The organism is sulfur-oxidizing endosymbiont of Gigantopelta aegis (assembly GCF_016097415.1).
Classification (GTDB): domain Bacteria; phylum Pseudomonadota; class Gammaproteobacteria; order GRL18; family GRL18; genus GRL18.
Map to the genome: position 1 here is coordinate 1909157 of NZ_JAEHGE010000001.1, position 57671 is coordinate 1966827.

45 protein-coding genes and 6 pseudogenes (1 of these 51 cut by a window edge) are annotated in these 57671 nt (G+C 41.0%); 25 read left to right on the forward strand and 26 right to left on the reverse strand.

Annotated elements, in window-relative coordinates; genetic code table 11:
* The 3 genes from JEU79_RS09520 to JEU79_RS09530 form a co-directional block, all read left to right on the forward strand.
* A partial coding sequence (locus JEU79_RS09520) for a response regulator (protein WP_198263926.1) occupies positions 1-1220 on the forward strand: 1220 nt, incomplete at its 5' end.
* 147 nt (positions 1221-1367) lie between these two features.
* Entirely contained in the window at positions 1368-1940 is a 573-nt protein-coding gene (locus JEU79_RS09525) for a Tll0287-like domain-containing protein (RefSeq protein ID WP_198263927.1), read from the forward strand.
* A gap of 202 nt (positions 1941-2142) precedes the next feature.
* Positions 2143-4407 carry a TonB-dependent receptor plug domain-containing protein gene (locus JEU79_RS09530; protein ID WP_198263928.1) on the forward strand — a complete coding sequence of 755 codons (2265 nt, stop codon included), beginning with the start codon at positions 2143-2145 and terminating at the stop codon, positions 4405-4407.
* Positions 4408-4508: 101 nt separating this feature from the next.
* Here the strand turns inward: JEU79_RS09530 and JEU79_RS09535 are convergent, their stop codons facing one another.
* Positions 4509-4808, reverse strand: coding sequence for an efflux RND transporter periplasmic adaptor subunit (locus tag JEU79_RS09535; RefSeq protein ID WP_198263929.1), 300 nt, complete (start codon positions 4806-4808; stop codon positions 4509-4511).
* Between the two features lie 117 nt (positions 4809-4925).
* Between JEU79_RS09535 and JEU79_RS28470 the strand changes: the two genes are divergently transcribed.
* The 5 genes from JEU79_RS28470 (at position 4926) to tadA (ending at position 9665) form a co-directional block, all read left to right on the forward strand.
* Positions 4926-5099: an MbcA/ParS/Xre antitoxin family protein gene (locus tag JEU79_RS28470; protein WP_198263930.1), complete on the forward strand. Its 174-nt coding sequence runs from the start codon at positions 4926-4928 to the stop codon at positions 5097-5099.
* Positions 5083-5625, forward strand: coding sequence for an RES family NAD+ phosphorylase (locus JEU79_RS09545; RefSeq protein ID WP_198263931.1), 543 nt, complete (start codon positions 5083-5085; stop codon positions 5623-5625). The genes JEU79_RS28470 and JEU79_RS09545 overlap by 17 nt, the downstream gene beginning before the upstream one ends.
* A 374-nt stretch (positions 5626-5999) precedes the next feature.
* Positions 6000-7472, forward strand: a complete 1473-nt coding sequence (gene guaB / locus JEU79_RS09550; protein WP_198263932.1) for an IMP dehydrogenase — start codon at positions 6000-6002, stop codon at positions 7470-7472.
* A gap of 145 nt (positions 7473-7617) precedes the next feature.
* Positions 7618-9192, forward strand: a complete 1575-nt coding sequence (gene guaA, locus JEU79_RS09555; protein WP_198263933.1) for a glutamine-hydrolyzing GMP synthase — start codon at positions 7618-7620, stop codon at positions 9190-9192.
* Entirely contained in the window at positions 9183-9665 is a 483-nt protein-coding gene (gene tadA, locus JEU79_RS09560; RefSeq protein ID WP_281400857.1) for a tRNA adenosine(34) deaminase TadA, read from the forward strand. The genes guaA and tadA overlap by 10 nt, the downstream gene beginning before the upstream one ends.
* 47 nt (positions 9666-9712) lie before the next feature.
* Here the strand turns inward: tadA and bamJ are convergent, their stop codons facing one another.
* On the reverse strand, positions 9713-10336 hold the full coding sequence (gene bamJ / locus JEU79_RS09565) for a BamJ family beta-barrel-assembly machinery protein (RefSeq protein WP_198263934.1): 624 nt from the start codon (positions 10334-10336) through the stop codon (positions 9713-9715).
* A 357-nt stretch (positions 10337-10693) separates the two neighbouring features.
* On the opposite strand from bamJ, the gene tnpA reads away from it, so the two are divergent.
* The 3 genes and pseudogenes from tnpA (at position 10694) to tnpC (ending at position 12971) form a co-directional block, all read left to right on the forward strand.
* Positions 10694-11017 carry an IS66 family insertion sequence element accessory protein TnpA gene (gene tnpA / locus JEU79_RS09570; protein ID WP_198262602.1) on the forward strand — a complete coding sequence of 108 codons (324 nt, stop codon included), beginning with the start codon at positions 10694-10696 and terminating at the stop codon, positions 11015-11017.
* On the forward strand, positions 11014-11343 hold the full coding sequence (tnpB, locus tag JEU79_RS09575) for an IS66 family insertion sequence element accessory protein TnpB (protein ID WP_198262810.1): 330 nt from the start codon (positions 11014-11016) through the stop codon (positions 11341-11343). The genes tnpA and tnpB overlap by 4 nt, the downstream gene beginning before the upstream one ends.
* Positions 11344-11442: 99 nt before the next feature.
* Positions 11443-12971 (forward strand): annotated as a pseudogene (gene tnpC, locus JEU79_RS09580) (IS66 family transposase).
* A 130-nt stretch (positions 12972-13101) separates the two neighbouring features.
* Here the strand turns inward: tnpC and JEU79_RS09585 are convergent.
* From JEU79_RS09585 to JEU79_RS09605, 5 genes and pseudogenes are all read right to left on the reverse strand, one after another.
* Positions 13102-13638, reverse strand: a pseudogene (locus JEU79_RS09585) (GGDEF domain-containing protein); the annotation flags it as partial.
* Between the two features lie 131 nt (positions 13639-13769).
* A pseudogene (locus tag JEU79_RS09590) lies at positions 13770-14294 on the reverse strand (IS3 family transposase); the annotation flags it as partial.
* Positions 14198-15157, reverse strand: coding sequence for a hypothetical protein (locus JEU79_RS09595; protein ID WP_198263936.1), 960 nt, complete (start codon positions 15155-15157; stop codon positions 14198-14200). The pseudogene JEU79_RS09590 and the gene JEU79_RS09595, both read right to left, overlap by 97 nt.
* Positions 15158-15334: 177 nt before the next feature.
* Entirely contained in the window at positions 15335-16726 is a 1392-nt protein-coding gene (gene mltF, locus JEU79_RS09600) for a membrane-bound lytic murein transglycosylase MltF (protein WP_198263937.1), read from the reverse strand.
* Positions 16727-16816: 90 nt separating this feature from the next.
* Positions 16817-17080: a hypothetical protein gene (locus JEU79_RS09605; protein WP_198263938.1), complete on the reverse strand. Its 264-nt coding sequence runs from the start codon at positions 17078-17080 to the stop codon at positions 16817-16819.
* 120 nt (positions 17081-17200) lie between these two features.
* Here JEU79_RS09605 and JEU79_RS09610 point away from each other — a divergent pair, with 120 nt between their 5' ends.
* Genes JEU79_RS09610 through JEU79_RS09620 form a run of 3 tightly spaced genes read left to right on the forward strand, consistent with a single transcriptional unit; the run spans position 17201 to position 20741 of the window.
* Entirely contained in the window at positions 17201-17668 is a 468-nt protein-coding gene (locus tag JEU79_RS09610) for a YgaP family membrane protein (protein WP_198263939.1), read from the forward strand.
* Positions 17668-19932, forward strand: a complete 2265-nt coding sequence (locus JEU79_RS09615; RefSeq protein WP_198263940.1) for an ATP-binding protein — start codon at positions 17668-17670, stop codon at positions 19930-19932. The genes JEU79_RS09610 and JEU79_RS09615 overlap by 1 nt, the downstream gene beginning before the upstream one ends.
* The gene (locus JEU79_RS09620) at positions 19929-20741 is read left to right on the forward strand and encodes a TatD family hydrolase (RefSeq protein ID WP_198263941.1); all 813 of its coding nucleotides are present in this window, start codon (positions 19929-19931) and stop codon (positions 20739-20741) included. The genes JEU79_RS09615 and JEU79_RS09620 overlap by 4 nt, the downstream gene beginning before the upstream one ends.
* Before the next feature lie 205 nt (positions 20742-20946).
* Here JEU79_RS09620 and JEU79_RS09625 read toward each other — a convergent pair whose 3' ends face one another.
* On the reverse strand, positions 20947-21465 hold the full coding sequence (locus tag JEU79_RS09625) for a pyridoxamine 5'-phosphate oxidase family protein (protein ID WP_198263942.1): 519 nt from the start codon (positions 21463-21465) through the stop codon (positions 20947-20949).
* Positions 21466-21604: 139 nt separating this feature from the next.
* Positions 21605-22270, reverse strand: a complete 666-nt coding sequence (locus tag JEU79_RS09630) for a hypothetical protein (RefSeq protein ID WP_198263943.1) — start codon at positions 22268-22270, stop codon at positions 21605-21607.
* Positions 22271-22423: 153 nt separating this feature from the next.
* Between JEU79_RS09630 and flhA the strand changes: the two are divergent.
* Positions 22424-24235 (forward strand): annotated as a pseudogene (gene flhA / locus JEU79_RS09635) (flagellar biosynthesis protein FlhA); the annotation flags it as partial.
* A gap of 25 nt (positions 24236-24260) precedes the next feature.
* Here flhA and JEU79_RS09640 read toward each other — a convergent pair.
* From JEU79_RS09640 to JEU79_RS09655, 4 genes are all read right to left on the reverse strand, one after another.
* The gene (locus JEU79_RS09640; protein ID WP_198262761.1) at positions 24261-25070 is read right to left on the reverse strand and encodes an IS66 family transposase; all 810 of its coding nucleotides are present in this window, start codon (positions 25068-25070) and stop codon (positions 24261-24263) included.
* 347 nt (positions 25071-25417) lie between these two features.
* Positions 25418-26281, reverse strand: a complete 864-nt coding sequence (locus JEU79_RS09645; protein WP_198263029.1) for an IS3 family transposase — start codon at positions 26279-26281, stop codon at positions 25418-25420.
* Positions 26282-26593: 312 nt separating this feature from the next.
* Positions 26594-28033, reverse strand: coding sequence for an IS66 family transposase (locus tag JEU79_RS09650; RefSeq protein ID WP_246540146.1), 1440 nt, complete (start codon positions 28031-28033; stop codon positions 26594-26596).
* A gap of 331 nt (positions 28034-28364) precedes the next feature.
* Complete coding sequence (locus JEU79_RS09655; protein WP_198263945.1) at positions 28365-28736, reverse strand: multiheme c-type cytochrome; 372 nt, start codon at positions 28734-28736, stop codon at positions 28365-28367.
* Between the two features lie 167 nt (positions 28737-28903).
* Here JEU79_RS09655 and JEU79_RS09660 point away from each other — a divergent pair, with 167 nt between their 5' ends.
* The gene (locus JEU79_RS09660) at positions 28904-29635 is read left to right on the forward strand and encodes a DUF2461 domain-containing protein (RefSeq protein ID WP_198263946.1); all 732 of its coding nucleotides are present in this window, start codon (positions 28904-28906) and stop codon (positions 29633-29635) included.
* 365 nt (positions 29636-30000) lie between these two features.
* Complete coding sequence (locus JEU79_RS09665) at positions 30001-30681, forward strand: TorF family putative porin (RefSeq protein ID WP_214660540.1); 681 nt, start codon at positions 30001-30003, stop codon at positions 30679-30681.
* Positions 30682-30697: 16 nt separating this feature from the next.
* Here the strand turns inward: JEU79_RS09665 and JEU79_RS09670 are convergent, their stop codons facing one another.
* From JEU79_RS09670 to JEU79_RS09685, 4 genes are all read right to left on the reverse strand, one after another.
* The gene (locus JEU79_RS09670; protein WP_198263948.1) at positions 30698-32686 is read right to left on the reverse strand and encodes a putative bifunctional diguanylate cyclase/phosphodiesterase; all 1989 of its coding nucleotides are present in this window, start codon (positions 32684-32686) and stop codon (positions 30698-30700) included.
* Between the two features lie 2 nt (positions 32687-32688).
* The gene (locus tag JEU79_RS09675) at positions 32689-33546 is read right to left on the reverse strand and encodes a sulfurtransferase (protein ID WP_198263949.1); all 858 of its coding nucleotides are present in this window, start codon (positions 33544-33546) and stop codon (positions 32689-32691) included.
* Positions 33547-33632: 86 nt separating this feature from the next.
* A complete protein-coding gene (locus tag JEU79_RS09680; protein ID WP_198263950.1) occupies positions 33633-36731 on the reverse strand; it encodes an efflux RND transporter permease subunit in 3099 nt (1032 codons plus the stop codon).
* Between the two features lie 45 nt (positions 36732-36776).
* Positions 36777-37793 carry an efflux RND transporter periplasmic adaptor subunit gene (locus JEU79_RS09685; protein ID WP_198263951.1) on the reverse strand — a complete coding sequence of 339 codons (1017 nt, stop codon included), beginning with the start codon at positions 37791-37793 and terminating at the stop codon, positions 36777-36779.
* Positions 37794-38000: 207 nt separating this feature from the next.
* On the opposite strand from JEU79_RS09685, the gene JEU79_RS09690 reads away from it, so the two are divergent.
* Genes JEU79_RS09690 through fghA form a run of 5 tightly spaced genes read left to right on the forward strand, consistent with a single transcriptional unit; the run spans position 38001 to position 43736 of the window.
* Complete coding sequence (locus JEU79_RS09690; protein ID WP_198263952.1) at positions 38001-39797, forward strand: ABCB family ABC transporter ATP-binding protein/permease; 1797 nt, start codon at positions 38001-38003, stop codon at positions 39795-39797.
* Between the two features lie 13 nt (positions 39798-39810).
* The gene (locus tag JEU79_RS09695; protein WP_198263953.1) at positions 39811-40182 is read left to right on the forward strand and encodes a hypothetical protein; all 372 of its coding nucleotides are present in this window, start codon (positions 39811-39813) and stop codon (positions 40180-40182) included.
* Between the two features lie 48 nt (positions 40183-40230).
* Complete coding sequence (locus tag JEU79_RS09700; RefSeq protein WP_198263954.1) at positions 40231-41748, forward strand: YiiX/YebB-like N1pC/P60 family cysteine hydrolase; 1518 nt, start codon at positions 40231-40233, stop codon at positions 41746-41748.
* Between the two features lie 13 nt (positions 41749-41761).
* Positions 41762-42871, forward strand: coding sequence for an S-(hydroxymethyl)glutathione dehydrogenase/class III alcohol dehydrogenase (locus JEU79_RS09705; protein ID WP_198263955.1), 1110 nt, complete (start codon positions 41762-41764; stop codon positions 42869-42871).
* 4 nt (positions 42872-42875) lie between these two features.
* A complete protein-coding gene (fghA, locus tag JEU79_RS09710; RefSeq protein ID WP_198263956.1) occupies positions 42876-43736 on the forward strand; it encodes an S-formylglutathione hydrolase in 861 nt (286 codons plus the stop codon).
* A gap of 158 nt (positions 43737-43894) precedes the next feature.
* Here fghA and JEU79_RS09715 read toward each other — a convergent pair whose 3' ends face one another.
* Positions 43895-44581 carry a PEP-CTERM sorting domain-containing protein gene (locus JEU79_RS09715; protein ID WP_198263957.1) on the reverse strand — a complete coding sequence of 229 codons (687 nt, stop codon included), beginning with the start codon at positions 44579-44581 and terminating at the stop codon, positions 43895-43897.
* A gap of 863 nt (positions 44582-45444) precedes the next feature.
* Here JEU79_RS09715 and JEU79_RS09720 point away from each other — a divergent pair.
* Both JEU79_RS09720 and JEU79_RS09725 read left to right on the forward strand, forming a co-directional pair.
* Positions 45445-47091 (forward strand): FecR family protein, encoded by a 1647-nt coding sequence (locus tag JEU79_RS09720; protein WP_198263958.1) that lies wholly within the window; start codon positions 45445-45447, stop codon positions 47089-47091.
* Between the two features lie 3 nt (positions 47092-47094).
* The gene (locus JEU79_RS09725; protein ID WP_198263959.1) at positions 47095-49566 is read left to right on the forward strand and encodes an EAL domain-containing protein; all 2472 of its coding nucleotides are present in this window, start codon (positions 47095-47097) and stop codon (positions 49564-49566) included.
* A gap of 16 nt (positions 49567-49582) precedes the next feature.
* On the opposite strand, the gene JEU79_RS09730 is transcribed toward JEU79_RS09725, so the two are convergent.
* The 7 genes and pseudogenes from JEU79_RS09730 to JEU79_RS09760 form a co-directional block, all read right to left on the reverse strand.
* Entirely contained in the window at positions 49583-51088 is a 1506-nt protein-coding gene (locus tag JEU79_RS09730) for a hypothetical protein (protein WP_214660541.1), read from the reverse strand.
* Positions 51089-51414: 326 nt separating this feature from the next.
* The gene (gene istB, locus JEU79_RS09735) at positions 51415-52167 is read right to left on the reverse strand and encodes an IS21-like element helper ATPase IstB (RefSeq protein ID WP_198265944.1); all 753 of its coding nucleotides are present in this window, start codon (positions 52165-52167) and stop codon (positions 51415-51417) included.
* 14 nt (positions 52168-52181) lie between these two features.
* Positions 52182-52720, reverse strand: a pseudogene (gene istA / locus JEU79_RS09740) (IS21 family transposase); the annotation flags it as partial.
* A 268-nt stretch (positions 52721-52988) separates the two neighbouring features.
* Entirely contained in the window at positions 52989-53165 is a 177-nt protein-coding gene (locus JEU79_RS09745) for a hypothetical protein (protein ID WP_198263961.1), read from the reverse strand.
* Between the two features lie 19 nt (positions 53166-53184).
* Entirely contained in the window at positions 53185-53556 is a 372-nt protein-coding gene (locus tag JEU79_RS09750; RefSeq protein WP_198263962.1) for a hypothetical protein, read from the reverse strand.
* Positions 53557-53763: 207 nt separating this feature from the next.
* On the reverse strand, positions 53764-54993 hold the full coding sequence (locus JEU79_RS09755; protein ID WP_246540147.1) for an ISL3 family transposase: 1230 nt from the start codon (positions 54991-54993) through the stop codon (positions 53764-53766).
* 58 nt (positions 54994-55051) lie between these two features.
* Complete coding sequence (locus JEU79_RS09760) at positions 55052-55417, reverse strand: hypothetical protein (protein ID WP_198263963.1); 366 nt, start codon at positions 55415-55417, stop codon at positions 55052-55054.
* Between the two features lie 495 nt (positions 55418-55912).
* On the opposite strand from JEU79_RS09760, the pseudogene JEU79_RS09765 reads away from it, so the two are divergent.
* Positions 55913-56907 (forward strand): annotated as a pseudogene (locus JEU79_RS09765) (IS30 family transposase).
* A 12-nt stretch (positions 56908-56919) separates the two neighbouring features.
* On the opposite strand, the gene JEU79_RS09770 reads toward JEU79_RS09765, so the two are convergent.
* Positions 56920-57671 carry the 3' portion of an SDR family oxidoreductase gene (locus JEU79_RS09770; RefSeq protein WP_198263964.1) on the reverse strand. 553 nt of this gene lie beyond the right edge of the window, so the window shows 752 of its 1305 coding nt (coding positions 554-1305); its start codon lies off the right edge, out of view — the gene reads right to left on this strand; the stop codon is at positions 56920-56922.

Below are 57671 nucleotides of genomic sequence, written 5' to 3' on the forward strand. Positions count from 1 at the left end.
ATAATGCCATTAAGTTTACTGAAAAAGGCGAAGTCACTTTACGTTGCTCTATTCCAGAACTGAATCAAGCGGATTTAATATCACCTCAAGAAAATAGGACAAAAGAAAATACTGCCCAAGAAAAAATACGTCTATTTTTTGAAATAGATGATAGTGGTATCGGTATTCCTTTCGACAAACAGGATATTATTTTTGATTCTTTTTCACAGGTTGATAGCTCAACCAGTCGAGAATATGGTGGCACCGGCTTAGGGCTTTCTATTTGTCAACAACTCGTCTCTCTCATGGGTGGTGAAATTGGAGTAGTGAGTAATTATGGTTCCGGTGCCTCGTTTTGGTTTACCGTTACTTTAGAGCAAGGCGATTCCGATTTATTACCTGTGTTTAATAGCGGCCATGAATGCGCTCAGAAAACCCCTCAATACTCAGCAACCGTATTAGTTGCAGAAGATAACTTGGTCAATCAAGAATTAGCAAAAACCATGTTAGAAATTTTAGGCTGTAAGGTACTCCTTGCAGACAATGGTGCTGAAGCCATCGAAGTAGCCGAACAACATTCATTGGACTTGATTTTTATGGACTGCCACATGCCTAAAGTTGATGGTTTTAAAGCAACCAAAGCCATACGTTCACAAACTTTAAAATCAGGTTCAAAAAATCAACTCAACACAGAGCCTCCCATCATAGCCCTCACTGCTGACGTGAGAGATGGCATTCAAGAGCATTGCACACAAGCCGGCATGAATGACTATATCAGCAAGCCATTTACTCTTGATGAAATTGCTGACAAACTGACCTTATGGTTGGATAGCCAGCAGCATCTTGCACCACTGGTCACGTTTAAAGAACAAACCATCATTTCAAACGATACCATTGAACAAAGTTCGTGGCAGGTGATACGTGATTTACAACGCCCTAATCAGCCTGACATTTTACACAAATTAATCCGTATTTATCTGGACAATACACCTGATTTAATTGAGTTGTTAACTCAGGCTGCAAAAGAGTTGGATGCTATCTCTTTTGCGGAAACAGCTCATACTATAAAATCCAGTAGCAAGAACCTGGGAGCAATCAAACTGGCTCAACTCTGTGAAAAATCTGAGTGTAATTCTAAAGAAAAAAATCAAGCAAAGGCATTTGAGCTCATTTATGAAATAAAAGCTGAATACCAATTAGTTGAGTCAGAACTGCTCAGTGAGCTTGAAACAAGTGATTGATAAAAGTCTTTTTATGATCCAAGCTTAAAAATTAGAATATTACGCTAAACAAATATACATACTTTTTATGTAACACTCATCACAGATAATACCTTTGTTTATAAAGATAATGGCCTCATATTCATTTTACCTAGAGGAACAAATTCAATGAAAACAATAGCACTTACTGTTGTCCTATCATCTCTTTTTTTATTGCCGACTATTGTATTTTCTAGCGATAATCAAACACAACTACTTCAAGAAAGTCGCCAGTCCGTCAAACAATTTGCAAGCAGCCTAAAAGGTGAGTTAAAAGCAGCAATGAAAAAAGGAGGGCCTGTCAATGCAATACAAGTTTGTAACGAAAGAGCGATCCCCATCACTGATACTGCAAGTCAGAAAAATGGTGTTACTTTAAGTCGCACCTCTTTAAAAATTCGTAATCCCGCCAATGTTGCCGAAGCTTGGGAGCACAAAATTTTACAAAACTTTGAAGACCGAAAGAATAATGGTGAATCACCTAAAAAAATGGAATTCAGTGAAATCATTGAAATCGATGGCAAAAAACAATTTCGCTATATGAAAGCCATGGCAATATCTCAGCCTTGTCTACATTGCCATGGTGAAAAAGCTCTCCCTGATGTCGAGAAAAAACTATCTAGCCTATACCCTCAGGATAAAGCCAGAGGCTATAAATTAGGTGATATTCGTGGCGCAATTGTTTTGGTCAAAGATTTATAAAAACATAAGCCAACCTTATTTGTGTCATATAACACAATTATTAATTCATATGACACAACAAGGTACATGATAATATAGTAATGTTAAAAAAAATATTTAAAAAATAGATTTAAGCCATTGAACTAAAATATAAAACAATAACATGGTGCAAAAATTGCTTTATTGGAGTTAAGACTTAACCTCCGATTACAAAGGAATTTTTATGATGCACCCTTCATTTCATAAGCGAAGTGCCCTTCTTACAACACTTATTGCAACACTGACTCATGGCCTCGCCATTGCTGAGGAGGCGCCGCTTGCAGGTATCAATGTTTCTGCAACAGCGATTAAACAAACACTCGATTCCTCAACCCTTACTGTGGAAAAATTAAAATCGATAGCACCTTCTACCAGTGATACCGCATCACTATTAAAAAATGTACCTGGCTTAGTCATACAACAATCGGGTGGTGTTTCAGGTTTACCTGTTATTCGAGGTCTAGCCGATGATCGTTTACGCATTAAAGTTGATGGGATGGATTTAATTTCTGCTTGTGCAAACCACATGAATCCAGCTCTTTCCTATATCGATCCCAGCAATGTTGCTAGTGCAGAAGTTTTTGCCGGCATATCACCGATTAGTGTCGGTGGCGACAGCATTGGCGGCACAATTTTAATCAATTCAGCCCCACCTGAGTTTGCCAAAAATGGCGAAGGTCTATTAAGCAAAGGCGAAGTGGGTGCTTTTTATCGTAGTAATGGTAATGCTCAAGGCGGCAATATTTCTGCCACAGTGGCGGGTGAAAAGTTAAGTATCCGTTACCAAGGTTCAACAACTCAGTCTGATAATTATTCTGCAGGCGATAACTTTAAACCTGCGGGACAGACTACTCTAGGTGCCAATCGTTTAGATCGTGACGAAGTCGGTTCAAGTAGCTATAAATCCACTAATCAATCCATTTCACTTGCTTTGAAACATGAAAATCATCAGTTTGAATTTAAATACAGCGAACAGGATATTCCCTACCAAGGGTGGACTAATCAACGGATGGATATGACCGCCAATGATAGCGAACAATATAATTTAAATTATCAAGGCGAATTTGATTGGGGTGAACTCGAAGCAAGAGTCTACAAAGAAAGAACTCGTCATAAAATGCAATTTGATGATGACAAGCAATATTGGTATCTGACTGGCCTTCCATGCACCCCCAGTGGAGGCATGATGGGCTGTGCGGCAGGTATGCCAATGGACACACAGGGTAAAAATACCGGGGGCATTATAAAAGCAGACATTTTTCTTTCATCACGAGACTTATTAAAAATTGGCGCTGAATTACAGAATTACACGCTTAATGATTGGTGGGATCCATCCGGTAGAGCTATGTGGCCAGACACATTTGTTAATATTAACGATGGTGAGCGAGACCGTACAGCCCTCTTTGCCGAGTGGGAAGCACAATGGGATCCACAATGGCAAACCTTATTAGGCATCCGTGGTGAAAGAGTTGACATGAATGCAGGCGATGTACAGGGTTATAATGCCAGTTATGCATCAGAAGCTGCCACATTTAATGCCTCTGATCGAGACATTACAGACAACAATATTGATCTGACTGCTCTGGCACGTTATACCGTCGATAATATGACCACCATTGAAGTGGGTTATGCCCAAAAAACCCGTTCCCCCAACCTCTATGAACGCTATGCTTGGTCAACAGGTGGTATGGCGATGCGTATGGTTAACTGGGCTGGTGATGGTAATGGCTATGTTGGTAACTTAGATTTAGATCCTGAAATATCCCATACCATTAGTGCAAGTTTCGATTTTCATGATGCCACACAAAGCCAATGGGGCTTACAAGCCACCCCCTATTATACCTATGTTGATGGCTATATTGATGCTGCGCGCTGTAACTCAACTGCGGCTTATAGCGCCTGTACCGCAGCTAATCAAACTGCAACCGATCGCTTTGTCTATCTGCAATTTGTCAACGAGTCAGCCAAGCTGTACGGTGTAGACATTTCAGGCTTTTATCCTATCGCTAAACAGACATCGTATGGTGCTTTTACTGCCACCGGTATAATCAATTATGTCCGTGGCAAGAACAAAGATACCAATGATAACTTATATAATATTATGCCTCTGAATGCGAGATTTGCCGTTGTGCAGGATTTTGGCAAGTGGAGTAATAGTATTGAGCTTGAGCTTGTTGATAAAAAAACGAAGGTTTCTGACACCCGCAATGAAATCAAAACAAGTGGCTATGGTTTGATCAATCTACGCAGTAGCTATGAATGGAAAGATGTACGCATTGATGTCGGCGTAGAAAACGTGCTTGATAAATTCTATAACCACCCTCTGGGTGGCACCTATATGGGTGAAGGGCAAACCATGAGCGATGGAAAACCAGCCAGTGTTGCCTGGGGATTGCCTGTACCGGGCATGGGTCGCTCAGTCTATGCAGGAATAAATTACAAATTTTAGTAATAGGCATGAAGTAATAAAGATATTTATTTGTTAATAATAATCCTTTCTTACTTATACCATGGTTTGATTTTTAGATGGATGCACCTCTGGTGCACCCACTAATTTTTTTTCTTTAAATCAACCGTACAACGTATCCCCGCTGGGATTTTATTTTCTGGATTAGCAAGTAACACTCGAATACCAAAGGTACCACTTCCTGCATCTACTACTGGGTCAATGACGATAATTTTTCCTGCATATTCACCACCAATCGGCTTTTGTGGGAATACTTTGAGTGTTTGTCCCAGAGTAAAACGTCCGTAGAATTCGACAGGAACAACTAATTCGACGTGTAATTCATCCATACGCGCCAAAGTAAAAATGGCTTCATTAATGTGTCCGGTTAAGTATAGCCACATTAGTCGCGCCTTCACGGGCGCGTGGATTGAAACTATACTACTTTTTATCGGTGGAAGAAGGGACTAGTTAAAGAGCTTTCAAAGGATACAATTGAACGAATTTCATATTTATTAGGTGTGTATAAATCATTACATATTATTTTTAGTGAACCTAAACAAGCTAATTCTTGGATACAGAGGGATAATCAGGCTAGTTTATTTGCTGGTCGCAGTGCATTGGATTTCATGCTGCAGGGAAATATGATTAACTTATTTGAAGTGAGGAAATATTTGGATGCCTGGCGTGGATAAGAAGCCAAGACAGAAAAATATTAAGGGGCTTAAGCATTATCGTATTATCGCCTCTCGTTATCCTCCAGTTGGTCTATTTGAGAAATTGGTTGATCCCGATGAATTGGACATACTCTTTGAAATTGAAAGTCTGACCAATGACCGTTTGCGTGAGCAGGTGGGTGACATTTCATTGATTGCTAACGAGGATAGAATGACGGGTTCAGGTTCATCGCCGGTTATGGCCGCCTTTACTCACATAGGTCATCCCAGTCGATTTACAGAGGGTCAAACGTATGGCGTGTATTATGCTGGGTTAAATCATGGGACGGCAATTAAAGAAATCTGTTTTCATCACGAAAGAAATCTATCGTTTACTCATGAGCCTGCTTGTGAACTGCAAATGCGTTGCTATGTTGGAACGGTTCGGCTACCGCTTCATGATAAGGGTGTTCGTGATGAAAACGGTGAATGTGTCGCCTTCTTCAAGCCTGTTTCGACAAGTCCAGTAAAACAAAGTAAGCATTATCCTAGAAACCTCATTTGAACCTACTACGAGCGTCCAATGTACTGAATGTTCAAGACTTTACAAAACATTTCGGCTTCACCCGTAGGGTGACTACGAATAAAGCCAAAATAACTTGTAAAGCCTTGAATCTCCAGCACTTTGATCGCTCTCGCTACGATTCAACTGAGGTTTCTAGGATTATGTCTATAAGTGGAATGGTGAACGTATCACTCATGTGTTAGAAATTAAATCGGTGCTTGAGCGGTGATGTTCTCCCCCAGAGGTTCTACGGCAAAAATAGAATATATTGATACGCTGCCGTAAATTCCTCTCTTTTCTCCTTTGCCAATGCACCAAAATAGACTATAATTATCTGTTATCTAATTAACTTTCACCTGGAGGGATTTCCCCTTATGCGAATCGTTGAAGAAGCACTGACCTTTGATGATGTTTTACTCATTCCTGCCTTTTCTGATGTCCTGCCTAAAGAGGTCACTTTGGCGACTAAATTGACCAAAGATATTGTGTTAAATATCCCCATGGTTTCTGCGGCAATGGATACAGTGACTGAACATCGTATGGCGATTGCAATGGCGCAACAAGGCGGCATTGGTATCGTTCATAAAAACATGACTATCGAAGAACAAGCCAAAGAAGTCACCCGGGTTAAAAAATATGAAAGTGGTGTGGTCGTTGACCCCATTACTGTTTCTCCAGATACCAGTATTCGAGATGTGATGGAGATGACGCGAAAGAAACGTATTTCCGGTGTGCCTGTCGTGGTGAACAATGGTAGTGGTGATGACCTGGTAGGCATTGTTACCAGTCGTGATTTACGTTTTGAAACGCATCTTGATGGTAAAATCAGCACGATTATGACGCCTAAAGAGCGTTTAGTGACGGTTTCCGAAGGTGCTGAAAAGAGCGAAGTCATGGCCTTGTTACATGAATATCGTATTGAGAAAGTTTTAGTTGTTGATGATGCCTTTCAATTACGCGGCATGATTACTGTTAAAGATATGAAAAAAGCCACCGATTATCCTCTTGCGAGTAAAGATGAACGTGGTCGTTTACGTGTTGGTGCTGCAGTCGGTACCGGTGCAGAAACGGATGATCGTGTTGCCGCACTGGCTGCTGCAGGTGTTGATGTGATTGTTGTTGATACTGCACATGGGCATTCAATTGGGGTGATTGAGCGTGTGGCCTGGGTGAAGAAAAACTTCCCTGAGGTACAAGTGATTGGTGGCAATATTGCCACGGGAGCTGCTGCGAAAGCCTTAGTTGAAGCGGGTGCTGATGCGGTTAAAGTGGGTATTGGCCCCGGTTCAATTTGTACGACTCGAATTGTTGCCGGTGTCGGTGTGCCACAGATTACAGCGATTAGCAACGTCGCTAAAGCCCTAGAAGGCACCGGTGTCCCATTGATTGGTGACGGCGGAATTCGTTTCTCCGGTGACTTTTCTAAAGCCATTGTTGCAGGCGCTTCCTGTTGTATGTTTGGCAGTGTTTTTGCCGGTACTGAAGAAGCTCCCGGTGAAGTTGAACTGTATCAAGGGCGCTCGTATAAATCCTATCGTGGTATGGGTTCTATGGGTGCAATGTCACAACAGCAGGGTTCTAGCGACCGTTATTTTCAGGACAGCAGTGATGCAGACAAGTTAGTCCCTGAAGGCATTGAAGGTCGCGTACCCTTTAAAGGGGGCATGCAGCCGGTGATTCACCAGATGCTAGGTGGTTTGCGTTCATCAATGGGCTATACCGGTTGTGCTGATATTGAAAGCATGCGCAGCAAGCCTGAATTTGTTCGTGTCACCAGTGCCGGGATGGTTGAAAGTCATGTTCATGATGTCACCATCACCAAAGAAGCGCCTAATTACAGAACATAACTGCGCTTTTGTATAAGAACGCTTTTGCAAAAGCTGTTTGCATAAGTAAAATGAAGGTCGGATACTGGCACATAATTGCAGTAATCGGCCTTCTTTCGTTTCGACTAAAGAATTTATACTCTTAATTTTAGAGACAGGAAAACAAATGTCACAAAATATTCATGACCACCGTATTCTTATTTTAGATTTTGGTTCTCAATATACTCAGCTTATTGCACGTCGTGTGCGTGAAGCGGGTGTTTATTGTGAAATCCATCCCTCCAATTATGATGCTCAGGCCATTCAGGATTTTGCTGCGAAAGGTATTATTCTATCGGGTGGCCCGGAAACGGTGACGGCGAATAATACGCCAAGAGCCGCAGATGTGGTGTTTGAATTAGGTGTACCGGTATTGGGCATTTGTTATGGCATGCAAACCATGGCCGAGCAATTGGGTGGCAAGGTTGAAAATGCTGATCACCATGAATACGGTTATGCTCAGGTACGCGCTCATGGACATACGGCATTGCTAAAAGATATTGAAGATCATGTCACTGACGAAGGCTATGGCATGTTAGATGTCTGGATGTCACATGGTGATCGGGTTGAGGCATTGCCTGATGGCTTTAAGCTGATGGCTAGTACAGACAATGCACCGATTGCGGGGATGGCTGATGAAACACGGCATTTTTATGGTATTCAATTTCACCCAGAAGTGACTCATACCAAACAGGGCGAGCGTATTTTTCAGCGTTTTATTGTTGATATTTGTGGCTGTGATACCTTATGGAATTCCGGTAATATTATTGAGGATAATATTAAACTGATCCGTGAAAAAGTGGGCTCAGATGAGGTTGTTTTGGGACTATCCGGTGGCGTTGATTCATCGGTGGTGGCTGCCTTGTTGCACCGTGCCATTGGTGAACAATTGACCTGTGTGTTTGTTGATAATGGTTTGCTACGCTTGAATGAAGGCGATCAGGTCATGGCAATGTTTGCTGAACACATGGGGATCAAAGTCATCCGTGTGAATGCAGAAAAACGTTTTCTGGATCAATTAGCCGGTGAAAGTGATCCGGAAAAGAAGCGTAAGATCATTGGCCATGAATTTATCAGTGTCTTTGATGAAGAGTCCAGCAAGTTAGATAATGCTAAATGGCTGGCACAAGGGACTATTTATCCTGATGTGATTGAGTCAGGCGGTCAAAATGGCACGGCGCACCTGATTAAATCCCACCATAATGTCGGTGGCTTGCCAGAAAATATGAAACTGGGCTTAGTTGAGCCTTTACGTGAACTATTCAAAGATGAGGTGAGAGAGCTAGGCTTGGAACTCGGTCTGCCTTATGACATGGTTTATCGTCATCCTTTCCCTGGCCCTGGCCTCGGTGTGCGCATCTTAGGTGAAGTGAAAAAAGACTATGCTGACATTCTCCGTGAAGCCGATGCGATCTTTATTGAAGAGCTACATAAAAATGATTTATACCATAAAGTGTCGCAGGCTTTTGCCGTGTTTCTACCAGTGAAATCAGTCGGTGTAAAAGGCGATGGTCGTTGTTATTCTTATGTCATTGCCTTACGCGCTGTTGAAACCATTGATTTTATGACTGCTCGCTGGGCACATATTCCTTATGACGTACTGGAAACCATTTCTGCCCGCATTATCAATGAAGTCGATCAAGTGACCCGCGTCAGTTATGACATTTCTTCAAAACCACCTGCGACGATTGAGTGGGAATAAACACCGATCAAGATTGGATGCGCCATGCTTTAACTCTGGCGGCTAAGGCGGCTGAGTTGGGTGAGGTGCCAGTGGGTGCTGTGTTGGTTAAGGATGAGCAATTGTTGGCAGAGGGTTGGAATCAGCCTATCGTACATAATGATCCGACAGCTCATGCAGAAATTATGGCGATTCGTGCCGGGGCAAAAAAACTGGCTAATTATCGCCTGCCGGATACGACCTTGTATATTACCATTGAGCCTTGCAGTATGTGTGCGGGTGCTATCATTCATGCGCGTATTGCGCGGGTGGTGTTTGGTGCTTCAGAGCCTAGAGCCGGTGCAGCAGGTTCGGTGATTAATTTATTGCAACATGAGCAATTTAATCATTTTACTGAGGTTACGTCGGGTGTTTTAGGCGATGAATGTGGAAAAATTTTGAAGGATTTTTTTGCTATGCGCAGGGCTGTACAAAAAAAGGCAAGACGTCAGTAGTCTAAAATGAATAGGCTACGGACGTATCTTGTACTGACTGACGCTACTTACGCAGCTTTGATTTCTAATAACTCTATTTCAAAAATCAATGTAGCACCAGGGCCAATGACAGGGGCAGAACCTTGATCACCATAAGCCAGATCAGAAGGAATAGTTAAGCGCCATTTTGAACCGACAGGCATCAATTGTAATGCTTCAATCCAACCCTGAATCACACCATTGACTGGGAATTGTGCAGGTTCGCCACGATCAACCGAGCTGTCAAAAACAGTCCCATCCGTTAATGAGCCATGATAATGGGTAACAACCATGTCACTTTGGCTTGGTTTAGGACCCGTGCCTTCAGTGATGATTTCATATTGCAGACCGGAATCTGTAGTGATCACGCCGTCTTTCTTAGCGTTTTCTTCTAAAAATGCCTGACCAGAGGCTTTATTGTCGGCGGCGGCACTGGCTGCTGCTTCTTGAACCTGTTGGTTGATTGCGGAAAAAGCTGCTTGCATGACGTCTTCAGGGAAACGTAGTGGTTTGTCGTTAAACACATCGCTTAAGCCGATGATCAATGAATCCAGGCTAAATCCTGGAAAAGACTGACTTTTAACCTGTTGAGCCAGTTGTAAGCCTATCCCGTAGCTGACTTTATCAGCATCTGTTTTGATTGTATCACTCATAAGAAGCATATTACCTTGTACTGAATTATTGCATTAACTTAGCTATTTTTTATTTCGTTTGCCCGAATTGGCAAGGTTAATAATCCTAAAATAATCAGTTGAATCGTAGCGAGAGCGACTTAGGTGCTGAAGGTTAAGGGTTTTATAGGTTATTTTGGCTTTATTCGTAGTCACCCTACGGGTGAAGTCAAAATGTTCTGGAAAATCCTTAAGATTCAGTGCATAAGGCGGTCGCAGTAGGTTCAACTGATTTTTTTAGGATAATAGCTAAACTGTAAACGTCAATTAAAACCCACGTTCACAATAAGCTTCAGTTAGCTCAAACTATGATCTTCAATTCGTAATTTGGAGATACAAATGAGCAACCATTCAAAAGATGCTTCGATGAAGCAACACATAGAGGCCTGCCAAGCCAGTAACTTAAGCCAGGCAGTTTATTGTCAACAACATAAGATACCCTCTCATATTTTTAGCTATTATCGAAAGAAGTTGGGTTATGTTAGCTCATCAAAACAGGTCAACACCAACAATCAACTCATTCCCATTAATTTACTGGCCAATTCCCCCACAAGCAATGCAATTAAAGTAAGCCATACCAATGGTTTCAGTTTGGAAATCAATTCTGATACGAACCTGAATCAGCTCAAGTCCATTCTGGATTTGCTCAGGACTGTTTCATGATAACGGGCATCACAGTCAATCAGGTTTATCTGGTTTCTGGTGTTACCGATATGAGAAAAGCAACCAATGGGCTATCACTGATTGTCTCAGAGCAATTGGAACACAATCCCTTTGATGGCAGTGTCTTTGTTTTTGTAATCGTCAGCGAGATAAACTTAAAATACTGTACTGGGAGCGTAATGGTTTCTGGCTTTACTATCGTACACTTGAAAAGGGAAATTCCAGTGGCCGATGGAAAAAGAACAACCCACTCTTTCGTTAACACTGAGAGAATTACAGTGGTTACTGGATGGTTTATCTTGCACACAACACCATGCTCACCCTGAAATTCATGGTCTGGAAAACAACTAAAAAAGTCCCTTTAGATGCGCATTAAACAGAATAAATACAAGCATTTAACGCTCATTTTTAGTATAATATAACGCATGAGTTCAACAGACAAAATACTACCAGAAGAGATACCAACGCTCAAAAACAGGGTGCTTGAACTCCAGTCAAAAGTGGACTGGTATGAGGAACAATTTCGTCTGTTGCAACATAAACGGTTTGGTACTTCCAGTGAAAAAGAAGTTCACCCCGACTTCTTTAATGAGGCAGAAACGTTCGCCGAAGAAGCACCGGAAGTCCGTGAAACCATTACTTATGAGCGTAAAAAGCCCGGTCGTAAGCCTTTACCTAAAGACCTACCTCGTAAAGTTGTTCGTCATGAGTTATCTGAAGCAGAACAAGTCTGTGACTGCGGTCATCACTTGCATGAAATTGGTGAAGAGACCTCAGAGCAACTGGAAATTGTTCCTGCTCAGGTATATGTTGTAGAACATGTTCAGGTTAAATATGCCTGTCGTGCTTGTGAGGAAGGCGTTAAAACTGCTCCTAAGCCTGCACAGCCCATTCCTAGAAGTTTTGCATCACCCAGCCTGCTGGCCTATATCATTGTTTCTAAATTCCTAGACAGCTTGCCTCTCTATCGACAGGAAGCGATATTTAAACGCTATAAGATAACACTTTCCAGAGCCAGTATGTCCAACTGGGTGCTTAAATCAGCTGAATTACTCAAACCCTTTTATAATCGGTTGTTGTATTATCTCATTAGGCAGAAAATCATCCAGGCCGATGAAACAACGATGCGAGTGATCCATGATGGACGTGAGAATTGCCCTAAATCTTATATGTGGCTCTATCAAAGTGGCGGCTATCATTCCAAGTGTCCCATTGTTTTGTATGAGTATCAGCCTACTCGTGCAGGCCAACATGCCAAAACCTTTTAACGGGGTTTTCAGGTTACCTGCAAACGGATGGCTTTCCCGGTTATCATATATTCGAAAATGAGAACAGTGAAGTCACTTTATTAGGCTGCATGGCACATGCTCGTCGCAAGTTCCATGATGCCTTAAAAGCATTACCCAAGAACAGTCAGAAAAAGCCTGGCATGGTACAAATGGCGATCAGTAAAATTGCTAAATTGTATGCGATTGAAAAACAAATCAAACCGCTCAATGCTGAACAACGTTACCTGATCCGTCAGGAAAAAAGCAAACCACTACTGGATGACTTTAAAAAGTGGTGTGATGATAAAGTGACTAAAACAACAAAAGACAGTAAGTTGGGTGTCGCTATTCGTTATGTGATCAATCAATGGAAGTATCTGACTGTCTATCTTGAAGAGGGCAACCTCCAGATTGATAATAATATGGCAGAGCGGCGGATCAAACCCTTTGTGATTGGGCGCAAAAACTGGGTCATGAACCAAAATCCTCGTGGTGCTGAGGCCAGTGCTATTTTATATTCAATCGTGCAAACAGCGAAAGCAAACAACCTAGAGCCCTTTGCCTTTTTAACACACATTCTGACTGAGTTACCTAAGCTGGGCAGGCATTATGATGATGAGGCTTTAGAGCAATTGTTGCCATGGAATTTGACTGAAAAAATTCAGCCTTTAAATAAAGTGGAATGATACGTCAACGTGGGAAGTTTTGACGTATACGCTAAACTGAAAAATCGTGAGATTATAGCATACTCAACAAGCAAGGTATTTATTTTATCTGAAATTGAAAAATGTTGATAAAAAAATTGAGATGTTGGAATTAAAGCAAGTTTAAATCGGTTTTCTTGAGATATTTTTCTTGGAATTGAGCGTCTTTTAAGTTATCAATATCACAATACATAACCTGGTTTCTGCCAGCGAGTTTTGCTTGTTGCAAAGCAAAATCCACACATTGAAGCATTTCAGTGAGCGCTTGGTTTTCTTTGATAATAGAGAAACCGATGCTGACCGTGACGCCAAATTTATATTGGTTAATTTTGAACACATATTCTGAAATAGAATTACGGATGCGTTCAGCGGTGTTCTTAGCGCCATGGCCTTCAACTTCAGGCAGTATAATAACGAACTCATCGCTACCATAGCGTGCCAGAATGTCGGTAGGGCGGATAGCTTCTTCCAACATTGTTGATATTTGAATGAGAGTGAGTTCGCTGACTTGTTTACCATAATTTTGGCTCACTGAATTCATGTGATCCACGTCTATTAATATCAGACTATAATGGGTGTTATAACGTTGATGGCGATTGTGTTCATCTTGCAAATGCTTAACGAAACAGCGGCGATTGTTGAGTTGGGTTAGTTCATCTTTTGGGAAAGTTGCTCTATGATGTCAACACTTTTCCGGACAGTTTTCTAAATATTTTTTGGCTGTTTCAAGTGATTTTTGTCATTTTGTATTTCCTATCATTTTAGTTTCTCATGTTAACTTTAAACAGATGAAGAGAAAGGGCTTTGCCCTCTGGAACGTGACAAATAATCATTAGCCGAATGAAGTCGCTCCCGATTATAAAATACCTCAATATATTCAAATATTGCCTGCTTTGCTTCTACTCTGGTTTTGAATCGACAATGGTGCGTCAATTCAGTTTTCAAACTATGAAAGAAGCTCTCTGATACAGCATTGTCCCAGCAATTTCCTTTGCGGCTCATAGACTGAATTATGTTATGATCCGACAATATTTTTCTATGACTATCAGAGGCATATTGGCTACCTCGGTCAGTATGCCAAAGCAATCCATCCATTGGTTTACGCTTCCATATGGCCATCAGTAAAGCATCATTGACTAGCTTGGCTTTCATTCGCTCATCCATCGACCAGCCAACAATTTGCCTAGAGAATAAGTCAATGACAACCGCTAAATATAACCAGCCTTCCTTGGTGGCAATATAGGTAATATCACCCACATAGTAGCGATCAGGTTGAGAGACAGTAAACTCTCTTTCCAGTAAATTTGGAGATATACGCATAGCCACATTACTAAAATAAGCTGATCATCTTCAAGTAATTGTAATAAATTATTATAAGTTGCCGCAATGGATTCAAGCTCACGATAAGACTTTAATTGTAATGGCTGGGTATTTTTATGGGGAGAAAACTTTTCCCCCCATTGTTCTAGTGCATGGATGGGCATCATAATGGAGCGGTTGAGGAATATAATTGTGCCCAGTGTACTGATATAAACTAAAATAAAGACAAAGCTGATAAATAATAGAGAGTCTATTTTAAGGGCTTTGGCTTTTTGGAAGCGAATTTTGACCCGATCCTGCATAGCAAGGTGCAGTTTATCCAAAGCCAGCGTTGTTTCGATCACATAAAGGTAAAAATCCTGGAGTAATTCATGACGAATATGGTCTTCGTGCTTATCAATATCTGCGAAAATTTTTGTGGCTATGCGATGGGCATTGCGCCAATTTAAATAGGCTGAGCGGTAAATGTCATTAGCAAGGGAATGATCTTGTTGTTGAAATTGAATGGGGTTGACTAGCGCCTTTTTAATGTTATTGCTGAGAGCTAAAAACTGAGTTTTATTATCGAGTTGGTGATTTTTTAAATATTGATTAAAAGGGGTAACGGATTGCTGAATTTTGTCTTTGAGTTCAGTGACAGGAATGACGTCGGAAACAATGTCTTCAATGGCTAAATTGAATGAATTAGTGGATTTTTGGAAGAAGAAAAAGCCAATGCCAGCCAATAAAAACAAGGGTAATATGATGACGATAATACTGAGCTGAAGACGATTTTTTAGCGATGGTGCAGTCCTTAGTTTTTCACGCAAAAAAGCGATGGCAGGTGATTTAAGAATTGTGTCAATCATTGACTCTTCATTGCTTTAGTTTTGTCTTGTAGATACAGTAGGATGCTGCTGAGGAACGAAGCGCATCATAAATAGTACAAACTGAATAATTCTGTTAATTATTATTTAGAACACAGGTTAATTATACAGTAGCGACACATAGTAGCATATTCAGTTAAGTATTTCATACACGGCTTTTTACAGTGCAGAAGGGCTGATTTCCAGTGCTTTGGGCTGTTTTTTGGCTTGATTTTCCTGCCAGTCGCGTGAGACTTCCCATTGTAATACGTCATAATAGCTACGAATGTTTTCCACATATTTTACTGCTTCATCGCCTCGGGCATAACCATAACGTGTTTGCTCATGCCATTTTTTTTGTCGCAGCAGGGGTAAGACTTGCTTTAAATTGACCCATTTGGTTTCATCGAGGCCTTTTTTTCGGGTTAGCTTCATGGCATCTCGAACATGCCCATAGCCCAAATTATAAGAAGCCAAGGCAAAAAACACCCGATCTCTCGCGGTAATCTTCTCTGGTAATCTTTTTAATAGTTTAGCAAAGTAATAAGCCCCCCCGAAGATACTTTGATGAGGTTCAACCCGGTTATTGACACCAATGTATTTTGCTGTGGATCGGGTGAGCATCATTAAACCGCGAACACCGGTGGGTGACTTAGCTTCTTTGTTCCAATGCGATTCTTGATAGGCCATTGATGCCAGTAGTGTCCATTCTATATTATTGTCTTTGCCGGCCTTTTCAAACCATGGTTGATAGGCAGGTAAACGGCTTAAAATATGTCGTTGATAAACCCGTGTGCCCACATAGTCAAAGGTTTGAATATGACCAAAATGTTGGGCAATCAGTAAATCAAGTGCGCCAGATTCAATTTGATTGGTTAAAAATTGATTGGCTGCATCGTAAAGTGATGTGTCTGCTGATTGTGCAAAGACCCAGCCAATTTCTTTTGCTTTACTGATGTCAAAAGCGACTCTTAATTCGGGGTAAAATTGTCGATTAAGCTTGATTTCATCTGAATTGACAATGGTGAAATCAATGAGTTTTTCATTGACCATTACCAGCATATCTTCGGGCGAAGCTTCCAAATTGACCTGCCATTGGAGTGCGGGCCATTGTTTTTTTAAGGCTTGTAAATCGGCATCGAGGCTGTCATCAGCGGATATTTCAATGCTAAGTTTCTCGATATCAGATAGTTTTTTCGGGCGCCGGGTACTTGAGTGGTAGACCAATTTAGGGGTAACTTCATGATAGGCACGGCTAACAAGGTATTGGCTTTGTCTTTCCGGGGTGATGGTCAGTTTGCCCGCAGCCATATAGGCATTGCGGCGTAATAATTTGGTGAGCAATTCTTTGGCATTGGGCTCAATAGTAATGCTGAGTTTAACACCGAGCGAGTCGCTAAAGCGTTTCAGTAAGTCGTATTCAAAGCCTGTTGGGCCAAACGGGCCTTCATAGTAGATGCCCGGTGAGTTACGGGTTAAAACTTTCAGTTCACCGCTGTTTTGTACGCGGTCAAGCAAATTGGGCGGTTCAATGCAGGCACTTAAAAGCAATGTGCTGGATAAAAGCAGCATAAAATATAAGCGATTGATAATGCGCGTATTTCCTGTTCTTATTGAAATAAGTATATTTTAATGTTTAAGTTCAATGCTTGAATTCAATGCTTAAAAATGGGCATCATGTTTAAATTCATTGCTGGTATTGAGGGCTTTTTTCCAGCCAATGCTAATACCTTCTATTAACGCTTGAATGAAGTCAATAAGTAACATGATCATATCAGAAAATAGCTCAAAAAATGCTGCTATAAGCGAATTTTGGAGTGTTTTAAAAGAATACCGAGTACCACGATAGAGTGCTTTGAGGGTTTGATATAAAAGCTCGATAATAAATAAAGTCGCAAAGGAATAGATGATTGCAATTTTTTCCAATATGGCTAACATGATGATTACCTCACAAAATAATGACAATTAATTACATTTTAGCAAAGATTCACCAAAGATCTTGAATAGAGCAAGAATTTATCAAAAACGTACTAAAATGGAGTAGAATTGCGGGATGTTTATTATGCCCTCAACGGAATAACAATGACGGAACGGACGTTTAGAATCTTTTTAGGTGCGGGCTTGTTTCTGCTGCTATATGTTACTGCCAGCAATGATTACACGCATTTATTGCCCTACTATATTGCCCTATTGATTTTTGAAGGGGTGACGAATTGGCGAGTGCCTAAAATTTTAACCTGGCTCGATAAGCGTTCAAAACAGAACACCCTAGAGATGAAGACTGTGTCGGGCAGTGAAAAGTCTGTACTTGAACAAAAAAAACTTGGAAACATCCCCTTTGAAGCGGAACGTGCAATGCGTTTGGTTATTGCCCTTATCCTTATCACGCCCTTATTTTTTTCAATGGAAGAACTTTGGATTATCCCTTGGTTCGTCGCCAGTATGTTGCTTTTGGCTGGAGTCACAAATATTTGCCCCATGGTGATGTTCTTTCGTTGGCTGGGATTTAGATAATGCCTAAGCAAACGACTCTGAGTGATGACTGGACAAAAAACTGGCAAGCGAGTATTGCCGTTAAAATTACTGCGGTAGTGATGTGGGCTATTATTCCCTTTGGCTTTGTTATTGCTTTGCTGGTGGTTAATAACATCAAGGAAGATGTGCAAGCAGCGATAGATAATGATGCCGATGTGTTGCTCAATAGTGCGCGGGTTTTATTATGGGAAAATAATGCTTATGACTCTCCCCGGGTGATTGAGGAATTAAGGCAAACCTTAAAAAAATCCATTTATTGTAAAGTCGTTTTTTCCCGTGTTGATGCTGAACCAGTTTATTTATTTGAAGATGATTGTCAAAAATCAAAAGCGGTTACTGATCGTACTTTTTTCTTCTCTACCCTGATTGATAATGAGCCGACTGAGTTGACGCTGACTCTATCCCATCAATCGGTCAAAAAAATCATGAGCAAACATCATTCCAATGTCATTGTTGTGATGATTATTTTGGTGATTATTTTGGGATTATTGCTGACCTGGGTCATTCGTTTGCTGGTGCTAAAACCTTTGCTTAAAATGGTGGACGCTACACAGTTAATCTCTGCAGGCCAACACGACCTGCGTTTGGAATTACATCAGGACGATGAGTTTGGTCATTTGGCTAGCTTTTTAAATAAGATGTTGGATCAGATCTTTGAGCAACAAGAGCATTTGAAACTGGCTAATATGGAATTGATGAAAGAAGTGGCAGAACGTAATCGTATTGCTCTGGAATTGAGAGCAAGTCGTGATCAACTCGAAAAATTAGTGGATGAACGTACTGCCGACCTTGCCATTGCACGTGATCAAGCCTTGGATGCCAATAAAGCCAAAAGTTTGTTCTTGGCTAATATGTCCCATGAAATTCGTACTCCATTAAACTCAATTTTAGGTTGCTCACAATTATTACACCGTGAAAGTAGTCTTACAGAGAAGCAATTAAAATCAATCAAAGTGATTGAGCTAAGTGGTAATCATTTACTGGGTCTGCTCAATGACATTTTAGATATTTCTAAAATTGAAGCTGGGAAAATGGTTTTGCATCAAATTAATTTTGACCTCTATGAGTTATTGCAGGGTGTCGCTAATATTTTTCAGGAACGTTGTTCGGCTAAGATGATCAATTGGCATGAACAAATCGAATTATCCAGCGCATTGGATGGTTCAGTATCAGAACCAATAATTGTTAATAGTGATGCTCAAAAACTACGTCAGATTCTAATTAATTTATTGGGTAATGCCGTTAAATTTACCGATAAAGGCAAAGTGTCTCTCAGCGTTAAATATTTACAGAGTGATTTGTATTTGTTTGAGGTGTCAGATACGGGGCCAGGCATTGCTGGCAATGAAATTGAGCAGATATTCACCGCGTTTCATCAAGAAAAATCAGGCTTAACAAAAGGTGGCACCGGTTTAGGGTTGGCAATCAGCAAAAAACAATTAGAATTACTCAACTCCGAATTAAAAGTCTCTTCTGTTGTTGATGAAGGCAGTGTTTTCTCTTTTACCCTAGCGCTTAAAACAATACAAAGTGGCTTTGCTATCAGACAAAAAGGTGGCATGGAGATTGTGCGTCTAGCGGTTGCAGGCTCACTAAAAGTATTGGTCGTTGATGATATTGAATTGAGCCGAAATTTACTGGTTGATATGCTAGGTGAAATTGATGCCACGGTGAGTTCAGCGAATGATGGTCTCGAAGCGATTGAATTTTTGTCATCGTGTTCAGAAAATGCGTTGCCGGATATTATTTTTATGGATATTCGTATGCCGGTTATGGATGGTATTGAGGCGGTAAGACGTATTAAAAAACAATACATTGAAAAAATTGTCTGCGTGGCTGTGACGGCATCCGCCATGGATCATTCGGGTGAAAAATATTATCAAGCGGGCTTTGATGACTATATCTCTAAGCCTTATCGCTTTGAAGCTATTTTTGAATGTATGGAAAGTCATCTGGACATTGATTTTGAACATGAACAGTCTGCACCGCTCAGTCATATTCAAGCCGCTACGATTGATTTTTCACTTTGCAAAGTATCGCCCCTATTATGTGCGAGTTTATTAGATGCTTGCAAACAATATGATATTGTTACGGTGCAAAAAATATTATCTCAGTTGCAAGCAATGGGCACTGAAGAACAAAAAATTGCCCGTCAACTGAGTTTTTATATGGAACAATATAATATTCAGGCCATCATTGAATTTTTAGAACCCTTACAACAAAAGATGGAAGCTCAGACGTGATTGATATAGGTCTTAACCTGACCAGTAGCCAATTTTCTAATGATATTGAACAAGTGTTGAAAAATGCCTTGCTTGCCAATGTGACTCAGATGATTGTTACTGGAACAAGCATAGAAAAAAGCCAGCAGGCATTAGTATTATGCCAGCAGTATCCGGATGTTTTGTCTGCCACTGCGGGCATACATCCACATGATGCCAGTTCGATGACAGAACAAAGCATCAGCCAATTGACCACATTGCTAGCGGATAAAAAAGTAGTGGCAGTGGGTGAATGTGGATTAGATTTTAACCGTAATTTTTCTACACCGGCAGAGCAATTAAGTTGTTTTGAGCGACAACTAGAGTTGGCGGTTGAATTACAAATGCCAGTCTTCCTGCATCAACGGGATGCGCAAAGTGATTTTATGCGCTTGATTAATAAATATCGTACTGGGCTTGTTGGTGGTGTGGCACATTGTTTTACCGGAGGCAGGGCTGAGTTAGAAGCCTACTTAGATGCGGACTTATCAGTAGGCATTACCGGCTGGTTGTGCGATGAACGCCGTGGTAGTGAACTACGTGATTGCGTGCATTTAATCCCGAAAGATAAGGTAATGGTTGAAACCGATGCCCCGTATTTGTTTCCCCGTGATTATGTTTTTCCGGATGATGCCAATTTAAATAGCAAGCAAAAGAAAAAACGACGTAGTCGCAATGAACCACAATATTTAGCGCATATTGTGAACACCCTCGCAGGGCTCATGGATTTGGATTATGACAAGTTAGTGAAATTGACCAGTGCCAATAGTAAACGTTTTTTTCAGCTTTAAATTAACTCCGGTGTGTTTATCAAATGGTATTGATCGTAGGGTGGGCATGGCTTTATCTGCCCACGCTGACTCAAGCGCTTATTATGTACACTTTCAGCGTGGGCACAAAAAACGTGCCCACCCTATAGTCACTTTAAATTTGCTTCGGTGCTTATCAAATAATTCTAGAATAAACGGATGAAGCCTATTTATGGATGGACACTCATTAGGCCTTATTTTCAACTGCTTGTAAACGAGGAATATACGCCTTGCAGTTCGGCACTACCTGTTCAATGCTCACCAATATCGCTCGCTGACTCTGGGTGAAATAGTCACTAATACTATCATTTTCATGAATGCTTGCAGTGCCATTGACTCGCAATCGAGCCCCATCCGTAAAATCAATAAACAAACAACCAACATGCGGATTTTGCATTATATTACCCAGACTCATAAATGCACCATTACCATCGAAATCAGGAAAAGCAAAATGACTGGCATCGATGACTTTGATTAACCCCGGTCCTCCGCCCTTAAAAGAACAATCACAATGGCCATCAAGATCACTGGTCGCGAGAAAAAAGAAGGGGGCTTGTTCAATTCGTTGATGATATTCAGTCGGTATTTTCGACCACAGTAATTTTTGCTTGCGTTCACCATCCCATAAGTCTTCCGTCTGCCATTTTTTTTGTGCATCCAGTTCGCCCTGATGAAATGTGTGTGCTTTAGAGTCAATATCTGACATGGCTAAGTCCTTTTTATTTAATCGGTACGGGAATTACTCTAATCGGTTACGAATATTCTACCTTATTGTTATTAACAGAGTCTTAATTTGATGTGGATAGATTTAATTTGATGCGGATAGATACAGAAAATTGAAAAAATTAATTTTCATTAATCGCTTCCCTAGTTTTCCATTGTTCTACTATTTGAATGACGGGTGGTTGGCCAATATCGGTTGGCCAGGAATCGACAGCATAATATTGTTCATGGCGTTTGTCTTTTATTTGTGCAGACCAATGCTGGCCCATTAGATAGGGAGAGCGGTAGATGGGGGAATAAAGTTCATGCCGTTGTAATAAACCCAGTTGCTTGATAAATTCAAGATAATGGGTGCTATTAACCGTTGAATCAATGCAATCCATACGTCCAGACAAGCCATTATCATTGAAATTTTTGGCCTTGTCATTGTACACCGGTGTTTGTGAGGCAGCGACCTGTTCAAGCAGTGCAATGGATTGGGCAATTGCCAGACGTTCGCCCTTGGAGGAACTGTCAGCTTGGGAAAAAACATTTTTAATGGCCTCAATGGTGTGCTTGGGGATGTGAATGATTTTTTTGCTATGACAACCATAGTTAAAACAAATTGAGATTTTCTGTGGTGCGAGATCAGTCGCTTGTAATAACAATGCCACTTTTTCATGCGTTGAAATTCTAGGCGTAAGAAAATCATCACTGTCATCAGCATAAACCAGGCTTGAGTTAAGACAGAGCATTAGAGTAAGGGCAATCAGATAGACGATTTTAGAGCAAGCTTGAAAGCAGTGCATGAGATTAAGCCTGACGTTAAGTTTCTTTGAGTTTAATCGAAGTTAAAAAAAAATCAAACCTGCGCAGCCATAATTATTGGCACATAATCTGCTTTGAGTACTAATAATACGAAATAAATAAGCATTTCGTCAAAAATTAGTCACAGGATTTTTATGGCCACCCTAGCAGAAAGTAGTATTAAAACTCGAATTAGTGAGCTGATTCAAGGTGGTCTTGGTGCCCCCATACTCTTGATGGGTATGTTGGCCATGGTTATTTTACCCATGCCGACTATTTTGCTGGATATGTTTTTCACTTTCAACATTACTCTCGCACTGATTATTCTTCTGATCGTTATTTACGCCAAAAAACCGCTTGATTTTGCTATTTTCCCTACCGTTATTTTGATTGCTACCTTATTGCGTTTGTCATTAAATGTGGCTTCAACACGGGTGGTTTTATTACATGGTCATGAAGGCCCAGATGCTGCAGGAAAGGTGATTCAGTCTTTTGGTGAGGTGGTCATTGGTGGCAATTTTGCGGTTGGTTTAGTGGTTTTTATTATCCTGATCATTATCAACTTTATCGTTGTGACCAAGGGTGCTGGACGGGTTGCTGAAGTGAGTGCCCGTTTTACTTTGGATAGTATGCCCGGTAAACAAATGGCCATTGATGCCGATTTGAATCAAGGCCTGATCGATCAAGATGAAGCAAAAAATCGCCGTGAAGAAGTCACCCGCGAAGCAGATTTTTATGGTTCTATGGATGGTGCCAGTAAGTTTGTTCGGGGTGATGCCATTGCTGGGATATTGATTACTCTGATTAATGTGGTCGGTGGCTTTGTCATTGGCATGGTTCAGCATGATATGAGTGCTGCGGATGCAGCGGAAGTTTTTGTGTTACTGACCATTGGTGATGGCCTAGTCGCACAAATACCGGGACTCATTCTTTCCACTGCTGCTGGTATTATGGTGACGCGTGAAAACCGTGAAGGAGACATGGGCGGTAAGTTCATCGAAGACTTATTCAGCAAGCCTAAAACGCTAGGCGTTACCGCATTCATTATGGCTGTGATGGGTATTGTGCCCGGTATGCCTCATCTGGCTTTTTTAAGTTTTGCGGGTATGAGTGGATTTGCTGCATGGCGCATTCATAACAAGACACAAAATACTGAACTTGAAGTAATTCAAGAGAAAAAAGAGCTACAACAGCAAGCGACTGAAGAATCATCGAGTGATCTTAAAGAATTAAGTTGGGATGATGTAATGCCCATTGATTCCATTGGTCTTGAAGTGGGCTACCGCCTGATTCCCATGGTGGATAAATCTCAGGGTGGACAGTTAATGAGTCGTATCAAAGGGGTACGTAAAAAGCTTTCTCAAGATTTAGGCTTCTTAATCCCACCAGTGCATATTCGTGACAATTTAGATCTCGCGCCCAATGTCTATCGCATTGCTTTGATGGGCGTGTCAGTGGGTGAAGCCGAAGTACACCCCGATCACGATATGGCGATTAACCCCGGTCAGGTGTTTGGTGAAATTAATGGCATCAAAACAAAAGATCCAGCCTTTGGTTTACCGGCGACCTGGATAGAGCAAAATGAGAAAGAAAATGCACAAACGCTCGGTTATACCGTCGTTGATTCAAATACCGTCATTGCCACTCATTTAAGCCAATTGTTGAATGAAAATGCCACGCAATTACTAGGGCATGAAGAAGTGCAGCAATTGCTTGATAGATTGGCTGTGTCAGCACCTAAACTGGTGGAAGATTTAGTGCCTAAGATTCTGCCATTGAGCACTGTCGTCAAAGTGTTACAGAATTTATTGAGTGAATCAATTCCGGTACGGGACTTTAAAACTATTATTGAAGCAATGGCAGAATACGCCGGACAAACTCAGGATGCCGGAATTTTGACAGCTCAGGTGCGTGTCGCACTCGGCCGATTTATTGTTCAACATATCAATGGCTTAGGCACTGAATTGGTAACTTCTCAATAAGTCTGTGCATTTAAACAGCACAAACTTTACCTTTCAGCAACTCAGGCAGATATGGGATCAAATTTCTCTTGCTGATCCGGTCATTAATAAAATCCCAGAATGAAATTCCTTGTTTCAAACAAGTTTTCTTTAAACTGACAAAGGTATCTCTGCAAAGTTGCCCATCCTTTGAGCGTGTACTACCACTAATTTTACGCTTAATAACATATTCTCGAATATCATTTTCACTCAAATTATTATGAAGAGGAATATCAGGCCGTTCCAATACCAGCAGTAATTCTGTTTTATTTCTTGCCAATCGTTTCAGTGCCTGATTCAACGTTTCAAAGCTTGTTTTAGTCCGGCACAATTCATCAAAATGTTCAGCAATCGCTGACTTCAACGGATCATCTGGCTCAAGTTTATATTGTTTGAGATCATAAAATAGTTCCCAAATCTGAGTATGTACCCAGTTCAGTTCTTTATCATGTCGCTCATTGAGTGGTAGTATCCGCTGAAACACTCTGTCTGCATGTATCCAACATAATGCGTGCAACAAAATATCAAATTGTCCTGCATCATCACTCACAATCACCAAATCACTTGGAAAGCCACTGTTAATTAATGCCCCCAGTAAAGCGCCTTCTGTGGCAATGCGAACATGCCGTTGTGTTATGATACTATTGTTCTGCAGATAGTATTTCCAGGCTTCTTCATTATCAAAGCAAGTCTGATGACTTTGTTCAATAACGCTCAATGGCTTGTGAGGTAATTTTTCTGCTCTCATATAATCAAGTGCTGCATCGTTGAGCGTATAATCAACAGCAGCACCTCGTAACAATTGTAGAAAATTAATCCGGCTCTTATATCGAGTACTTGAAAACCAGGCAAAGGTTTTGATGTGTCAACACTTTTCCGGACAGTTTTCTAAATATTTTTTTGGCTGTTTCAAGTGATTTTTGTCATTTTGTATTTCCTATCATTTTAGTTTCTCATGTTAACTTTAAACAGATGAAGAGAAAGGGCTTTGCCCTCTGGAACGATAGAGCCGTTCCATTCACCCAAGGTATTTTCACAACGGTAATGATCCTGTTACAATATCTTCACGGCACAGGCTGAGGAGCCGATGGCCGTCAACGGTAATGGGCGGCATTTATGTCGCCTTTTACCCCTCTTCAATCAATCGATTTAAGCTATTTCCTGCTGTATTTCATAATCGACTGGTGACAAATAATCATTAGCCGAATGAAGTCGCTCCCGATTATAAAATACCTCAATATATTCAAATATTGCCTGCTTTGCTTCTACTCTGGTTTTGAATCGACAATGGTGCGTCAATTCAGTTTTCAAACTATGAAAGAAGCTCTCTGATACAGCATTGTCCCAGCAATTTCCTTTGCGGCTCATAGACTGAATTATGTTATGATCCGACAATATTTTTCTATGACTATCAGAGGCATATTGGCTACCTCGGTCAGTATGCCAAAGCAATCCATCCATTGGTTTACGCTTCCATATGGCCATCAGTAAAGCATCATTGACTAGCTTGGCTTTCATTCGCTCATCCATCGACCAGCCAACAATTTGCCTAGAGAATAAGTCAATGACAACCGCTAAATATAACCAGCCTTCCTTGGTGGCAATATAGGTAATATCACCCACATAGTAGCGATCAGGTTGAGAGACAGTAAACTCTCTTTCCAGTAAATTTGGAGATATACGCTTATTATGCTTGGAATTAGTCGTCGCTTTAAAGCGTCTCTTCGTTTTACAAAACAAACCGGCTTTTTTCATTAATCGACCAATTCTCCGGCGGCTTATATGAACGCCTTTTTCAGCCAGTTTTCTTTTTAAGACGACGGGTTCCATAAGTCTTGCGACTGTCTTCAAACAGTTTTTTAGCTGCTCAGTAAGCGCTTCATTTTCTTTCTCTCTATCCGTTTTAGGAGAGCTAACCCAATCATAATAGCAACTACGGGAAACATCCATAAAACGGCACAGAATCGTTACCGGGTAATCTTTAGCCTGATCAGTTATCCATGCGTACTTCACAAAGTTTCCCTTGCAAAGTACGCTGTGGCCTTTTTAATAAATCACGCTCCTGAATCACTTTTGCCAATTCTTTTTCAGACGTGTTAAGTATAGCCACATTACTTCGCTATAGATTGATCAAAACAAACTCTCAAGAAATACTTAAAAAAACAATCTTTTTTCTTTTTGTAGGATTTAAACCACGTAACTTCTCAATAAGTCTGTGCATTTAAACAGCACAAACTTTACCTTTCAGCAACTCAGGCAGATATGGGATCAAATTTCTCTTGCTGATCCGGTCATTAATAAAATCCCAGAATGAAATTCCTTGTTTCAAACAATTTTCTTTAAACTGACAAAGGTATCTCTGCAAAGTTGCCCATCCTTTGAGCGTGTACTACCACTAATTTTACGCTTAATAACATATTCTCGAATATCATTTTCACTCAAATTATTATGAAGAGGAATATCAGGCCGTTCCAATACCAGCAGTAATTCTGTTTTATTTCTTGCCAATCGTTTCAGTGCCTGATTCAACGTTTCAAAGCTTGTTTTAGTCCGGCACAATTCATCAAAATGTTCAGCAATCGCTGACTTCAACGGATCATCTGGCTCAAGTTTATATTGTTTGAGATCATAAAATAGTTCCCAAATCTGAGTATGTACCCAGTTCAGTTCTTTATCATGTCGCTCATTGAGTGGTAGTATCCGCTGAAACACTCTGTCTGCATGTATCCAACATAATGCGTGCAACAAAATATCAAATTGTCCTGCATCATCACTCACAATCACCAAATCACTTGGAAAGCCACTGTTAATTAATGCCCCCAGTAAAGCGCCTTCTGTGGCAATGCGAACATGCCGTTGTGTTATGATACTATTGTTCTGCAGATAGTATTTCCAGGCTTCTTCATTATCAAAGCAAGTCTGATGACTTTGTTCAATAACGCTCAATGGCTTGTGAGGTAATTTTTCTGCTCTCATATAATCAAGTGCTGCATCGTTGAGCGTATAATCAACAGCAGCACCTCGTAACAATTGTAGAAAATTAATCCGGCTCTTATATCGAGTACTTGAAAACCAGGCAAAGGTTTCATTGCCAACGTGAGTACAATAACCATTCTTTCCATCATGACGACTACCCGTATCATCAACATGGATATAAGTACTATTGTTGATACCGGCAGTTAGCAATGTATTTTTTTCAGTATGAAAATGGTCTTTGTCATGGATTAAAATCTCATTGATCTGACCCGTTGAAATATCAAAACCTAATTCTGTTAATTGTTGTATTATCAATGGCTGAGTCACTCTCTGGTGATAATATTGATAAACGATATAACTCTGTAATGTATGGCCAAAATGTCCTATATGTGTATCAAAGCTCAATTTTCCTATACAGGTATCACCATCGGGTGTTTTATAGCGAGCCAATCGATAACGAGTATTGAAAGGCTTAATCAGCAGCTCCTGAACAAAATAATCCTGATACCCTAAAAAACGTGAATGTTCTGGCAGGTTATCTGGTTTGATAACGGTGGTTTTATGAATAGCCAATTTCTTCTTTCGTTTACGACTTTTACTAGTCCCATTTCCTGAGTTGTTTTTCTTGCTTCCTGAATGACCTGTCGGATTATCATTGTCATCATCCTTTGGCAATTTACTGGCTCTTATTTTAGGCTTTGGAGGTAGCTTTTTAAGCTTAGCAACTTCTGTTTTAAGGGCATCGATTTCAACCTGTTGGTTTTGAATGATTTCCTGTTGTTGCTCCATGAAAGCAAGGAGTAATCGGACTACCGGTGTCTTTTCTTCTTCAGGTATCTCTGGAATTGGGTAATTTTTTCACTATAATCAATACAGGTTGTTTTCAATAAAACAATTGTATCATGGCTTTTTAAGGCTCTTTAGTTTGCCCTGTGTTGATCAAACTCCCTCTCAGTTAAGATAATATTCAAAAATATTCTATTTCGATCTGAGACAGATCGACAGGATCATTTATAGGGATAAATTACATGGGGCAGTGAAAATGCAATTTTTGTCCTCTAAAATGCTGTCAAGACTTTTTTTGTTTTTATTTCAAGTTTTGCACAGACTTATTGAGAAGTTACTGTAGATCATCATAACCTCCTGAAAAGTTACCTGATTTTGAAAATAATAGAACGGGGGACTGATTAAGCAGTGGCGTATGACATACTGCGCAAGTGGGATCACCCTTGTCCTTTTTTAAATAAGCAGTGAAAAAAGGGTCAACAAATGCTTTGGCATGCAGTGATGTTTGCCATTCCTGATAGATTTCACTATGGCAGAGACCACAGTCTTTAGCTTTTAATGAAATAGCACCTTCAGGCACTTCTTGATAGGGGATATATTGAGTTGTCTTGTCGGAGAGCTGATAGATTCCTTTTGGGTTGAGAAGGTAAACCAGCGCGATCACAATGAGAATAACGGCACTGATGATAAGCACGATTTTTTTCATTAGAAATCTCCTCAAGCATTAAATTAAATGTTAAATCAAGTATTCAATCAAGTAGTGTAATAACGTTATTGTAGCGCAAATTGTACCTAGATGCTTATTTTATTTATAATTTTACAAGACCCTCTACGGGTAATTGATTATGTGCTGCCATTTAAAAGAGGTTTACAATGTCTAAGTTCATCGGATTCAGCCATGAAGCCATTCAATTTCTGAATCAAGTGAAGCAAAATAACAATAAGCCTTGGTTTGATGCGCATTATGACTTTTATCAGCAAGATATTTTAGAAGTTTCTCGAGATCTGGTCGAAGATCTGGGTGAAGCCTTGCAACAGATTGCACCGGGCATTAATGTGGTTCCCAAGGTGAATGGCTCTATTTATCGTTTTGCAAGAGACGCTAGATTCAGCAAAGACAAAACACCTTATAAAACCCATCTGTCTTATTTGTTCTGGCAGGGGGCTTTGAAGCGTACTCGGTGTCCGGGGTTTTATTTGTCTATTCGACCAGAGTTTGTGCAAATAGGCGTTGGTATTAATCACTTTACGCCTGAGTACCTACAAGCCTGGCGACAGCAATGTGCGCATCCTCGTGCGGGCAAAGCAATTAAAAAAATAGTCGCAGCTTTAAAGAAAGCCGGTATTCAAATACATGGCGAACAATTAAAACGCATACCGAGAGGTTTTGTGCCATGTGATGAGGCAGAAGGCTTTTTTAATGAAGATTTGATTCGTTATAAAGGCCTAAAATGCTGGTTTCAAGTGCCCTTGCCCCAGCAGGTTTATGCTGCTGATTTTGTGCCATTTTGTTATGCATATTATCAGCAATTATTACCACTTTTTGAGTGGCTGGTGGGAATTTTAAGTCACTTTACAGTTGAGACCGATTTTTCAGATTTTTGATTCTGAGCAATTTGTCACAAAAACAATTGATAAGCTAAATATTTATTAAATTTGATTTGTGGGTACAGATTAAAAAGCAGTTTATGTCTATGCTGAATATACCTCTGATACTTGGAAGTGCAGACTTCGTTCTCTTTGTTAAGAGATGTAATTTAAAGCCTCAATCATGTAGTGCTTATACAATCAATCGGCTCTAAATCAAAATGCCTTGCTGCATTTCCAAGTATCACGGGTATACAACACTTCGAAAAAGATGTTTTCAATAAATAGTCAACGGATAGGATATGAGTAACCAAGAAACAAGCTTGCATAAAGTTTTTTTTCTATCTTTAACAGGGACTATACTCGCCTCTGTAGGGATGCTCGTGCCTACTCATATCCTAGCTTCGGATGATTTTTCTGCATACGGTATCGGCAAGCCAGCGCTTGTCAGGCCTCCGGAAAAATTGCCCAAGCAAAAAATATCTAACGCACCCTTTTTCAAAGATTTTGAAAAAGACTTTCGTGTAAATTTCCTCCAGAGAAAATCAATAACAAGCAAGTCGGCAAAGTCCAAGTCAGCTAAAACAATCAATGACTCACCTTTGTTAATTGAACTTGATTATAAAGATCAAAATGCTACTTTTGCATCGCCTTATCATGGCATTAACTCCGAACAAAAAAATACCATCAATCATACCAGCAATGAATATCAAACGCGCATGGGCTATCAATTTAAGCATTTAACCCCTGAGGCAAGTCTTAAGTACAGCCCTGATTCTTATGGCTTTGGCAAATATTATAATTATGAATTAGGTGTTGCAGTGCCCATCAAAGATATTTTTTCACTGGAAACCCGTTATGGCTGGAACAAGTTTGATAAACAGGCCGAAAAAGGGGGGATGGAAGATTATCAGGACTGGAGTGTTGGCGTTTCTACCACTTATAAGGGCATGAAACTCAAAGTTGATTACATTGATATTAACGCGGGTGACAAATCGCCTGAATGTGGACGTCTATTACCCTGCGAAAGTAAAACTGTTTTTAGCATTATCAAGAATTTCTAGCAGAGCCATAGAATGATTAAAACCAGTCATTCAATGGTTTTGGTTTACCTAAATGATAGCCCTGCCCATAAGTGATGCCCATTTTAGTTAGAGTATCTACATCTTCCTGTGTTTCAACATATTCAGCTACAGTTTCCTGGTTGTTGAGCTGACATATTTCCTGAGTATGACGGATCATCAACTTATCAAAGTCGTTAGTAAGCATGTCGCGTACAAAGCTACCATCAATTTTAACCACGTTAAACGGTAGATTTTTTAGATAGTCAAACGAGGCCATCCCCGTACCAAAATCATCCAGAGCAAAACCGATTTTTTTGCTATGACAAAAACTAATAAGTTCTGAGGCTTGAGACAGATTGCCAATAGCGGATGTTTCAGTAATTTCTAATTCCAGACATTGCCAGGGAAAATCGACTTGCTCAATTGTTTTTTTCAGTTCAGTTTGAAAGTCAGGATCATTCAGTGTGCCACCGGCTAGATTAATATGTGCAGAATGTAGTTTTTTTACATGTTCAGGTTGTTGCATGACACTGGCGAGGAATGTCTTGAGTACAAAAATATCAATATCAACCATCATATTGTAGCGTTCAGCAATGGCGAGAAAACTATCGGGAGGCATAAACTCACCCTGGCCGTTCCACATTCGAATGAGTACTTCATAAGATATTTTGTGAGTGTTTGTATCCTGCAAGGGAACAATGGCCTGAGCGTAGAGTTCAAAGCGTGAAGGACCGTTCTGTAAGGCTTCTTTGATATAGCCTGCGATTGCTAAATCATGATTGTTTTTATTTTGTTCGTTATAAATATGCAGTTTATTATGACCGGTGGCCTTGGCATTATAAAATGCAATATCCACTGTTTTTATCAGCTCTTCTAAAGTGTATTCAAAAGGCTCGAATATGACCATGCCGATGGATGCTGAAAGGGTAATGGTATTCTCTTCATGTTTAAAATGTACGCTTTTGAGTCGTTTAAGTTGTTGTTTGGCAAATTGAATTGCTTCGTCTTCTGAGGTGTTTTTTATCAGCAGAAAAAAATCATCACCACCTACGCGAGCGATAACAATGTTATCGGGAATATCATTTTGTAATATCAGGGCGATTTTTTTGAGTACTTCATCACCCGCAATATGGCCTACGGAGTCATTCACCAGTTTAAACTGATCCAGATCGATACTTAATAATGCATGATGGGAAGGACTCGTGTTTATATCGGGTCGTAATACTTGCTCGATTTCCTGTTCGATGGCATAACGGTTGAGTAAACCGGTTAAATAATCATGGCGACTGCGGTAGTCAAGCTTGTTTGTTTTTTCTTTGATTTGTTCAATCATGTTATTGAAACCGTCAAACAAAGATCGTACTTCATTTTTGGCATCGGTTGAAATATTTTGGTTTTCTTGTTTGTGGACGTCATAATGCGTCATTGCATGATCTAATTGACGAAATGGCCGGGTAAAAATAAGGCTGATTTTCCAAGCAAGCAATAAGCCAATGGCTAATAGTGCAGGAAAAATAAATAACAATGTATAGAGATGTTCTTTAAGACCGGTTTGGTATTGCTTTGGGTTGATGACAATTAAGGTTTGACCATAGGTGTAATCATCTGCTTGAACAGGAAGCTTAAGGAATAGTCGATCTTGTTTTGAAAACCAAGATTGTCCCATGAGTAATTTTTTGCCCTGCAACTCCCTAGTATAATCCAGCACACCATGACTTAAAATCGCTTGGTTGTCCTGATCAAATAAAACCAGCGCATCGACCGATTTAAAGCCGCTGATACGAAAGGCAATGTCAGCATAGATATCCGCTTCGGGTGAGAGCAGGGCTTTGAGTAAATCATTGTTTAGAGAACGTCCAAGGGTACTAGCTTGAGCAACTGCAATGGAGCGGCGTTCTTGATGGTCGAACCAGGTCAATAAGAGAAATATACCCAACTCAATAACGATGAGTAAAATGGCAATCAAAATAATTAATTGACTGCGGATGCTGAATTTTTGCCACATAGCTATTTTTCAATCGGGAGTTTAAAGTCATTACCCCATTCATTCCATGATGCATCGTAGTTGGATACATCATAGCCTAACTCCCTCAAGGCTAGATAATTTGCTGATGAGACACGTCCAATGGCACAATAAATAACCACTTTTTTATTGCGTGGAATATCGCTATAAAGCTTGGTTAATTGATCAATACTCTTCAGGCTGGAAAAACCACCGGTTTTAGCAATATTATGTGAAGCAGGGAGGTTGATTGCTGTTGGTATGTGGCCAAAACGCTTGGCAGAGGACGTTTTGCCAACATAGTCTGAGGTGTTTCGTGCATCGATAATGAGTTGGTTTTTATTACGGGTGGCTAATTGAGTGCTAAATTTACTGGCAAGTCGTTTATGGTTTAAGCTGGCAATATATTGACTGGGCTTTGCTGTATGGTTTTCTAAACTAATGGGATAGTCTTTACTAATCCAGTGGTCATAGCCATGATCCAATACCTTGACCTTGCTGAGCCCATAGACTTCTAAAATCCAAAATAGGCGAGCGGCATCGACTAAATCACCATTATCATAAATAACAACCTGTGACTTTTTATCGATGCCTCGTAAGCGAAAATTCTTTTGTGTAACACCTGGGGAGCTGATTTTACCATTCAACTTCTGATTCTTGTATGTTAATGCAATGGGGTAACTTAAAGCACCTTGAATGTGACCGGCTTGATAAGCCTCAGGATCGCGAGCATCAAGAATAATCAGGGAATTATCGCTTAATTGCTGTTTAAGTTGCTCAGGTGACATGCGTAGACTTTCTGAAAAGGCCACAGTGGGTAAACAGACAATGATAATGAGCAATATGACCAGCAATTTTTTCATAGCGTAGCGAATTCCTAGATATGGTGATTTTGGGTATAGAAAAAGGTTCTAGAAAAAGTATAGGCTATAATCGATTTAGCGCCAGTTTAAAGTGCTTTATTAGAGTGAAAAAGTCGATATAAGATAGGAATGATAATCAAACTGACCAGCATGGAAAAACTGAGTCCCCAAACAATCACCACTGCCAGTGGTTGTAGCATTTCAGCCCCATCACCTAGACCAATCGACAATGGCAACATACCGACAACGGTGGTGAGGGTGGTCATAAGAATAGGGCGCAAGCGTAATCGGGCTGCATGACTAATGGCCTGCTCTAATGCCAGACCTGCTTTGCGTTCCAGTTCAATTTGTTCGACCAGTACAATAGCGTTGTTGACTACGATACCTGCCAACATAATCAAACCGAGCCAGACGGGCATTGATACGGGCAAGTCTCTGAAATAGAGTCCGGCGGCAACACCAATGATCATAAAAGGGATTGCCATAAGGATAATTAAGGGATTTTTTAATGATTCATATTGCACGGTCATCACCACAAAGACCAGAAAAATGGCCAGAACAAAAAGAATCATACTCATATCACGGCCTTCCTGAATAGCCTTGCTGCCACTGCTATTATAGAGAAAATAGCCATCAGGCAAGGGAAAGTCTTTAATTTTCTGCTCAATTTTTGCCATGACCGGGAGTAGATCATCATCATCAATTAGGCTTGCAGTAAGCTCGACAATTCTTTGCTGATTATCACGCACAATCACTGAGGGGGAGGCGGCAAATTCAAGATTGGCTACCTCATTGAGATAGACGGCTTCACCATTGTGATGTTTGATTAAAATATGGTTTAAATCATCATTGGATAAAATGCTAGCGCGTGATAAGCGGATACGTATATTGTATTCACGATCATTTTCAATAAAATCAGAGACGATGACACCATCTAAGGCGACTCTCAGTGCATAGCCAATGTCGCTGGCCTTAATGCCTAGGTCGGCTGCTCGTTGACGACGAATTTTTAATTTCAGTTCCTTATTGTTTTCTTCATAGGTTTGCTCAAGATTTCTTAGGCCGTCAACCTCACTGAGCTTGGCGACCAATTGATTGCCAATTTGATTGAGTGTTTGCAGATTTTCACCCTGTACACGCAGACTGATTTTTTTATCACTCTTGCCCAAACGTACTCCACGAACGCCTCGTACAAAGAGTCGGGTTTTGATGCCGGTTAAATTTAATGCGGCTATTTTAGGCTTGATGGCTGTGATCCATGCTTGAGCATCCATAGTACGTTCTGAACTGGATGTCAGTTGAATTTTAATCGAGCTGGAATTACTGCTTTCTCGTTGTGAGCGACCAAAAACACTGCCACCAATGGTGCTAAAGACTGTAATAACTTCTTTGTCGGCTAATAATAGGCTTTCAATTTTGTCTACGACCTGATCCATTTCGTTCAGGCGCATACCCGGCTCACCAGAAATACTGAGGTAAACTCGGCCTTCATCTATTTTAGGCAGAAAGATTTGTTTTTCATTAATAATGAATTGCACGCTCAAAAATAGGGCAGGCAGTAAAATAATAAAGGGTAGCCAACCATGATGGATAATGAAACCAACTAATCGCTCATAGCCTGATGCAATGGTGGTAAAAATTTTTCGGGGGGGCTTTTTAACGGGTTGCTTGAGTTGTGCTGCAAGACTCGGTACTACCGTGAGGGAAACCAGCATGGAGGCCACAATGGCAGCAGATATGGTGATGATAAGTTCTTTAAATAAGAGTCCGACCAGACCACTCATGAATAAAAAGGGCAGTACAGCGGCTAAATTGGTACTGGTGGATGCGACAATGGCGCTATTCACTTCATTGGCTGCTTGTAAGGCAGGGTGAAGACCTTTTTCTTGTGTGCCATGTTGCTCGGACTGATGGCGGGAAATATTTTCCAACATCACAATGGTGCTATCGACCAACATACCAATGCCCAGGGCTAATCCTCCCAGAGTCATAATGTTCAGTGTCAGCCCGGTGATTTCCATAATAATAAAAGTGATCACAATCGCCAATGGTATTGCCGTACCAATGATCAAAGTGCGGCGAATATCACCAAGGAAAAAATACACCACTAACATGGCTAGAAATGCACCGGTCAAAGCGGCACGAGAGGCATTGCTAAGTGCGTGTTTGATGAAAATAGCCTGATCATCAACCGCCGTAATTTGCACATCATCAGGGATCAGATGTTCATCTTTTAATTGCTTAATGCGTTGGTTTATCGCATCTACAACTGCTACAGTATTTGCCTGAGGTTGTTTTTGTATGGAGAGTTTAACGCCTTCCATGCCATTGAGACGAATGCTTACTCGCTCATCTTCATGGGTGTCTAAAATCTGTGCGACTTCGTTGAGTTTCACCGCCTCATCGACTTGTTGTGCTTGTTCGTTAAGCAAGGGGAGTTGCGCTAATTCTTCCAGTGTTTCAAAACGAGCATTGGTGCGAGTGCTGAGTTCGTCAAAGGCGGTATAAATACGTCCGGCGGCAATGTCCCGGTTTTCTTCTTTGATTAACTTATCGATGTCAGAAAAATTAAGCTGCTGAGGGACTAGACGTTGTTGATCCAGAATGATTTGAATTTCCCGAACCAAACCGCCACCCAGTTCAGTTGAGGCTACGCCGGGAATATTGATAAACCATTTACTTAATTGATAATCGACATAGCTACGCAAGTCGATAGGAGAACGCTGGTTGGAACTCACAATAAACTCGATGATAGGAATTTGTGAGGGATCGCGCTTATAAATAACGGGTGGGTCAATGGAGTCGGGTAAAAAACGTTTGGCTCGATCCAGACGGTTGCTGGCATCACGTAAAGCGACATTGATATCCGTGCCATAAGGAAAACTCAGATCCACGGAACTACGACTCTCAGTGGTTCGAGACTGTATTGAAATTGCCCCTTCGGTGATGGCCAATTGTTCTTCTAGTTGCCGGGTGATTTTGTCTTCCATAATGGTAGCGGGCACACCGGGATCGACAATACGTACCCGTACATCGGGATAAATAATGTCGGGTAATAAATTCACGCCTAGTCGCTCTAGCATGAATAAGCCTAATACCAAAAAGGCCAATGCAATCATATTGACCCCAATAGGATGCTTGATGGCCCAAGCAGCGATATTATTATTTGCAGCGTGTTTTAGCATGTTATTTTATGGCACATTTATTCTTGCCCATTTATTCTTGCCCATTTATTCTTGCATAGGGGAATTGATGATATTAACTTTTTTGCCGTCACGCAATCCGAATAAGCCTTTGCTGACCACTTTATCACCAACATTCAGTCCTGATAATATCTCCATTTTTTGTGGGTATTTACGCCCAGTGATAATGTTTTTGCGGGCAATTTTATTCTCAGCATCAATGCTAAAGACATAAGCCCCTAATTGGTCATAACGGATGGCCGATAGGGGGACTACCAGCACTGTTTTATTGGCAGTGACCAGTGAAATACGCGCCAGTTGTCCGGGGCGTGCTCCCTTGGGCACGGGGGATAGTTTTACTTCGACTAAGCCTTTGCGGGTTTTGGCATTAATGTTGGGATAAATTCGATAAATATTACCCTGCCAGATTTTTTTCCCTAAAGCATCGACCTGATAGCTAATCGCATCATGCAGTTTTATCTGGTTCAAATGTAATTCAGACAAAGGCACTTTGACGATAAGACTGGAGGTATCAATGAGACTCATAAACTGGGTGTGCAAGGGTAATACATCACCTGGTTCAGCCAGACGTTCGCTGACAATGCCTGCCCACGGGGCTTTAATCTGTGTATAGCTTAAACGCTTTTTCTGCAAATTGTATTCAGCTTTATCCAAGGCAACCTTTGTTTTGGCTCGAATCAACAGTTCTTTTGAGGTGAGATTGGATTTAGAGAGTTTTTCTAAGCGTCCATAGTCAATAATTGACTGCTTGAGGGTGGCATCAGCCTTATTGTATTGGGCACGAAAAATAGTGTCGTCCATACGCGCTAATAAATCGCCTTTGTTGACCTTATCACCCTCATAAAAAGGCAAGCTTTCCAATATGCCTTGCGCCTGATTAAAAAAGCGTACCGTGCGGAAGGGGTCTAAAGTCCCCGTGACGGTCATTTTATGGTTCATAGATTCATTCATGACTTCAGCGACTTCCACCGCAGGCAAGGGGCGGGCAATGCGTTTTTTTGATGCCGAATCAGAGGTATTATCCAAGCCATCACAAGCGGTCAAAAATAAGCTGAAAATACTGAATAACAGGATGGTAATACTATTTTTTGTAAGGTATTTAATTATTTGCATACAATATAAATTTATTTTAATGTTTTCCAGTAAATAGTTTAAGTGTCGTTATAAGTATCTTTATAGGTATAGTTTAGCGCGAAAATTGATTAGAATGCATGCTTATTTATTTGCCAGAGGCTATTGCCTGATTTAATTATGACTATTCGTACCCATTATACTGCCGCACCCCATAAAGATCGCCATGATTTCTCAAATCTTCGACGTATTGTACCATTTTTGTGGGAATATAAAGGCCGAGTGCTGGCCGCGTTACTGCTCTTGATTGCCGCCAAGGTTGCCACCGTCGGTGTGCCATTTATCCTGAAAGAAATTGTCGATAATTTGTCTAAAACGGATGTCGTTCTGGTTTTACCTGTGGTGCTCTTGTTAGGCTATGGTGCGCTACGCCTTCTCAATGTATTATTCAGTGAATTACGTGATACTGTCTTTGCCCGAGTTCGCTATCGTGCCATGCGAAATCTTTCCCGTGAAGTCTTATCCCACCTTTATTCCTTATCGCTACAATTTCATTTAGAACGTCGTACGGGGGGCATTTCCCGTGATTTAGAGCGGGGTACTCGAGCCGTCTCATCGATTATGAATTATCTGGTGTTTAATATCATTCCAACCGTGGCTGAATTTGCGCTGGTGGCGGTGCTTCTCTTGGGTGATTATGCGGTTGAGTTTTCCATTGTCACCTTTAGTACGGTTTTTATTTATATTACCTTTACACTCTTGCTCACCAATTGGCGTATGCATATTCGCCACCACATGAACCGCTTGGACTCCAGTGCCAATGCCATGGCGGTGGATGGTTTAATTAATTATGAAACGGTGAAATATTTTAATAATGATCCTTATGAGATCAATCGTTATGATAATACTCTGGACGAATGGGAAGACTGTGCGGTAAAAAGTCAGGCATCCATGTCGCTACTGAATTTTGGTCAGGGCAGTATTATTGCCGTCGGTGTGACGACAATGATGTTCTATGCCACTCAGGGTGTTGTTGATGGCAGCATGACGATTGGTGACTTGGTCTTGGTTAATGCACTGATGTTGCAACTCTTTATTCCCCTGAATTTTCTGGGCATTATTTATCGCTCCATGATGCATTCACTGGCGGATATTGATCTGATGTTTGAATTGCTGGATAAAAAAGGCGATGTCAGTGATGCCGAAAAGGCCAATGAGCTACAAGTGTCACAGGGTGTGGTGAAATTTGATAATGTTGATTTTGGCTATCAATCTGAGCGGCAGATTTTGCATAAGGTCAGCTTTGAAATTCCAGCGGGTAAAAAATTAGCGGTTGTCGGCCCCTCCGGTGCGGGCAAGTCAACATTGTCGCGGCTATTGTTTCGTTTTTATGATGTTGATAGTGGCAGTGTGAGTATTGATGGGCAGTCGGTGACAGAAGTGACACAATATAGCCTGCGTCAGGCAGTGGGTATTGTGCCGCAGGATACGGTGCTATTCAATGAAAGTATTTTCCACAATATTATTTATGCCCGTCCGGATGCAACAGAGGAAGAAGTGTTTCAAGCCAGTCGTTTAGCCAATATTCATGGTTTTATTGCTCAATTGCCTGAAGGCTATGATACCGTGGTAGGCGAACGCGGACTCAAACTCTCTGGCGGAGAAAAACAACGGGTGGCCATTGCCCGGGTGATTTTAAAAAATCCGCATATACTGGTTTTTGATGAAGCGACCTCATCACTGGACTCACATTCTGAGCAGATTATTTTAAGTTCTCTGGCAGATGTGGCACAGCAACGCACCACCCTAGTCATTGCCCATCGACTATCCACTATTGCCGATGCGGATATTATTCTGGTACTGGAAAAAGGCCGGGTTAAAGAGCAGGGGAGTCATGAAGAATTGCTGGCTTTGAATGGTCTTTATAGCAGCATGTGGAATATACAATTGCAAGAAAAGCAGGATAATAAAAAGTAAAGGTAAACAATGCATGGCAGATGATAAGTTATTATTAGCGGTAGTAGAAAAAGGCGGCTATCCGGATTTTACCTCGGTTTATGAAAGCATGGGCTTCACCGTTGAAATGGTGAGCACACCACGTAAAGCGATCAGCTTTTTGAAAAAAAATGCGGTCACTCTATTGGTTTCAGAATTTAATTTTCAAACTGATTTTCGGGATAGAACCAGTTCCTTAGAATCGATTATGGCCAGCGTTCAGCACCAGCAGGACATCAAGGTGGTGATCTTTTTAGATAAAGATAATGTCGAACGCTTTGAAAGAGTCAGTTCACGCTTTCCGATACATAATACCTTGACCTTTCCCTTTGATGAGGCACAATTAAAAAAAGCACTGGTACTTTGAAATTGCTAGTGATGAACTGATTATTCTAGCTTAAAAGGAATTAATAACATGCTTCACCAACCGTTAGGGATACTGAGTAAACTATTACTTATCTTCTTTGTTTTGCAAAACACTGCGTTTGCAACTTGCCAATGGAATGCTGAGCTTTCGCCGCAAGTTGAAAAAAAACAAGCAAATCAATTAACACAGGATATTGAAACTTACTATTCTCTTATTGAAGAGTCACTGCAACATCGTAGCATTAGCCTACAGCTTTTCGGCTCACTACAAAACGAACTAGAAAGCAATGCTCACCTTTCCGCCGCCAGTCTAAATCACTTTAAACAAGCGATAAAAACACATCTTAAGTTACGCCAACGTTTATACGATATGGTACAGGCAAGAAAATGTTGGTTGCCGGAAGAGCAAAATAATGACGAAAACTTCTTTGTAAAGCAGACCTCGCAAGCTATTTCTATTATGCAACTTAAAGGCATTATGCTGTCACTTTCAGCGGCATTAAATCTCTATGATAATTATCTTTTAGTGGTGGCAAGCTTTCAGCAAGAACCCCAACTCAGACGGATTATTGATCAGCCCGATAGTGGTTTTGGTTTGTCCAGCAACCACCTTATGGATGCTACATTAGCCTTTAATTCAGTCATCAATCGCGCCCAAGCAAAACAGGCCATTCAGTTTTATCAAAGAGAAATTAAAGCTTATTTAACGCAGCAAAAAAATGCAGAAAAGACGGTCAAAAATGATAGTGTCGGGTATCTAAAAACACTCATTGAACAAAGTCCTTCGTATCAAATTTTACAAAAAAACGCCAGTCTGTCTTTTTTACAGAATAAAATAAAATTCTACACGGTGGCGAGCAATGACTCCTTGGTTAAACTAGAAAATGAAGGGGTAAATTTGCTCAGTTTGCTGTTTGGAAATACCATTGGCTTAGTGGAAGCTCGCAAAGGCAAACTCTATCAACAGAAGGATTTGGAACAGCAAATAAGTCAGCAGCTAAAAGCCGGTGATATTCTCTTGGAGAAAACCCCTTTTCGTCTAACCGATCAATTTATTCCCGGTTATTGGGGACATGCGGCTATCTGGATTGGTAATGAGCAAGAACTGCGAGCCTTGGATTTATGGACGCATCCCATTGTGCAGCCTTGGCAGAAAAAAATTAATCAGGGTCATGCCATTGTCGAAGCTCTACGGTCGGGGGTTGAACTGGATCCCTTGAGCCATTTTATGAACATTGATGACATGGCTATTTTACGCGATAACAAACTTAGCAAAAGCCAATTACGTCAGGTGATCCTCAATGCTTTTCGACAATTAGGCAAAGCCTATGATTTCAATTTTGATATCACCACCAGTGATAGAATCGTTTGTTCAGAATTAATTTATGTCAGTTATTTACATATCGACTGGCCGGTTGAAAAAGCGCTGGGACGTTATACTATCAGTCCCGATCATATTGCTGCCAAAGTGAAAGATGATACACTGAATATTGTTAGCCTCTTTTTACATGGCAAAGAAATGACAGACAATAAAAAACAACATTTTATCAATGTACTGGATGAATAAAAAAGGATAAATAATGAAAGCAAGAGCCGCAGTTGCCTGGGAAGTTAAAAAACCATTGGTTATCGAAGAAATTGATGTCATGGGCCCCAGAGAAGGAGAAGTGCTACTAAAAACCATCGCTTCAGGCGTGTGCCACACCGATGCCTTTACCCTTTCCGGTGATGATCCAGAAGGATCATTTCCCTGTGTCTTAGGCCATGAAGGCGGTTGCGAAGTGGTTGAACTTGGCGCAGGTGTCAAAGACCTCAAGGTCGGCGATCATGTGATACCACTTTATATTCCAGAGTGTGGCACCTGCGAGTATTGCCAATCGGACTTGACCAATTTATGTCAATCCATTGCCGGTACTGTCTGGACGGGTTATATGCCTGATGGCACGCGCCGTTTTTCTAAAAATGGCAAAGATATTTTTCATTATATGGGCTGTTCTACCTTTTCAGAATATACCGTAGTGCCCGAAATTGCTCTGGCTAAAATCAATAAGGCCGCACCCTTAGATAAAGTGTGTCTGCTGGGCTGTGGCGTCACAACGGGCATTGGTGCTGTCCTTAATACCGCTAAAGTCAGGCCGGGCTCTACGGTGGCTGTTTTTGGTTTGGGTGGCATTGGCTTGTCCTGTGTGCAAGGTGCAGTCATGGCAGGCGCAGAGCGTATTATTGCTATCGATATTAACCCCGATAAGTTTGCCTTTGCCAAGCAATTGGGTGCGACTGACTTTGTTAATCCCAATGATATCAATGGCTCTTTTGTGGAGTATATGCAGGACACTTTTAATGGTGGCCCTGACTATTCCTTTGAGTGTATTGGCAATGTACATGTGATGCGTGATGCCTTGGAATGTACTCACATGGGCTGGGGAGTCTCTACTGTCATTGGCGTTGCAGGCGGTGGGCAAGTGATCGAAACACGTCCCTTTAATCTGGTTGTGGGACGCACCTGGAAAGGCACGGCCTTCGGTGGAGTGAAAGGCCGTAGTGAATTACCCGGCTATGTTGACCGTTATATGGATGGAAAAATCGAATTGGATTCATTAGTGACTCACACCATGCCACTGGAAGATATTAATAAGGCCTTTGACCTGATGCATAGTGGTGAAAGCATTCGTTCAGTGATTATATTTTAAGCTTATGAAACCAATAGAATCCATAAAAGAGTTTGGCGGTTACTTAAATCGCTATGAACACCAGTCTGTGACTTGCCAGTGTCAGATGACTTTTTCTGTTTATTTGCCGCCACAAGCTGAGTTGCATCCGGTGCCTGCCTTGTATTGGCTGTCCGGTCTCACTTGTACTGATGACAATGTACGCACTAAAGCTGGTATGCAACGCTATGCTGCTGAACAGGGGATTGCCCTGATTTTTCCGGATACCAGTCCTCGTGGTGAAGCGGTTGCCGATGTGGCTGAACGCTATGATTTGGGACACGGAGCAGGGTTTTATGTGAATGCTACGCAACAGCCCTGGCGTACACATTATCAAATGTTTGCCTATGTGACAGAGGAATTACCCCGTTTAATTGAGGCTGAATTACCTATTATGGCGAATGTTAAGTCGATCAGCGGCCATTCGATGGGTGGTCATGGGGCATTGATTTGTGCTTTGAAACTGCCGCATGATTATTGCTCTGTGTCTGCTTTTTCACCCATTGCTAATCCGGTTGAATGTGACTGGGGCAAGGGCTGTTTTAGTGCTTACTTGGGCGCAGACAAACACGCATGGCAGGCTTATGATGCCACTTTATTGCTTGCTGAGGGAGCGAAGTTTGCTGATATTCTCATCGATCAAGGTACGGCTGATGAGTTTTATGATGAGGGACAATTGCTACCTGAAAACTTTCAGGCCGCCTGTAAACAGGCTGGACAAGCTCTGACACTGAGAATGCAAGAAGGCTATGATCATAGCTATCATTTTATTGCCAGTTTTGTGGGTGAACATATAGCCTATCATGCGCGAGCATTAAAGCTTTGTGCAGTTAGTGATGGTGCGTAATTAACCTGAGTTCTGGGTAATAATTAATGGTATTATTCCAGGTGTAGGTGGGCATGGCTTTATCTGCCCACGCTGATTGAGTACCTTATCTGTACACTTTCAGCGTGGGCACAAAAAACGTGCCCACCCTACGGCACTGCTAATTTTAGCAATAGAAATTATTTACGACGACGTACAAAACCGATGGCAACAAGACCAAGAGCAAGTAATGCTAATGGTGCTGGCTCAGGAACAGCAATGGTATTAACCGTAATATCTGTTCTGGTGATTGAGTTACCTTGGCCATCAAGTACTTCAAGCCAAAGATTATAAGTGGCCACTTTGTTGGGGTCGAATGATGAGCCAACAAGATTCAGTAAACCTGGATTCCATGAGTTCTGAATGACAGTGTTTGCGGATAAAAGGTTATTGTAATTGGGTATGGCACTGGTACTGGCTATGGCAGGGAGGGTTGAACAATCCACTTCAATACCACCGCCTGCAACAGTCGAATTATTACCAAATGAATTGCCTGCACAGGCTAAAGCGCCCTGTTGTACAAGACCGCCTGTTAATATGATCGGATCAAATACAGTGCTTCCACCGACACCCACTTCTTCACCACCAATAAGATAAGTAAAGTCATCTAGGTCGTTGTTGGTATTGTCATCAAAGTTGACATTGACAGACCAGTCAATATTCCAAAGTGCCCAATTTGGGTTGCTTGCATCTGTACCTGTGTTGAAGGTGAAGACACCATTAGCACTAGCGACAGGATTAACAAAGCGCTCACGTGCTCGTAATCCTACTTCGATGGAATTTTTTTGATTGACAGAAAAAGAGTCATTAGGAATGCCGCTTCCCATTATGACGTTTGGAGTTACATCTGTGTTGTGGATTACCACAGCATGCCCAGTCAAAGGCAACATCCCTATAGTTAACAAAGCCATACAGCTAAACGACTTATAAATTTTTTCATTGATGACGAACTCCTAAAATTAAAAAGTGTGATATATTTCACAGTTTATGCAATAGGCATATAACATGCCATAACGTTGTTTATGATAAGCGGTATGGTTCTTGCTTGGTGTAGAATTTGTATTTGAAGTTATGACTTGGATTCAGAATGTGTAAAGAAAGCTGACAGATTTTCTATTGTTGCTTAATGGGGGACTGACTAACCCGCTTTACACTTTGTAGTAAAAAATGAATAAAAAGGTGGGCACAAAAAGCGTGCCCACCCTACAGTTTTATACTGATAAAGAACGGAGTCGTCTTTCAAAAAAACATCAATAAGTACGCAATAATTTGAAGAATTAAAAATAATCCAGATGCTATTGTTCATGCACATGACTGCTATGCGGAATTATTTGTCTCAGGCAGGCGTGCCTTATTGCCAGTTTTGTGGGTGAACACATTGCCTATCATGCGCGAGCATTAAAGCTTTGTGCGGATAGTGATGGTGCGTAATTAACCTGAGTTCTGGATAATAATTAACAATATTGTTCCGGATGTAGGGTGGGAATGGCTTTATTTGCCCGCGCTGACTCAGCACCATACATTCACACTTTCAACGTGGGCAAAAATATTATTTCACCCCGTAGATACACGCTTTAATTGATAAAAGTCTATATAAAGACCCTATAAGCCACACATTTTATCACTATACTGGCATCTGAATAATTGTTAGCTATAATTAATTTAATAACGATAATTTGTGGTATTGATAATGATAATAAAAAATTCTACTCGCGTGTTAATTTTGGGTGTCTTGGGATTATTGCTGCAACCGGCAGTCGTATTAGCTCAGGACTGGATTTACACCACTGTCCCCGGTGACAATATTTGGGATATTAGTGAAAAACACCTCGATACTGTTTTGCGTTATAACAAGATAAAAACAATTAACGGGGTCAAAGCGCCTAAGCGAATGCAGCCTGGTACAAAATTGCGTATTCCGATGAAATGGGTTCGCAGTAATCCAACTTCTGCTGAAATCATGGAGGTGCGGGGTAGTGGCGAACTTATTCGCAATAATGGCGATATTGAGAAAGCGCTGAGTCCCGGCACCAAAATCAATTTAGGTGATCAACTTAAAACGGCAGCCGATAGCAGTATTGCTATAAAATTTGCTGATAAAAGTGTCCTGACCTTGCATGAAGACAGTCTGATACGCTTTGATCACCTCTCCGCTCATGGTACGACGGGGATGGTGGATACGCGTATGAAGTTGATAAAAGGACGCATGGATACCCGGGTGACACCCGCATCAGGTCCCGGTTCACGTTTTGAAATTAAAACCCCTTCAGCCATTAGTGCGGTACGTGGAACAGAATACCGTGCAGCCATTTTAAATGCCGAAAACACCTCAAATATCGAAGTGTTAAAGGGTAAAGTGGCAGTGAGTGGCGCGAAAAAGAAAAAACTGATAAAAGCTGGTTTTGGTACTCAGGTGGCTCAAGGCAAAGCACCCATTGCTGCGCGTAAACTATTACCACCACCCGTGCTTAAACCCTTACCCGAACGAATCCGCCGTATTAACTGGATGATTCAGTGGGATGCCATTGAAGGTGCTGAAAAATATCGTATTGAAGTGGCCAATGAAGCTAAATTTAATACCCTTATTTGGCATGAATTTAGCGCCTATACTCGGGCGGCCTTTCCAAACCTAGTTGATGGTCATTATTTTGTGCGCATACGCGGGGTTGATAAACTTGCACTTGAAGGTAAAAGCGTGGTTAAGGAAATCGTTTTAGATGCCCATCCACAGCCACCGGTACAATTAAAACCGGATGAAGACCATGTTTTCCGTGGCAAATCCCCTGAACTGCAATGGACTTCTTCTGCTGATGCGGCCAAATATCGCTTAGAAATTGCCTCGGATAAAGACTTCAAGCAGGTGCTATTGGATAGTAGTGAGATAATGAAAAATAGTTATGATACGGCCAAGCTTTCTGCTGTGGGGCATTATTACTGGCGTTTAACCAGTATTGCACCTGATGGTGAAGTGGGTCCAGTGGGTCGGCTTCGTGGTTATGAAATTAAGCCCATGCCGAAAAAAGTGTCGGCTGAGTTACAGGCCGCCGATGATGGCCAGCTTGTAGCAACCTGGGAAAAAGGCACTCGCAATCAGACTTATCAGATCCAAATGGCCTATGATGAACAATTCATAGAGCAGGAGTTTGATAAGAAAACCAATGAAGCCAAAATTAGTTTTGAACCTGTTAGTGGAATGGTACGCTATTTGAGAATACGCAGCATTGAGGAAGACGGCTATCAAGGTCCATGGGGTACGACACAGCGGGTTGACCCATTGCCTGACGATACCCTATGGTGGGTGCCAGCCATTGGCCTGCTAGGGATATTCCTGCTGTAAGTCGTGATATTTTCAGAACGACAAAAGTCACTGTTTTTTCGGGGCTTACTGACGACTATTTTAGTATTAATTGGGGTCTTTCTGACCCATGAAAAGCAACTAGAACGTCTTGAGTTAGTGACCTATGACACTTTATTGCCTCTGCAAGCCAGCGTTTTTAATCCTCAAATTGTAGTCATTGCCATTGATGATGCCAGTCTGTTGAGGCTGGGGCGCTGGCCTTGGTCACGGCGTCGTCATGCCGAGTTGATTGATAGGCTGACCGATATGGGCGCACGTTCAATTGGCATTGATATTATTTTTTCAGAATATCAAAAAGACGATCCTCAGGCTGATGTAATGTTGGCAAAAGCTTTGGCAAAAAATAAGCATGTTGTCCTCGTTGTCGCGCCTATTCAATCAACGCCTGAAGCGTCTGTTTCTGAATTGTTACCGGTGCCGGATCTGGCTTTAGCGTCCAGTGTACTTGGCCATGTTGATGTTGAATTGGACAAGGATGGTTTATGCCGTCGGTATTTTTTATATGCTGGCATGTCAGACCCTCACTGGCCTGCATTGGCTCAGGCGATGCTGATTGCAGCGGGTGATATCAAGTCTGAAAATCATGAAAAGCCTTCTCAAATGTCTGCGGATAGTTGGGTTCGTCAAAAAGTGACCCTAATTCCTTATGCTAAAAAAGGTCTGCGGCCTACTATCATATCTTATACCGACATGCTCTCAGGGCAGGTGCCAGCATCCGCGATAAAAAATAAATATGTTTTGATCGGTGCAACGGCAACGGGCTTGGGAGATGCCATATCCACCCCGGCATCGCTATCACATGAGCGTATGCCTGGCGTGGAACTCAATGCACATATTTTAAATGGTTTGTTAGAAGGTAAAAATATTTATCCTTTGCCAGAAAAACAAGGCCTGATGATGACGGCGATATTAATCTTGCTCAGCAGTATTATCGTGTTTATGTTGCAATTGCGTTCTGGCTTTATTGCTATGCTGGCAGGTATTCTTGTTACCCTGGGTATATCAGCCTTTTTATTGGCTGGTATGCAATTATGGTTCCCTCCTGTTGCTGCAATGTTAATGATAGCCTTGTCATGGCCATTGTGGAGCATCTGGCAAATGGGCGTTGAGACGCGGTTAAGACAAAATTTATTGAAGCGATTAGAACATCAGTCACTACATCACTCGGCAACTGGCTTACCTAATATGGGCATGTTGGAAGAAAAATTACGTTTGATTAACGATAATGACGATAATTTTTCTAAGCTGGCTTCGTTAATGGTTGTACATATTAATTGGTCAGGCTCAGCAAGCATTACCCTGGGTCGCCCAAGAGGGGATTTATTACTTAAAAAAATTGGCGAACGGCTACAGAAAGTTGTTATAGGCAACCGCTTTATTGCCCATTTGAATGGTGATGACTTTGCCATTTTGTTAAGTGGCCTGGACAATATGCAGGACGTTGAGTTTGCTGCTGTAGCGTTGTTAAAAAAATTACAGGAACCACTGATACAAAATAATCAGGAAATTTTATTAACGCCACAAATCGGTGTGAGTGTCTGGCCTGATGATGGCTTTGACGGCACAACTCTGTTGCGCAATGCTTATACGGCCATGTTTAAATCACGCATTGATGATACCGAGTCACTCTGTATTTACTCGGCGGATATTGGCCAAAAGTTACAGGTGCGTTCTCGTCTGGAACAAGCTCTGGTTCATGCTCTTGAGCGAGGTGAATTTATGGTTTTTTATCAGCCCCAGGTCAATGCACGTGATGGCAGTATTGTCGGTGTAGAGGCCTTGCTTAGATGGCAAAACCCTAGTCTTGGTTGGGTGGGGCCGGATGCTTTTATCCCGGTTGCTGAACATGTAGGACTCATTAATGTCATTGGAAAATGGGTACTAGAAACGGCCTGTCAGCAACTTAAATGTTGGGTTGATGAAGGCTTTGACTCTTTGCGTCTGGCGGTTAATGTTTCACCCTTACAGTTTATTGTGCCTGGATTGGCGAGTAATGTAATGCGTATTGTCGAACAAACTGGTATCAATCCTGCTCAGTTGGAATTGGAGATTACCGAAAGTTCATTAATGCATGATATGGATAATGCCATACAGGTGATGCAGGAAATTCAGCAACAGGGCATGGAGTTGGCAATCGATGACTTTGGAACGGGGTATTCATCACTGAGTAGTTTGCGAAAATTCCCTTTGAATCGGCTGAAAATCGATCAATCATTTACCCGTGAAATTGGCGAAGATGTCGATGCCACAGAAATCACCCTGACCATTCTGGCGATGGGAAAACAACTGGGCTTGAGTGTGATTGCAGAAGGGATTGAAACAGTTGAGCAAGCTGACTTTTTACGCCAGCACGGCTGTGATGAGTTTCAAGGATATTTATATAGTCGGCCTTTACCAGCAGAACAAATATTACCTTTATTACAAAATGGTATTAATATTCAGGATAATGATTAGAGATAGATTTGGCAGTTTATTCTGTTAAGCGATGTCTTGAACTCATAAACTGTATAAACCATTTGACTGTTTGTGGAGTTATTTCATCATTGCCACCATTGCCACCATTAGCTTCACTGCTGATAATTTCATGGCCATGCGTACCAATATACTGTATCCCGCCTGCTATCAGCTCACCATTGCTATTGATGATTGTCGTCCTGGTGTCTTCCACAATATTATCATTTTTAATGATGCTTCGATTGGCAGTTGATGCATTTAAACCCGCTGCTGATAAAACCACATTATTTTCTAGGAACACTGTGTATGGAAATGACTTTAAACCGGTTATTCCACCTAATATTGTATTTCTATAAACATAGATTTGTGGATTGGTATTTTTGCCATTGGCTGTTTGCCAGTTATAAACAAGTGCTCTAGTGCTTTTTGTTGAATTTAAGGGATCAATTAATCGATTATAACTTATCTCTATTTCACTATTGGTGAATAATTGTGACTGCATTAAAATTTCAATCGCACCATAACTAAAGGAACTGAGTGTTGAGGTATTACGTCTAACGGAAAAAGATTGAATGTCAGATTTCAGGAGAATACCTTGATATTTACCACTGGCATCCAAATTATTATTTAAAAGAATATTGTTTTCAATTACACCATATTTAATCGCATAGGCATCGACCAGTGGTGCAGAAAAATTCTTAATATTACAAGCCACTAAAGAAAAATAATATCTTAATTGACCGGGATTAAAAAATGTAATCGCTGCCGGGTTATCTCTACCGGTCAAGCCTCTGGATATTCCATCAAATTCAGTTTCAAAAAAAGTCATCCTTTTTTGTGGTGAATTTTGATTGAAAAACCAAAAATGTGCATTGTTAACATCATTTCTTGCATTGATAAATTTAAGCTTGGCGATGAAAATATCATCCTGATTACCCACAAGCACTTTGGATGATTGATAATCAATGACAACCTTTTCGTTAGTATAGCCTAGCCAGACGGCGGGCTTTCTATTAGCATTTAATTCCAAATTACCTTTTGCCGCCGGCCCTGTCAGTAAATGTGTGCCAGCTCGAAAATACACGATATAACCTGAATATTGAGTATCCGTGTCGCTATTATTATGCAGATCAGAAAACAATTTTAATGGACTGGCAATTGAACCATCGCCTGAAATAGGGGTAGTGGCATCAACAAAGATGAAGCCTGCTGTGGTTGCAGACACTGACCAACTGACTAAAATAGAGTTTCGTTCCTGATCGCTTACTCGTATAGTGACATTTTTGTCAGCACTGGGTGAACTGGGACGCCATGACAAGATACCATAGTCCTTGTCTGCAATGGTCGAACCGATAGTCATTCCAGTGGGAGCATCGAGTATTTCATACTTAAAAGGATAGGCCCCACCTTGTATCACGATAGGGATTCTATATTCAGCAATACCATTGGGATAGGCTTTTCGATGTCTGGCCCAGGAGTTGGTTTCATTGTCGGGGCGGGGATAAACTGCCGTCATTGGCATTTTAGATGCAATGAAATGGCTGCTGGGTAATAACCAGTTATTTACTGCGCTATTTGTCGCGCTATTAAGTGCAGAATAAGCAGAATTGAGAGAACTGAGAAATAAAATGAGACAGGCTATTAGTTTAGATGACATTTAAATCTCGGATTGTTAATGAATATCCCCAATATAACCTTTCGTCCTATCATTATTTGTGATAAAAACCGCAGTTTATGTGACAGCGGTCTCGTGAATTTGTAAAGAGTTGGCCATTTGAAATTGTTTCGGCCAGATCACCTCAATGACTCCCAGATCAAGTCATGATCTGGGATTTGAATGACTTCCCTTTAACTTTCAATCTGATCTTTCATACGATAGCTTTTTCCTTCAATAACCACTGTCTGAGCATGATGCAGTAATCTATCCAGCAATGCTGAGGTCAATGTGCTGTCATTGTTAAAGATCTCTGGCCAGTCCTTAAAGGCACGATTGGTGGTGATCACCGTTGAGCCCACTTCATAACGACCAGAGATGATTTGAAACAGCATATCGGCTCCATTCTTATCAATGGGTAAGTAGCCCAGTTCATCTAAAATGAGGATTTCAGGTTTAATGTATTTGCGCATTTCCAGTTTCAAACGACCCGATTTCTGTGCCACAATGAGTGAGTTAATGGCATCCACCGTATTTGTAAACAAGACCCGTTTTCCATTGAGACAGGCATGATGACCTAAGGCGGTGGCCAGATGCGTTTTTCCTAAGCCAACGCCACCCAGTAAAATAATATTAGTGTGTTGCTTTAAAAACTGTAGCCGAAAGAGATCCTTGATCTGCAGTTGATTAATTTTCTTTGGCCAGTTCCAACTGAACTGCTGTAGTGTTTTCACAAATGGGAATCGAGCCGTTTTCACTTTACGTTCAATTGCTCTTTCCTGTCGCCTATTATTTTCCAACTCAATTAACTGAGTCAGGTAATTAACATGAGACCAACTGTCTTTATTAGCCTTTAAAGCCGTCTCTTCATAATGCTCGGCAATACCAGGCAACTTAAGGTATTTCAACTGTTCAAGTAGTCTTTCGACTTCTTTATCAGTGGGCATATCAAGCGTCATTTGTTTTCAACCCGACCTTTTTCATTGCCCTTACGAACGCCACAGGCTTTAATTCTAAAACCATAATGATGTGCAAAGTCTAAGTATTTAGGGTTAAAAACAATATCTTCTCCTGCAGGGCGAGAGAGGACACCCGTCTTCAAATTATCAATCATGACTTTTTCCGGCACGGCACCAAAGAACTCAAAAGCATGTTGATGACAGGCCAGAAAGTGTTCCATGCTTTGTGATAAAGTGAATTCTACGTACATCATTCTGGAATGGCATAACACCATCACAAAGAAGTTCAGCTTGCGAGTGGTTTCACCCACTTGAATGGTTTTGTACAGGCCCCAGTCAACCTGAGCAGCTTCACCTGGTGCAAAGGCTAAGGTTAAAAAGCGGGCTTTCGTTTGGGTCGAACCTGATGAACATAACGTTTGACCACAGAGTAGCTCCCGTCATAACCCTCCTCCTGTACTCGTTGAAAGAGCTGAGTCGCCGTATAAGCATGCTTTTCCAGCAAACTGACAATATCATCCTTATAGGGATCGAGTTTGCTGTCTGGAATGGCATAACACCATCACAAAGAAGTTCAGCTTGCGAGTGGTTTCACCCACTTGAATGGTTTTGTACAGGCCCCAGTCAACCTGAGCAGCTTCACCTGGTGCAAAGGCTAAGGTTAAAAAGCGGGCTTTCGTTTGGGTCGAACCTGATGAACATAACGTTTGACCACAGAGTAGCTCCCGTCATAACCCTCCTCCTGTACTCGTTGAAAGAGCTGAGTCGCCGTATAAGCATGCTTTTCCAGCAAACTGACAATATCATCCTTATAGGGATCGAGTTTGCTGTTTTGTGCTGCCGGTTTCCGTGGTCGATAATGTTTTTCCTGTAGCCAGCTCTCTACTGTGCGGTGATCTCAGATCCATCTTTTGTGCAATCTGACCTACGTTCAGCTTATCCTGTTGATACTGTTTTATACGGCACCAGGCTTCATAATCAATCATGATGGCCTCCAGCATTTAATTATTTGAGTATTTGTTTTATGTGGACAGGTGAAGATGAGGTTTGTCTAACGGGGTCAGATTTGGCTGATGGGGATAAAGATAGGACTTGATACAAAGGATGTTTATAAGTGATTAGTTTGGCCTGAATGAGTTCTGTTCGTGCCTGAGTGAACTTTAATGTCCCTATATTCAACTGTTTCATTAAGCTCGGTTGTGAGTAATAACTCAGCCCATTTTGATCGGCAACGGTAAGTAAAAATAAATAAAATGCCATTGATTCACAAGAGCAAGACTCAAAGTGGCCATCACGAACCAGGCGGTGATCGATCCAACTGAACTGAGAGGGGATTTGACGTAATTGCCCTGGATTGGGCATAGGATGCTCGGTCATTGTTTTCTCCATGTTTTAGGTGAGTGTTGAGTAAAAGAGCCTCGCCTAATTCTCGCAGTTTCAGACCACTCTCGACTATGTCATCTTGTAACGTACTACCGATAAGATGTGCAATTAATCCTATTAAAACAGTGGGTTGGGACTTTAAGATCTCTTGTAACGCATTGGCGTTAAGATCGGCTCTTCTCCGCTTTGATGAGTGAGGGTTTACCCAAAATAGAACATACTCTGCTCATCAGGAATGGAGGTTTGCCTGATTTTAAGTTTAAAATATTCGGTATCCCGAATCCCTCTGGCCCTTTTTCTTATTAAGCCAATACTGACATTGCCTGCTTCAATTCTAGCGGATGTCAGCTGATGTTTTGCATAGTTGCAAATACCATCTTTATTCTTTCTCATTGAGCGAGCAAATGTTTTTAAGTAGCTCATATTGCTTTGATCAGCCATGACACACCATTGCTCTAATTCATCTTTCATTTCAGTCACGTCATTGTTATTCCATAGTGCTTGTAACTGTTCTTTCATCAGATATAAAATATTTAAATTCTGATTTTCTGATAACAGGTTATTCAATCGGTCAGATTGTTTCTCAGTGAGCTTGTCTTCATTTTTTAGTAGCAAGTAATAGCATCCCTTGAGTAAATCTTTTCCAGGCTTGCTGGCTCGTCTGAATTCAATCCTACGTTGATTTTTTATCACGTTAGAGAAATTCTTCATGACATGAAATCGATCAAAAACAATATCTGCATTGGGCAATATTTCTCTCACTGATTTTTGATACGCGGGCCCCATGTCCATGGCCACCGCCTCTATTTTTTCAGTGGTTTCCTTCGGTATTCGTTTTAAAAACTTTGTAAATACATCTGAAGTTCGACCTGTTTCTACCCCGATTAAATGTCCTTCAACCATATCATAAATGACCGTCATATAATCATGGCCTTTTGCTCTGGCCACTTCATCAACACCGATATATTTTAAGTCCTTTAATTTTTCGGGCTCTAATGCAGGCAATGTTTTTTCAAGATAAGCTTTGTCAATATTCTTAACGGTTTCCCAACGTATATTGAGATGCCTGGAAACAGCCTGAATGCTGATATGACGACAAAGACCACTAATCATATGACAAAATCGTTGTGTAAAACGACAGCCTTTATCAACAAAGTCACATCGCTCTATTCGGCGTTCATTTTTACTGATACAAACCTGAGCTAACTCAATTTCCAGATAGCATGGATAGCCCATAAATGGCACATCACGTACTTGTCTTTTTATGTATCGATTTATCGTCCCTTGCTGACCGGTTAAGGGATCAATTACCTTCCTTCGCTTGTCTCTTTGACAGATTATATGAACTGTCTCATGGTGTTTATTTAACGTTATTTCATTGACTCTTTGGCCAGTCAGTCCCAAAATGGTGGGTGAGATGTTGATACTCATATTACCTATTGCTTATAAAACCTTCAGAAGCTTTATATTTCAACAGGTTTCTTGAATATTAGCATCTTTCTTCACTCATCAAAGCGGAGAAGAGCCTTAAGATCGTCTGTTTTCTCTTTTTTATATCAATCGCTTGCGTGATTAAGGTATCTTGTAACGGTAATGGGTTATCCAATGATTGTTGTACAATTTTCCAGTATTTTGGATTTTGGGAACGCCATTGCTGAACACGCTGGACATTGACAGTGCCACAGAAGTAGTTTTTATTTTGAGGTTTTTGCAGCCATTTTTTTTTTTGACTGGCGGCCTTACTGGCTTGTCGACACTCAGGTGCTGAGCAGAATTTCTGACGACCTTTAGAGCGGGGGTTGGGTTTGAAAAAAGTGTGGCAGTGCAAGCACTTGCAAGTTCCTGAACGTGGCATTGAGTATTTCCTCTACCTGAGATAGTTGAGGAAAAGCAAGAAAAAGTACAGCAAAGAAAAGAACGGAAGAAGACAGAAGAAAATCCAAGTAGAACAAAAGATTTTTTTTAAAAATTGGGAAGAAAAAGCAGAAGAAGAAATGACATTTTCAAATGGCCAAGATTAGGACACTTTCAGGAGACCCCTGACAGTCCATAATGCTTTTGCAGTTTGGGATTTAAAGATTTCCATTGTTCAGATAAGATATCTTAGATTCAACTCATAAGTGCAACACTATTTGGTTGTATTTGTGATATTTGCTGGTTTATCGCTGGCTCATGAAATTCCCGGGGTGGCCGAGCGTAGCGATGGCCACCCCGGGAATTTCATGAGCCAGCGACGTGCCTGACGGCGCTACTAAAAAAAAATCATCATAAGTACAGTAATGATTTGCTCGAAAAAATGGCCAATTGCTTGTAAAATCGGCCATTTTCTCCTGCAAGAGTAAAGTGACTTATGAGAACTTACAAGCAATTGACACAAGAACAAAGATACTACATTTCGACTGAGATTAAAAATGGCATTTCCCAGTCTAAAATTGCTCAGGCGATTGAGGTGAGTAAATCTACTATATGCCGTGAAATTAAACGCAACGCTGGTTTACGTGGCTATCGATTTAAGCAAGCTCAAGAAAAAGCCGTTAAGCGTCGCTACAATGCTTCTAAAGCAATTAAAATGACGGATGACATGATTGCCCTTATTGATGAAAAGCTTTCACAGCACCAGTGGAGTCCTGAACAGATATCAGGTTGGTTACTGAATGACAAAATGCTACTTCTTAGCCATGAACGTATTTATCAACACATATGGGATGATAAGAAGCAAGGTGGTGATTTACATCAGTATTTAAGGCGTCAGGGAAAGAAATACCAAAAGCGTGGTAGTAACGGTAAAAGCAGTCGAGGACAAATAATTAATCGAATTTCCATTGATGACCGTCCTAAGATTGTTGATGATAAACGTCGTGTTGGTGACTGGGAAATTGATACAGTGATCGGTAAAGGACACAGTGGTGCTCTGGTCACGATTGTAGAAAGAAAAACGCTTTACACATTAGTAGCAAGAGTGAATGGCAAACAGGCTGATTGGGTGACACAAGCAACAATACAATTGCTTAAACCCTTTAAAGACAGGCTTCATAGTATTACCGCAGACAATGGCAAAGAGTTTGCTTATCATGAGCAGGTAAGCAAAGCTCTTGATACAGCATTTTATTTTGCCCACCCTTATTCTTCATGGGAGCGAGGGTTAAATGAAAATACTAATGGACTGATTAGACAATATTTTCCTAAAGATACAGACTTTAAAGAAGTGACTGATAAAGAGGTTTACAACATGATGGAAAACTTAATAATAGACCTAGAAAGGCACTCGGCTTTCAAACACCATTCCAGGCAATGAAAAAATCATTTGCAAGAACTGGAATTTCCTGCGTTGCACTTCAGAGTTGAATCCGCGTATTTTTAAACATGATAGCTTTCCTCTTTTACTGTATTAGGCGTCTTTTTTATTTCTTCAAGCAGATATATTGCCAGCACTAATATTGCTAGATTTTTTACTATAGGTGCAAAGGGGTGTAACCAGAACATTGGGATTGTGATGGTCAAAATAATACTATAAATGAGCATCACAGTAATTTGTCCATAGAGACTCCATTGCATTAGGCGTGCATTCCATAAACCCAGCCATAACAATATACCCAGCACCATGTCAGCCAGAGCGGCTATAATGATGATGCTATCCCCCCAATTTCCTTTGATGCCCATGAGTAACATTAATTCACGGCTAAGCTCAATATTTATGATTGAACTCAGTCCAGAAATTATCCATATAATTCCTAGCACTAGACTATTGATATAAAATAATTTTTTTAATTGTATACGCTTGCTAAAGCAGGGGGTGGCTTTGTGTGCCAGCAATGATTCTGATGCGCTCTGGGGCAGAGAATTTTTTAGTGTACTTAATTTTTTATTTGAATAATCAGCCAGCATTGCGGTTCTGGATTGATTAAATGCACCAATGGATAATGTTGGAAAATAATAAAATAAGGTATTAATTAATTGGCGTGGTATGATAAAAAAATGACCCTTATTTAAGCCCATCCAATGGCGAAGTTTATTAAGTAGTTCCTCCATCGTTTCAGGTTTAGCAATTAATATTGCGGTTAAACTCTTTTCTGGCCAATGACCAATTTTTTGTTCTATGAACTCGGTTA

Coding starts and splice junctions, on each gene's coding strand:
- JEU79_RS09525 (WP_198263927.1), top strand. CDS start 1,368: ATGAAAACAATAGCACTTACTGTTGTCCTATCATCTCTTTTTTTATTG.
- JEU79_RS09530 (WP_198263928.1), top strand. CDS start 2,143: ATGATGCACCCTTCATTTCATAAGCGAAGTGCCCTTCTTACAACACTT.
- JEU79_RS09535 (WP_198263929.1), bottom strand. CDS start 4,808: ATGTGGCTATACTTAACCGGACACATTAATGAAGCCATTTTTACTTTG.
- JEU79_RS09545 (WP_198263931.1), top strand. CDS start 5,083: ATGCCTGGCGTGGATAAGAAGCCAAGACAGAAAAATATTAAGGGGCTT.
- guaB (WP_198263932.1), top strand. CDS start 6,000: ATGCGAATCGTTGAAGAAGCACTGACCTTTGATGATGTTTTACTCATT.
- guaA (WP_198263933.1), top strand. CDS start 7,618: ATGTCACAAAATATTCATGACCACCGTATTCTTATTTTAGATTTTGGT.
- bamJ (WP_198263934.1), bottom strand. CDS start 10,336: ATGAGTGATACAATCAAAACAGATGCTGATAAAGTCAGCTACGGGATA.
- tnpA (WP_198262602.1), top strand. CDS start 10,694: ATGAGCAACCATTCAAAAGATGCTTCGATGAAGCAACACATAGAGGCC.
- tnpB (WP_198262810.1), top strand. CDS start 11,014: ATGATAACGGGCATCACAGTCAATCAGGTTTATCTGGTTTCTGGTGTT.
- JEU79_RS09595 (WP_198263936.1), bottom strand. CDS start 15,157: ATGATTGACACAATTCTTAAATCACCTGCCATCGCTTTTTTGCGTGAA.
- mltF (WP_198263937.1), bottom strand. CDS start 16,726: ATGCTGCTTTTATCCAGCACATTGCTTTTAAGTGCCTGCATTGAACCG.
- JEU79_RS09615 (WP_198263940.1), top strand. CDS start 17,668: ATGCCTAAGCAAACGACTCTGAGTGATGACTGGACAAAAAACTGGCAA.
- JEU79_RS09625 (WP_198263942.1), bottom strand. CDS start 21,465: ATGTCAGATATTGACTCTAAAGCACACACATTTCATCAGGGCGAACTG.
- JEU79_RS09630 (WP_198263943.1), bottom strand. CDS start 22,270: ATGCACTGCTTTCAAGCTTGCTCTAAAATCGTCTATCTGATTGCCCTT.
- JEU79_RS09650 (WP_246540146.1), bottom strand. CDS start 28,033: ATGGAGCAACAACAGGAAATCATTCAAAACCAACAGGTTGAAATCGAT.
- JEU79_RS09655 (WP_198263945.1), bottom strand. CDS start 28,736: ATGAAAAAAATCGTGCTTATCATCAGTGCCGTTATTCTCATTGTGATC.
- JEU79_RS09660 (WP_198263946.1), top strand. CDS start 28,904: ATGTCTAAGTTCATCGGATTCAGCCATGAAGCCATTCAATTTCTGAAT.
- JEU79_RS09670 (WP_198263948.1), bottom strand. CDS start 32,686: ATGTGGCAAAAATTCAGCATCCGCAGTCAATTAATTATTTTGATTGCC.
- JEU79_RS09675 (WP_198263949.1), bottom strand. CDS start 33,546: ATGAAAAAATTGCTGGTCATATTGCTCATTATCATTGTCTGTTTACCC.
- JEU79_RS09680 (WP_198263950.1), bottom strand. CDS start 36,731: ATGCTAAAACACGCTGCAAATAATAATATCGCTGCTTGGGCCATCAAG.
- JEU79_RS09690 (WP_198263952.1), top strand. CDS start 38,001: ATGACTATTCGTACCCATTATACTGCCGCACCCCATAAAGATCGCCAT.
- JEU79_RS09695 (WP_198263953.1), top strand. CDS start 39,811: ATGGCAGATGATAAGTTATTATTAGCGGTAGTAGAAAAAGGCGGCTAT.
- JEU79_RS09700 (WP_198263954.1), top strand. CDS start 40,231: ATGCTTCACCAACCGTTAGGGATACTGAGTAAACTATTACTTATCTTC.
- JEU79_RS09705 (WP_198263955.1), top strand. CDS start 41,762: ATGAAAGCAAGAGCCGCAGTTGCCTGGGAAGTTAAAAAACCATTGGTT.
- fghA (WP_198263956.1), top strand. CDS start 42,876: ATGAAACCAATAGAATCCATAAAAGAGTTTGGCGGTTACTTAAATCGC.
- JEU79_RS09715 (WP_198263957.1), bottom strand. CDS start 44,581: ATGGGAAGCGGCATTCCTAATGACTCTTTTTCTGTCAATCAAAAAAAT.
- JEU79_RS09720 (WP_198263958.1), top strand. CDS start 45,445: ATGATAATAAAAAATTCTACTCGCGTGTTAATTTTGGGTGTCTTGGGA.
- JEU79_RS09730 (WP_214660541.1), bottom strand. CDS start 51,088: ATGCCAATGACGGCAGTTTATCCCCGCCCCGACAATGAAACCAACTCC.
- istB (WP_198265944.1), bottom strand. CDS start 52,167: ATGCCCACTGATAAAGAAGTCGAAAGACTACTTGAACAGTTGAAATAC.
- JEU79_RS09745 (WP_198263961.1), bottom strand. CDS start 53,165: ATGATTGATTATGAAGCCTGGTGCCGTATAAAACAGTATCAACAGGAT.
- JEU79_RS09750 (WP_198263962.1), bottom strand. CDS start 53,556: ATGACCGAGCATCCTATGCCCAATCCAGGGCAATTACGTCAAATCCCC.
- JEU79_RS09755 (WP_246540147.1), bottom strand. CDS start 54,993: ATGAGTATCAACATCTCACCCACCATTTTGGGACTGACTGGCCAAAGA.
- JEU79_RS09760 (WP_198263963.1), bottom strand. CDS start 55,417: ATGCCACGTTCAGGAACTTGCAAGTGCTTGCACTGCCACACTTTTTTC.